51 protein-coding genes (2 of these 51 cut by a window edge) are annotated in these 57,511 nt (G+C 61.3%); 31 read left to right on the top strand and 20 right to left on the bottom strand.

Annotation, left to right across the window (positions count from 1 at the left end; translation table 11 throughout):
* Window positions 1-259, bottom strand: the 5' end (the start) of a protein-coding gene (locus tag PspS34_RS03215; protein WP_090452969.1) for a CoA-acylating methylmalonate-semialdehyde dehydrogenase. Its footprint begins 1,235 nt before the window's first position; only the first 259 of its 1,494 coding nucleotides appear in the window; its start codon is at window positions 257-259; the stop codon falls past the left edge of the window.
* Window positions 260-436: 177 nt separating this feature from the next.
* Window positions 437-1,786: an aspartate aminotransferase family protein gene (locus PspS34_RS03210; protein ID WP_057712120.1), complete on the bottom strand. Its 1,350-nt coding sequence runs from the start codon at window positions 1,784-1,786 to the stop codon at window positions 437-439.
* A gap of 138 nt (window positions 1,787-1,924) precedes the next feature.
* Between PspS34_RS03210 and PspS34_RS03205 the strand changes: the two genes are divergently transcribed.
* The 6 genes from PspS34_RS03205 to PspS34_RS03180 all read left to right on the top strand — a co-directional run bounded on the left by PspS34_RS03205 (window position 1,925) and on the right by PspS34_RS03180 (window position 8,434).
* On the top strand, window positions 1,925-2,845 hold the full coding sequence (locus PspS34_RS03205) for a LysR family transcriptional regulator (protein ID WP_150815110.1): 921 nt from the start codon (window positions 1,925-1,927) through the stop codon (window positions 2,843-2,845).
* Window positions 2,846-3,039: 194 nt separating this feature from the next.
* Window positions 3,040-3,690: a TetR/AcrR family transcriptional regulator gene (locus PspS34_RS03200; protein WP_090452966.1), complete on the top strand. Its 651-nt coding sequence runs from the start codon at window positions 3,040-3,042 to the stop codon at window positions 3,688-3,690.
* A 6-nt stretch (window positions 3,691-3,696) separates the two neighbouring features.
* Complete coding sequence (locus tag PspS34_RS03195) at window positions 3,697-4,278, top strand: YigZ family protein (protein WP_154861060.1); 582 nt, start codon at window positions 3,697-3,699, stop codon at window positions 4,276-4,278.
* A gap of 546 nt (window positions 4,279-4,824) precedes the next feature.
* Complete coding sequence (locus tag PspS34_RS03190) at window positions 4,825-6,390, top strand: ABC transporter ATP-binding protein (RefSeq protein ID WP_154861061.1); 1,566 nt, start codon at window positions 4,825-4,827, stop codon at window positions 6,388-6,390.
* An 11-nt stretch (window positions 6,391-6,401) separates the two neighbouring features.
* Window positions 6,402-7,508, top strand: coding sequence for an ABC transporter permease (locus PspS34_RS03185; protein ID WP_159389509.1), 1,107 nt, complete (start codon window positions 6,402-6,404; stop codon window positions 7,506-7,508).
* On the top strand, window positions 7,508-8,434 hold the full coding sequence (locus PspS34_RS03180; protein WP_154861063.1) for an ABC transporter permease: 927 nt from the start codon (window positions 7,508-7,510) through the stop codon (window positions 8,432-8,434). The genes PspS34_RS03185 and PspS34_RS03180 overlap by 1 nt, the downstream gene beginning before the upstream one ends.
* Here PspS34_RS03180 and PspS34_RS03175 read toward each other — a convergent pair.
* A complete protein-coding gene (locus PspS34_RS03175) occupies window positions 8,431-8,922 on the bottom strand; it encodes a hypothetical protein (protein ID WP_154861064.1) in 492 nt (163 codons plus the stop codon). The two genes, PspS34_RS03180 and PspS34_RS03175, sit on opposite strands and share 4 nt — an antisense overlap.
* A gap of 82 nt (window positions 8,923-9,004) precedes the next feature.
* On the opposite strand from PspS34_RS03175, the gene PspS34_RS03170 reads away from it, so the two are divergent.
* The 6 genes from PspS34_RS03170 to PspS34_RS03145 all read left to right on the top strand — a co-directional run bounded on the left by PspS34_RS03170 (window position 9,005) and on the right by PspS34_RS03145 (window position 15,123).
* Window positions 9,005-9,361, top strand: a complete 357-nt coding sequence (locus PspS34_RS03170; RefSeq protein ID WP_154861310.1) for a MerR family transcriptional regulator — start codon at window positions 9,005-9,007, stop codon at window positions 9,359-9,361.
* 19 nt (window positions 9,362-9,380) lie between these two features.
* Window positions 9,381-10,070 carry an SDR family oxidoreductase gene (locus PspS34_RS03165; protein WP_154861065.1) on the top strand — a complete coding sequence of 230 codons (690 nt, stop codon included), beginning with the start codon at window positions 9,381-9,383 and terminating at the stop codon, window positions 10,068-10,070.
* Between the two features lie 155 nt (window positions 10,071-10,225).
* Entirely contained in the window at window positions 10,226-11,584 is a 1,359-nt protein-coding gene (locus tag PspS34_RS03160; RefSeq protein ID WP_008050330.1) for an 8-oxoguanine deaminase, read from the top strand.
* A 310-nt stretch (window positions 11,585-11,894) separates the two neighbouring features.
* Complete coding sequence (locus PspS34_RS03155; protein WP_159389508.1) at window positions 11,895-12,977, top strand: BMP family ABC transporter substrate-binding protein; 1,083 nt, start codon at window positions 11,895-11,897, stop codon at window positions 12,975-12,977.
* A gap of 144 nt (window positions 12,978-13,121) precedes the next feature.
* A complete protein-coding gene (locus PspS34_RS03150; RefSeq protein ID WP_154861066.1) occupies window positions 13,122-14,087 on the top strand; it encodes a 2-oxoglutarate and iron-dependent oxygenase domain-containing protein in 966 nt (321 codons plus the stop codon).
* An 82-nt stretch (window positions 14,088-14,169) separates the two neighbouring features.
* Window positions 14,170-15,123 (top strand): adenosine deaminase, encoded by a 954-nt coding sequence (locus PspS34_RS03145; RefSeq protein ID WP_007996475.1) that lies wholly within the window; start codon window positions 14,170-14,172, stop codon window positions 15,121-15,123.
* Window positions 15,124-15,223: 100 nt separating this feature from the next.
* Here PspS34_RS03145 and PspS34_RS03140 read toward each other — a convergent pair whose 3' ends face one another.
* Together PspS34_RS03140 and PspS34_RS03135 are read right to left on the bottom strand one after the other, a co-directional pair.
* Window positions 15,224-15,958, bottom strand: a complete 735-nt coding sequence (locus PspS34_RS03140) for a helix-turn-helix transcriptional regulator (RefSeq protein ID WP_057712132.1) — start codon at window positions 15,956-15,958, stop codon at window positions 15,224-15,226.
* Between the two features lie 315 nt (window positions 15,959-16,273).
* Window positions 16,274-17,203: a LysR family transcriptional regulator gene (locus PspS34_RS03135; protein ID WP_150815100.1), complete on the bottom strand. Its 930-nt coding sequence runs from the start codon at window positions 17,201-17,203 to the stop codon at window positions 16,274-16,276.
* A gap of 125 nt (window positions 17,204-17,328) precedes the next feature.
* Between PspS34_RS03135 and PspS34_RS03130 the strand changes: the two genes are divergently transcribed.
* Window positions 17,329-18,342 carry a zinc-binding alcohol dehydrogenase family protein gene (locus PspS34_RS03130; protein ID WP_057712133.1) on the top strand — a complete coding sequence of 338 codons (1,014 nt, stop codon included), beginning with the start codon at window positions 17,329-17,331 and terminating at the stop codon, window positions 18,340-18,342.
* A 418-nt stretch (window positions 18,343-18,760) separates the two neighbouring features.
* Here PspS34_RS03130 and PspS34_RS03125 read toward each other — a convergent pair whose 3' ends face one another.
* Window positions 18,761-19,957, bottom strand: a complete 1,197-nt coding sequence (locus PspS34_RS03125) for a multidrug effflux MFS transporter (RefSeq protein ID WP_057712134.1) — start codon at window positions 19,955-19,957, stop codon at window positions 18,761-18,763.
* A 90-nt stretch (window positions 19,958-20,047) separates the two neighbouring features.
* A complete protein-coding gene (locus PspS34_RS03120; RefSeq protein WP_057712135.1) occupies window positions 20,048-20,245 on the bottom strand; it encodes a cation transporter in 198 nt (65 codons plus the stop codon).
* A gap of 149 nt (window positions 20,246-20,394) precedes the next feature.
* Here PspS34_RS03120 and PspS34_RS03115 point away from each other — a divergent pair, with 149 nt between their 5' ends.
* The 3 genes from PspS34_RS03115 (at window position 20,395) to cueR (ending at window position 23,791) form a co-directional block, all read left to right on the top strand.
* Window positions 20,395-20,778: a hypothetical protein gene (locus tag PspS34_RS03115; RefSeq protein WP_154861067.1), complete on the top strand. Its 384-nt coding sequence runs from the start codon at window positions 20,395-20,397 to the stop codon at window positions 20,776-20,778.
* A gap of 209 nt (window positions 20,779-20,987) precedes the next feature.
* Complete coding sequence (locus tag PspS34_RS03110; RefSeq protein ID WP_154861068.1) at window positions 20,988-23,381, top strand: heavy metal translocating P-type ATPase; 2,394 nt, start codon at window positions 20,988-20,990, stop codon at window positions 23,379-23,381.
* On the top strand, window positions 23,378-23,791 hold the full coding sequence (cueR, locus tag PspS34_RS03105) for a Cu(I)-responsive transcriptional regulator (protein WP_154861069.1): 414 nt from the start codon (window positions 23,378-23,380) through the stop codon (window positions 23,789-23,791). Before PspS34_RS03110 ends, cueR begins: the two co-directional genes overlap by 4 nt.
* Window positions 23,792-24,027: 236 nt before the next feature.
* On the opposite strand, the gene PspS34_RS03100 is transcribed toward cueR, so the two are convergent.
* The gene (locus PspS34_RS03100; protein WP_090452950.1) at window positions 24,028-24,921 is read right to left on the bottom strand and encodes a PA4780 family RIO1-like protein kinase; all 894 of its coding nucleotides are present in this window, start codon (window positions 24,919-24,921) and stop codon (window positions 24,028-24,030) included.
* Between the two features lie 445 nt (window positions 24,922-25,366).
* Here PspS34_RS03100 and PspS34_RS03095 point away from each other — a divergent pair, with 445 nt between their 5' ends.
* Entirely contained in the window at window positions 25,367-27,313 is a 1,947-nt protein-coding gene (locus tag PspS34_RS03095; RefSeq protein WP_154861070.1) for a methyl-accepting chemotaxis protein, read from the top strand.
* Window positions 27,314-27,703: 390 nt separating this feature from the next.
* On the opposite strand, the gene PspS34_RS03090 is transcribed toward PspS34_RS03095, so the two are convergent.
* Complete coding sequence (locus PspS34_RS03090; RefSeq protein ID WP_154861071.1) at window positions 27,704-28,981, bottom strand: acetyl-CoA C-acetyltransferase; 1,278 nt, start codon at window positions 28,979-28,981, stop codon at window positions 27,704-27,706.
* A gap of 223 nt (window positions 28,982-29,204) precedes the next feature.
* Between PspS34_RS03090 and PspS34_RS03085 the strand changes: the two genes are divergently transcribed.
* Together PspS34_RS03085 and PspS34_RS03080 are read left to right on the top strand one after the other, a co-directional pair.
* Window positions 29,205-30,557 (top strand): 3-oxoacyl-ACP reductase, encoded by a 1,353-nt coding sequence (locus tag PspS34_RS03085; protein WP_154861072.1) that lies wholly within the window; start codon window positions 29,205-29,207, stop codon window positions 30,555-30,557.
* A gap of 2 nt (window positions 30,558-30,559) precedes the next feature.
* A complete protein-coding gene (locus PspS34_RS03080) occupies window positions 30,560-31,414 on the top strand; it encodes a MaoC/PaaZ C-terminal domain-containing protein (protein ID WP_154910393.1) in 855 nt (284 codons plus the stop codon).
* Window positions 31,415-31,472: 58 nt separating this feature from the next.
* Here PspS34_RS03080 and PspS34_RS03075 read toward each other — a convergent pair whose 3' ends face one another.
* Window positions 31,473-31,829, bottom strand: a complete 357-nt coding sequence (locus tag PspS34_RS03075; protein ID WP_154861074.1) for a DUF6124 family protein — start codon at window positions 31,827-31,829, stop codon at window positions 31,473-31,475.
* A gap of 918 nt (window positions 31,830-32,747) precedes the next feature.
* On the opposite strand from PspS34_RS03075, the gene PspS34_RS28770 reads away from it, so the two are divergent.
* Both PspS34_RS28770 and PspS34_RS03070 read left to right on the top strand, forming a co-directional pair.
* Entirely contained in the window at window positions 32,748-32,876 is a 129-nt protein-coding gene (locus PspS34_RS28770) for a hypothetical protein (RefSeq protein WP_256355997.1), read from the top strand.
* Complete coding sequence (locus PspS34_RS03070; protein ID WP_154861075.1) at window positions 32,873-35,641, top strand: ATP-binding protein; 2,769 nt, start codon at window positions 32,873-32,875, stop codon at window positions 35,639-35,641. Before PspS34_RS28770 ends, PspS34_RS03070 begins: the two co-directional genes overlap by 4 nt.
* 108 nt (window positions 35,642-35,749) lie before the next feature.
* Here the strand turns inward: PspS34_RS03070 and PspS34_RS03065 are convergent, their stop codons facing one another.
* Genes PspS34_RS03065 through PspS34_RS03050 form a run of 4 tightly spaced genes read right to left on the bottom strand, consistent with a single transcriptional unit; the run spans window position 35,750 to window position 38,041 of the window.
* On the bottom strand, window positions 35,750-36,313 hold the full coding sequence (locus tag PspS34_RS03065) for a DUF4136 domain-containing protein (RefSeq protein WP_154861077.1): 564 nt from the start codon (window positions 36,311-36,313) through the stop codon (window positions 35,750-35,752).
* Between the two features lie 55 nt (window positions 36,314-36,368).
* Entirely contained in the window at window positions 36,369-36,977 is a 609-nt protein-coding gene (locus tag PspS34_RS03060; RefSeq protein ID WP_057712147.1) for a DUF4136 domain-containing protein, read from the bottom strand.
* Between the two features lie 12 nt (window positions 36,978-36,989).
* Window positions 36,990-37,739, bottom strand: coding sequence for a methyltransferase domain-containing protein (locus PspS34_RS03055; RefSeq protein WP_008053922.1), 750 nt, complete (start codon window positions 37,737-37,739; stop codon window positions 36,990-36,992).
* Window positions 37,739-38,041 (bottom strand): MazG-like family protein, encoded by a 303-nt coding sequence (locus PspS34_RS03050; protein WP_154861078.1) that lies wholly within the window; start codon window positions 38,039-38,041, stop codon window positions 37,739-37,741. Before PspS34_RS03050 ends, PspS34_RS03055 begins: the two co-directional genes overlap by 1 nt.
* 262 nt (window positions 38,042-38,303) lie before the next feature.
* On the opposite strand from PspS34_RS03050, the gene PspS34_RS03045 reads away from it, so the two are divergent.
* Entirely contained in the window at window positions 38,304-38,597 is a 294-nt protein-coding gene (locus PspS34_RS03045; RefSeq protein ID WP_057712150.1) for a hypothetical protein, read from the top strand.
* A gap of 163 nt (window positions 38,598-38,760) precedes the next feature.
* On the top strand, window positions 38,761-40,110 hold the full coding sequence (locus tag PspS34_RS03040; RefSeq protein ID WP_154861079.1) for an MATE family efflux transporter: 1,350 nt from the start codon (window positions 38,761-38,763) through the stop codon (window positions 40,108-40,110).
* A gap of 31 nt (window positions 40,111-40,141) precedes the next feature.
* On the opposite strand, the gene PspS34_RS03035 is transcribed toward PspS34_RS03040, so the two are convergent.
* The 6 genes from PspS34_RS03035 to PspS34_RS03010 form a co-directional block, all read right to left on the bottom strand.
* Window positions 40,142-40,942, bottom strand: a complete 801-nt coding sequence (locus PspS34_RS03035) for a DUF4123 domain-containing protein (protein ID WP_154861080.1) — start codon at window positions 40,940-40,942, stop codon at window positions 40,142-40,144.
* A complete protein-coding gene (locus PspS34_RS03030; protein WP_150813550.1) occupies window positions 40,939-42,258 on the bottom strand; it encodes a contractile injection system protein, VgrG/Pvc8 family in 1,320 nt (439 codons plus the stop codon). The genes PspS34_RS03035 and PspS34_RS03030 overlap by 4 nt, the downstream gene beginning before the upstream one ends.
* Before the next feature lie 232 nt (window positions 42,259-42,490).
* A complete protein-coding gene (gene speA / locus PspS34_RS03025) occupies window positions 42,491-44,404 on the bottom strand; it encodes an arginine decarboxylase (protein WP_057712154.1) in 1,914 nt (637 codons plus the stop codon).
* A gap of 219 nt (window positions 44,405-44,623) precedes the next feature.
* Window positions 44,624-44,995: a translation initiation factor Sui1 gene (locus PspS34_RS03020; protein WP_057712155.1), complete on the bottom strand. Its 372-nt coding sequence runs from the start codon at window positions 44,993-44,995 to the stop codon at window positions 44,624-44,626.
* Between the two features lie 296 nt (window positions 44,996-45,291).
* Entirely contained in the window at window positions 45,292-45,849 is a 558-nt protein-coding gene (locus tag PspS34_RS03015) for an NUDIX hydrolase (RefSeq protein WP_057712156.1), read from the bottom strand.
* Between the two features lie 3 nt (window positions 45,850-45,852).
* On the bottom strand, window positions 45,853-46,920 hold the full coding sequence (locus PspS34_RS03010; RefSeq protein WP_150813551.1) for a DUF2333 family protein: 1,068 nt from the start codon (window positions 46,918-46,920) through the stop codon (window positions 45,853-45,855).
* Between the two features lie 486 nt (window positions 46,921-47,406).
* Here PspS34_RS03010 and gcbA point away from each other — a divergent pair, with 486 nt between their 5' ends.
* The 8 genes from gcbA to PspS34_RS02970 all read left to right on the top strand — a co-directional run.
* Entirely contained in the window at window positions 47,407-49,077 is a 1,671-nt protein-coding gene (gcbA, locus tag PspS34_RS03005) for a diguanylate cyclase GcbA (RefSeq protein WP_057712158.1), read from the top strand.
* 52 nt (window positions 49,078-49,129) lie between these two features.
* The gene (locus tag PspS34_RS03000) at window positions 49,130-51,076 is read left to right on the top strand and encodes a methyl-accepting chemotaxis protein (RefSeq protein WP_154861081.1); all 1,947 of its coding nucleotides are present in this window, start codon (window positions 49,130-49,132) and stop codon (window positions 51,074-51,076) included.
* A 191-nt stretch (window positions 51,077-51,267) separates the two neighbouring features.
* Window positions 51,268-53,013: a protein-disulfide reductase DsbD gene (locus PspS34_RS02995; RefSeq protein ID WP_154861082.1), complete on the top strand. Its 1,746-nt coding sequence runs from the start codon at window positions 51,268-51,270 to the stop codon at window positions 53,011-53,013.
* A gap of 132 nt (window positions 53,014-53,145) precedes the next feature.
* Window positions 53,146-53,601 carry a type II 3-dehydroquinate dehydratase gene (gene aroQ / locus PspS34_RS02990; protein WP_007971361.1) on the top strand — a complete coding sequence of 152 codons (456 nt, stop codon included), beginning with the start codon at window positions 53,146-53,148 and terminating at the stop codon, window positions 53,599-53,601.
* A 24-nt stretch (window positions 53,602-53,625) separates the two neighbouring features.
* Window positions 53,626-54,090, top strand: a complete 465-nt coding sequence (gene accB, locus PspS34_RS02985; protein WP_008053948.1) for an acetyl-CoA carboxylase biotin carboxyl carrier protein — start codon at window positions 53,626-53,628, stop codon at window positions 54,088-54,090.
* Window positions 54,091-54,107: 17 nt separating this feature from the next.
* Window positions 54,108-55,466, top strand: coding sequence for an acetyl-CoA carboxylase biotin carboxylase subunit (gene accC, locus PspS34_RS02980; RefSeq protein WP_154861083.1), 1,359 nt, complete (start codon window positions 54,108-54,110; stop codon window positions 55,464-55,466).
* Between the two features lie 253 nt (window positions 55,467-55,719).
* Window positions 55,720-56,598, top strand: coding sequence for a 50S ribosomal protein L11 methyltransferase (prmA, locus tag PspS34_RS02975; RefSeq protein WP_008053952.1), 879 nt, complete (start codon window positions 55,720-55,722; stop codon window positions 56,596-56,598).
* A gap of 30 nt (window positions 56,599-56,628) precedes the next feature.
* Window positions 56,629-57,511 carry the 5' portion of a DUF3426 domain-containing protein gene (locus tag PspS34_RS02970; protein ID WP_154861084.1) on the top strand. The gene runs 371 nt beyond the window's last position, so only the first 883 of its 1,254 coding nucleotides appear in the window; the start codon lies at window positions 56,629-56,631; its stop codon lies beyond the right edge, outside the window.

Genomic DNA, 57,511 nt, shown 5'->3' with positions numbered 1-57,511 from the left:
TGATCAGTTGGGCGATACGCGCTTCGTTCTGCTCCAGCAGTTGCTTGAAGCGGAACATCACTTGGGCACGCTTGGCCGGCGGCGTGTTGCGCCAGGCCGGGAATGCAGCCTTGGCCGCGTCGATGGCGCTCTGGATGGTTTCGCGGGTCGCCAGCGGCAACTTGTGAATTGCCTGACCGGTAGACGGGTTGAACACATCAACCGCGCGACCGTTCTCGGTCACCAGTTCGCCATTGATCAAATGCGGAATAACGCTCATGGAAGCTCCTGAAAAGTTGTCCACAGGCGTCCATTAAAGAGCGCCTGCTATATAGATGTTTTTTGTAGGAGCGAGCTTGCTCGCGAAGATGGTGAGGGCGCCGCGTTCATCCAGGCAGCCCCCACTATCGTTTACGTCCATCGCGAGCAAGCTCGCTCCTACAGGTGTGTTGTCAAATCAGTCGATCTTGCTCAGCACTTCGCCGACCGCGTCGAACAGACGATCCAGGTCCTGCGGCTTGCTGTTGAAGGTTGGGCCGAACTGCAGGGTGTCGCCGCCGAAGCGTACGTAGAACCCGGCTTTCCACAGCGCCATGCCGGCTTCGAACGGACGCACGATCGCGTCGCCGTCACGTGGAGCGATCTGGATCGCGCCGGCCAGGCCGTAGTTGCGGATGTCGATGATGTTCTTGGTGCCTTTGAGGCCGTGCAGCGCATTTTCGAAATGCGGTGCGACTTCGGCCACGCTCTGTACCAGGTTTTCCTTTTGCAGCAGGTCGAGTGCTGCCAGGCCAGCGGCGCAAGCCACCGGGTGCGCGGAATAGGTGTAGCCATGGGGGAATTCAACCGCGTATTCAGGCGTCGGCTGATTCATGAAAGTCTGGTAGATCTCGGAGCTGGCAATCACCGCGCCCATCGGGATCGCACCGTTGGTAACTTGCTTGGCGATGCACATCAGGTCCGGTGTCACGCCGAAGGTGGTAGCACCGAACATGGTGCCGGTACGGCCGAAACCGGTGATCACTTCATCAAACACCAGCAGGATGTTGTGCTGGTCACAGATTTCACGCAGACGCTTGAGGTAACCCTGTGGCGGCACCAGCACGCCAGCGGAACCGGCCAATGGCTCGACGAATACCGCCGCGATGTTCGACGCATCGTGCAGTTCGATCAGCTTCAACAGTTCGTCAGCCAGGGCGATACCGCCCTGCTCCGGCATGCCACGGGAGTAAGCGTTGCTTGCCAGCAAAGTGTGCGGCAGGTGATCGACGTCCATCATCGCCTGACCGAACAGCTTGCGGTTGCCGTTCACGCCACCGAGGCTGGTGCCGGCGATGTTCACACCGTGGTAGCCACGGGCACGGCCGATCATTTTGGTCTTGGTCGACTGGCCCTTCAGGCGCCAGTAAGCACGGACCATTTTTACAGCGGTGTCAGCGCACTCGGAACCCGAGTCGGTGAAGAACACGTGGTTGAGGTTGCCCGGGGTCAGGTCGGTGATTTTCTCAGCCAACTGGAAGGACAAAGGATGGCCGTACTGGAAGCCTGGCGAGTAATCGAGGGTGCCCAGTTGCTTGGCGACCGCTTCCTGGATTTCCTTGCGGGTGTGCCCTGCGCCACAGGTCCACAGACCGGACAGCGAGTCATATACCTTGCGGCCCTTGTCGTCGATCAGCCAACTGCCTTCGGCGCCAACGATCAGCCGTGGGTCGCGCTGGAAGTTGCGGTTGGCGGTGTAAGGCATCCAGTGAGCATCGAGCTTGAGCTGGCTGGCCAGGGAAGTCGGTGCGTTTTCAGGCTGGTTCATGGGCGTAACCTCGCAAGGCAATAAGCGGCGTAAGGATTGAAAACCGTTGTTGCAGCTAAATTGCCACGGGGATAAAGTCGGTGAAATCCAACTTTTCTAATGTTCAGTCAGCCAACTACTAAACTTTGAGTAACCCGCATGAGTACTCGCCGTCCCGATCCGCTGGCCCAGGTCAGCGACTTTGATATTCGCCTGCTGAGGATTTTCCGCAGCGTGGTGGAGTGCGGCGGCTTCTCCGCGGCGGAGACCGTGCTGGGCATCGGTCGCTCGGCGATCAGCCAACAAATGAGCGATCTGGAGCAACGCCTCGGCCTGCGCCTGTGCCAACGGGGACGTGCCGGGTTTTCCCTGACCGAAGAAGGCCGCGAGGTCTATCAATCGGCATTGCAGCTGTTAAGTGCGCTGGAAAGCTTCCGCACCGAGGTCAATGGCCTGCACCAGCACTTGCGCGGCGAATTGATCATCGGTTTGACGGACAACCTGGTCACCCTGCCCCACATGCGCATCACCCATGCCCTCGCGCAATTGAAAGAACGCGGCCCGGACGTGCAGATCCAGATCCGCATGATCGCGCCCAATGAAGTCGAACAAGGCGTGCTCGACGGTCGCCTGCACGTCGGCGTGGTACCGCAGGCCAGCGCATTGTCGGGGCTGGAGTATCAACCGCTGTATAGCGAGCGATCGCTGTTGTACTGCGCGGTCGGTCACCCGCTGTTTTATGTCGACGACAAACAACTGGACGACGAACGCCTGAACAGCCAGGACGCCATCGCCCCGACCTTTCGTTTGCCGGCGGAAATCCAGGCCCATTATCAGGCGCTCAATTGCACCGCCAGCGCCTCGGACCGCGAAGGCATGGCCTTCCTGATCCTGACCGGACGCTATATCGGTTACCTGCCGGATCACTACGCGAGTCTTTGGGTACAGCAAGGCCGGTTGCGAGCGCTGAAAGAAAAAACACGCTTCTATGACCTCAGCCTGGCGTCGGTCACACGCAAGGGACGCCGACCGCATCTGGTGCTGGAGAGTTTTCTCGAGAGCCTGGCCGCGACGCGTTGAAAACTGTGGGAGCGGGCTTGCTCGCGAAGGCGGTGTGTCAGTCACATGAGTATTGACTGGGACGACGCCTTCGCGAGCAAGCCCGCTCCCACATTAGCTTGCGGTGCAGTGTTTTATTGTGTGAGGTCTTGTCTGAAACCGGTGGGTACGTTATCAACGCACTGGCCGTCCCACCCACTCGTTCGGAAGTGCTTATGACCTTTGAAGTCCCAGCCCACGGCGCAAAACACGTCAGCCGCATTCGTCAGAAAAACGAAGAGACCATCATCAAGGCCGCCGAAGACGAGTTCGCCCGTCACGGGTACAAAGGCACGAGCATGAACACCATCGCCCAGAATGCCGGGTTGCCCAAGGCAAACCTGCATTACTACTTCACCAACAAGCTCGGTTTGTACGTGGCGGTGCTGAGCAACATCATCGAGCTGTGGGACAGCACGTTCAACACCCTCACCGCCGAGGACGATCCGACCGAAGCCTTGACCCGCTACATCCGCGCCAAAATGGAGTTCTCCCGGCGCCAGCCGCAAGCCTCGCGGATTTTTGCCATGGAAGTCATCAGCGGCGGCGAGTGCCTGACCGAGTATTTCAACCAGGACTATCGCGCCTGGTTCCAGGGTCGTGCGGGCGTGTTCCAGGCCTGGATCGACGCCGGTAAAATGGACCCGGTCGATCCGGTGCACCTGATCTTCCTGTTGTGGGGCAGCACCCAGCACTACGCCGACTTCGCCACGCAGATCTGCCGCGTCACCGGACGTACCAAGTTGACAAAACAGGACATGGAAGACGCCGGGGATAACCTGATCCGCATCATTCTCAAGGGCTGCGGCCTGAAACCTGCCATCTAAGCACTTATGCCATTTACCCTCAGCGGTTTTTGCGAATACCGCGAAGAGATTCGCAAGAGCCGCTTCATTACCTTCGCCGCGCCGATCTCCAGCCCGGCCGAGGCCCAGGCGTTCATTGAACAGCACAGCGACTTGAATGCCTCGCACAACTGCTGGGCCTGGAAGCTCGGTGATCAGTACCGCAGCACCGATGATGGCGAGCCCGGTGGTACGGCCGGCCGGCCGATTCTGGCGGCGATCGAGGCACAGAATTGCGATCAGGTCGCAGTGCTGGTGATTCGCTGGTATGGCGGCATCCAACTGGGCACCGGGGGGCTAGCCCGGGCCTATGGCGGAGGTGCAAACAAATGCCTGCAAGCGGCGCCAAAGCTCGAGCTGATCAGCCGGGTGCCACTGCATTGCGCTTGCGGATTTGCCGAGTTGGCTCTGGTCAAGCTGCGGGTGGCGGAGGCAGGTGGATTGGTTGTGGATGAAAGCTTCACCGCCAATGGTGTCGAGTTGCAGTTGGCCGTAGGCGATGCGCAAATCGACACCTTACAGTCACAACTGGCCGATTTGAGTCGCGGGCGAATTTTGTTACGGCGCTAAAAGGCTTCAGCACCGGCTGCAATTTTTTGGGGCACGCCGCTTTTTCACTTATTCCATATTTGCCCACATCTGCTGTGCACCCGCCTGTGGATAACCTGAGCACATACCGCTGTAACCCTTTTGTCATGCGGCTTTGCGGACTTTGCTCAATTTTCGTCCAATCTGCCATCAAGCACGTCAAATTCAAATAAAAACAAATAGTTACAGCGGTTTATCGCCTTTAGAAGTAGCCACTCAGTGCTTATGCCCGTGCTGTGAGCTTGCACACAAATACTGTGGAGCAATCTGTGGATAACCCGTTCATGGCCGTCTCGGCGCCGTGTACGGTATGGCTTGTGGTCGATTGCTCATTTTTTGAGCAAAACCGCACGAGCAAAATCGGGGCTTGATTTGCGCCATTGCCCCCATGTGGTGCCGGGTTGTGCGTGGCACATTTGAAAGCTGCGTACTGAACACCTCTGGTCGCAGGACTTCGAGATTTTCCTGACCTAGTGGCCAGAAAATTGCTTTATCCACAGGCACAAGTCCAACAGCACTGAGCCTGTCATGCCCAATCACGCTCCAATCCCTGACCCAGTTCCGCGCCTGCAACTGCGCAGAATCACAAAACGCTACCCCGGCTGCCTGGCCAACGATGCCATCGACCTGACCATTGCCCCTGGCGAGATCCATGCCCTGCTCGGCGAAAACGGTGCGGGCAAAAGCACGCTGATGAAGATCATCTACGGCGTTACCCACGCCGATTCCGGCGAGGTGATCTGGCAAGGTCAGCGGCTGAGCCTGCGCAATCCGGCCCAGGCCCGGGGTTTGGGAATCGGCATGGTATTCCAGCATTTTTCGCTGTTCGAAACCCTGAGCGTGGCACAGAACATCGCCCTGGCCATGGGCGCGGCGGCAGGCACACCCAAACAGCTTGAGCCGAAGATTCGCGAAGTGTCCCGGCGCTACGGCATGACGCTGGAACCGGAGCGACTTGTCCACAGCCTGTCGATCGGTGAACGGCAGCGGGTGGAAATCATTCGCTGCCTGATGCAGGACATCCGCCTGTTGATTCTCGATGAACCGACTTCGGTGCTGACGCCGCAAGAAGCCGATGACTTGTTCGTTACCCTGCGCCGACTCGCCGCCGAAGGCTGCAGCATTTTGTTCATCAGCCACAAGCTCGGGGAAGTGCGTGCGTTGTGCCACAGCGCAACGGTTTTACGAGGCGGTCGGGTGGCCGGGCATTGCGTGCCGGCCGAGTGTTCGGACCAGCAACTGGCGCGCTTGATGGTCGGTGAAGCGGCGGAGTTGATCGCTGACTATCCGAAGGTTACCGGAGGTGATGCGTGCCTTGATGTCCGTGGATTGTCCTGGCACAACCCAGACCCATTCGGCTGCTCGCTTGCCAACATCGACCTTGAAGTGCGCCGCGGTGAAATTGTCGGCATCGCCGGTGTCGCCGGCAATGGCCAGGATGAGTTACTGGCCTTGCTCAGCGGCGAAGCACTGCTGCCCCGCAACGCCAGCGCGACGATCCGTTTTGGCAAGGAGCCAGTCGCCCATTTGCGTCCCGATGCTCGCCGCCAACTCGGCTTGGCGTTCGTCCCCGCCGAGCGCCTGGGTCATGGTGCGGTGCCGGAACTGAGCCTGGCGGACAACGCGCTGCTGACTGCTTTCCAGCACGGCTTGGTGAGTAACGGCCTGATCCAGCGCGGCAAAGTCGAAGCACTGGCCGAGGAAATCATCCGCCGTTTCGGGGTCAAGACACCCGATAGCCAGGCGCCGGCCCGCAGCCTGTCCGGCGGCAACTTGCAGAAATTCATCCTCGGTCGGGAAATCCTTCAACAACCCAGACTGCTGGTCGCCGCACACCCGACCTGGGGCGTGGACGCCGGTGCCGCCGCCACCATTCACCGCGCCTTGATTGCCTTGCGCGATGCCGGCGCGGCGATCCTGGTGATCTCCGAAGACCTCGACGAACTGTTCCAGATCAGCGACCGGCTCGGCGCCTTGTGCGGCGGTCGGCTGTCGGCGCTTCACGCCACCGTCGACACCCGCCTGAGCGATGTCGGCGGCTGGATGGCCGGCCAGTTCGGTGCCCCCCAATCACTCGCATCCGCCACGCGTTAACGGAGTGTCACATGCTGCTTTCTCTTGAACCTCGCGGCCAGCAATCGCGCCTGATGCTGTGGTGCTCGCCGTTGCTGGCGGCTGCACTGACCCTGGGCTGTGGATCGTTGTTGTTTATCGCGCTCGGGCATGACCCGTTGCTGACCTTGCACACCTTGCTGATCGCACCGGTCAGCGACCTGTACGGCGTCTCCGAATTGCTGGTCAAAGCCCTGCCGATTCTGCTCTGCGCATTGGGCCTGGCCGTCGCCTATCAGGCGCGCATCTGGAACATCGGTGCCGAAGGTCAACTGCTGCTCGGTGCGCTGGCCGGCAGTGCGCTGGCGGTGAACATCATCGATATGCAAAGCCGCTGGGCGCTGGTGTTGATCCTGCTTACCGGCACCCTGGCGGGCGCTGCGTGGGCCGGGCTGACGGCGTGGCTGCGCACGCGCTTCAACGCCAATGAGATCCTGACCAGTATCATGCTCAACTACATTGCACTGAATCTGCTGCTGTTCTGCGTTCACGGCCCTTTGAAAGATCCCGCCGGGTTCAACTTCCCCGAGTCAGCGATGTTCGGTGACGCCAGCCGCCTGCCGCTGCTGATGGACGATGGCCGGGTCCACGCCGGGGTTTACTTCGCCCTGCTCGCGTTGGTGGCGGTGTGGGTGCTGTTGCAGAAAAGCTTTGTCGGGTTCCAGATCAAAGTGCTGGGGCTGGACAAGCGTGCCGCCGGCTTCGTCGGCTTTCGCGAGAAGCGCCTGATCTGGCTCGCGCTGTTGATCAGCGGCGGCCTGGCGGGGCTTGCCGGTGTGTGCGAAGTCACCGGTCCCATCGGCCAGCTGGTGCCGCAGGTCTCGCCGGGCTACGGCTATGCGGCGATCACCGTGGCATTTCTCGGCCGTCTGAATCCTGTCGGCATCCTGTTTTCCAGCCTGTTGATGGCGCTGCTGTACATCGGTGGCGAAAGCGCACAAATGAGCCTGAACCTGCCGCAAGCGATCACCCAATTGTTCCAGGGCATGATGCTGTTTTTCCTGCTGGCCAGTGATGTGCTGATTCTCTACCGGCCGTGTTTGAACCTGCGCTGGGCCCTCCGCGCGCAATCCACCGTCGTACAGACTGGAGCGATGTGATGGATATCGATCTGCTGAGCAATATTTTCTACGCCATGGTCCGCTGCGGTACACCGTTGTTGCTGGTGGCGCTGGGGGAACTGATCTGCGAGAAAAGCGGCGTCCTCAACCTGGGCCAGGAAGGCATGATGCTGTTTGGTGCGGTGATCGGTTTCATCGTCGCGTTCAATACCGGTCACCTGTGGCTCGGCGTGTTGCTGGCAATGCTCGCCGGGATGCTGTTGTCGTCGCTGTTTGCCCTAGTGGCGCTGGTGTTCAACGCCAATCAGGTGGCCACCGGTCTGGCCCTGACGATTTTCGGCGTGGGCCTGTCGACCTTCGTCGGTGCGGCGTGGGTCGGCAAGCCGCTGGCGGGATTCGAGCCGGTGGCGATGCCCTATCTGAGTGAAATCCCACTGATCGGGCGGATGCTGTTTGCCCAGGATCTGCTGGTGTATCTGTCGTTCGCGTTGTTTGCATTAGTGGCCTGGGTGATTCTGAAAAGCCGCGTCGGGCTGATCATTCAGGCGGTCGGGGAAAACCCGGATGCGGCCAGCGCCATGGGCTTGCCGGTGTTGGCCGTGCGGACCTTGGCGGTGTTGTTCGGCGGTGCGATGGCCGGATTGGCCGGGGCTTACCTGTCCCTGGCTTACACGCCGATGTGGGCGGAGAACATGAGCGCCGGGCGCGGCTGGATTGCCCTGGCGCTGGTGGTGTTCGCCAGTTGGCGGGTGTGGCGCCTGCTGCTCGGCGCGTACCTGTTCGGACTCGCCAGCATCCTGCACCTGGTGGCGCAGGGACTGGGGCTGGCGATTCCGTCGAGTCTGCTGGCGATGTTGCCGTATGTCGCGACCATTGGGGTGCTGGTGCTGCTGTCGCGGGATGCGGTGCGCACACGGTTGTATGCGCCGGTTTCGCTGGGACAGCCTTGGCAGGCCGGGCATTAGTGGTTGTTTGGGCGGGCCTCTTCGCGAGCAAGCCCGCTCCCACATTGGATGGGTGTGAACTCGGTCAAATGTGGGAGCGGGCTTGCTCGCGAAGGCGTCCGAACAGGCAACACCTGAGCCACGCCCCACGCCAATTCAAACGCCAGAAAAACCACCAGCAGCGAACTCGCGCCATGGATCAGGGCATAAGCCTGCCAGGCCGAGAACAGGAATCTGCCCACGGCGTCATACCGCCCATAAACCTGCTGCGGATCACGAATCCGCAACACCGCCCATACGCACACAATCGAGCCCAACAAATTCGCCATCAACATGTGCACCGGCTCGAACGGTGGCAGCTCACCGGGCAAACTCAACGCCTGACTCACCCACGTCAAAATCCCATGCAACGCCGCAAAACTCCACGGCGTGACAAACGCGACCGTCACGATCAGGTCATACCAGGCACTGCCTTGCACCAACCGGCGATATTGCGTTGTAGTCCACATCGACATTGCTCCATCAATTCAGGGAGCAATAAGGCTAAAGCCTGGAGTATGCTCCAGGGTCAAGCCCCCTCGAGACGTCATGATGCGCATCGGTGAATTAGCCCAGGCCAGCGCCGTCAGCCGCGACACGCTGCGCTTTTACGAGCAGCGCGGATTGATTGCGGCGCAACGCAGCGCCAACGGGTATCGCGACTATCCGCCAGACATGGTGCAACTGGTGCAGTACATCAAGACCGCGCAACGACTGGGCTTTACCCTCGGCGAGATCGGCAACAGCGTCGCTACAATCTGGAAATCGCCCGATCCGGACAGCGCCGTCACGCAACTGCTGCAAGACAAACTCAAACTGATCGAAGCCCGCATGGCCGAACTCGGCGCGCTGCGCGAAGAGTTGCAACAACGGCTCGGGCAACAGTGTCCATTGAATCCACGACTCTGAATTTTCAAGGAAGCCACTCATGTCCAAGGCAAAAACCGCGCTCATCATCGGCGCCTCCCGGGGGCTTGGCCTCGGGCTGGTGAAAACCCTGTTGGCCGATGGCTGGCAAGTCAGCGCCACCGTGCGCGATCCGCAAAAAGCCGAAGCCTTGCAGGCCCTGGGCAAGGTGCGGATCGAAACGCTCGACATGGACGATCAGCAAGCGGTGTCCGCCCTGAGCCAACAACTCAAGGGCGACGTGTTTGACCTGTTGTTCGTCAATGCCGGGGTCAAGGGACCGGATGTCCAGACGCCGAACGGTGGCGCGACAATGGCCGAAGTCGGTCAGCTGTTTTTCACCAACGCCGTGGCACCGATCAACCTGGCCCAGAGTTTTGTCGAGCAACTGCGACCGGACACCGGCGTGCTGGCGTTCATGAGTTCGGTGCTGGGCAGCGTGACCATGCCCGATGCGCCGGAACTGGCACTGTACAAGGCCAGCAAGGCGGCGCTGAACTCCATGACCAACAGCTTCGTCACTCAGTTGGGCGAAACCAGGCTCACCGTGCTGTCGCTGCACCCGGGCTGGGTGAAAACCGACATGGGTGGTGAAGGCGCGGACATCGACGTGGAAACCAGCACCCGTGGCCTGGTCGATCAGGTGAATGCGTATGTCGGCAAGGGTGGGCATCACTTCATCAATTACCGGGGCGAAACCATTCCCTGGTAATACCGCCGGGTTGCATCTGCCTGTCGGGTTGGGCTTGCCCGCCAGAGCATTTTGATCGACACTTCGCACCTCGCCTCCCCGGCGAACCTGGATCAGCAGACAGGGCAACACTGAGCTGGCAACCCTGAACCCAACTTTCAGAGGAGCCGGCCAACATGCCTGCGACCCGTACCTGGTTAAAAAATCCCCTCGCCATATTCACGTCCAATGGTCTCGATGCCCGTGGCGGCCTGGTGCTGCAAGACGGTTTGATCGTCGAAGTACTCGGCGCCGGTCAACAACCGTCCGCACCGTGCAATGAAGTGTTCGATGCCCGCGAACATGTGATCCTGCCGGGCCTGATCAACACCCATCACCACTTCTATCAAACCCTGACCCGCGCCTGGGCGCCGGTGGTCAATCAGCCGCTGTTCCCGTGGCTGAAAACCCTGTACCCGGTCTGGGCACGACTGACCCCGGAAAAACTCGCCCTCGCCACCAAAGTCGCGTTGGCTGAATTGCTGCTGTCCGGTTGCACCACCGCCGCCGACCATCACTACCTGTTCCCGGAAGGTCTGGAAAACGCGATCGACGTGCAGGTCGAGAGCGTTCGTGAACTGGGCATGCGCGCCATGCTCACCCGTGGATCCATGAGCCTCGGTGAAAAGGACGGTGGCCTGCCGCCGCAACAGACCGTGCAGGAAGGCGAAGTGATCCTCGCCGACAGTCAGCGGTTGATCGCCGAGTACCATGAACGCGGTGACGGCGCGCAAATCCAGATCGCCCTGGCACCATGCTCGCCGTTCTCGGTGACGCCGGAAATCATGTCGGCCAGTGCCGAGCTGGCGAACAAACTCGACGTGCGCCTGCACACCCACCTGGCAGAAACCCTCGATGAAGAAGATTTCTGCCTGCAACGCTTCGGCCTGCGCACCGTGGACTATCTGGACAGTGTCGGCTGGCTCGGCCCCCGCACCTGGCTGGCCCATGGCATCCACTTCAACCCGGATGAAATCGCCCGCCTCGGCGCCGCCGGCACCGGTATTTGCCATTGCCCGAGTTCGAACATGCGCCTGGCCTCGGGCATCTGTCCGAGCATCGAGTTGACCGATGCTGGTGCCTTGCTTGGTTTGGGTGTGGATGGTTCGGCATCCAACGATGCCTCGAACATGATGCTCGAAGCGCGTCAGGCCCTGTACATCCAGCGCCTGCGCTACGGCGCCGAGAAGATCACCCCGGAGCGCGTGTTGGGCTGGGCGACCAAGGGTTCGGCGAGCCTGCTGGGTCGTACCGATATCGGCGAGTTGGCGGTGGGCAAACAGGCTGACCTGGCGATGTTCAAGCTCGATGAGCTGCGCTTCTCCGGCAGCCATGATCCGGTGTCGGCGTTGCTGCTGTGTGGTGCTGATCGCGCGGATCGAGTGATGGTCGGTGGCAAGTGGCGGGTGATCGACGGACAGGTCGAGGGGCTGGATCTGAAGGGGTTGATTGCTGATCACAGCCAGGCGGCACGGCAACTGATCGCCGGGACCTGATACAACACCGATTAAAACTGTGGGAGCGGGCTTGCTCGCGAAGGCGTTGTATCAGTCGATATTTATGTGACTGACACACCGCCTTCGCGAGCAAGCCCGCTCCCACATTGGTTTTGTGGATTGGCGCACCAGTGGATGGCAGCTGTGCAAGGACATGCACTGTTATCGGACTTAAAAGACCTGTCGCGAGCCTGCTCGCAATGGCATCACCGTGGATTCCAATTTTGTTGTCTTGTTGGTCAGCAACTTGCATTGCCCTGTGCAAGCCCGAGAGCCCAGCCAACCTCACAACAAAATGGAGTTTCAATTCATGCACAAACGTCCGTTGAAGAAGCTGCTTTGCGCCGTTGCGGCGGCCATTGGTTTGAGCGCAAGCCTGACCGCCGTAGCCGCCGATCCGCTGAAAGTCGGCTTCGTCTATATCGGTCCGATCGGTGACCACGGCTGGACGTATCAGCATGAACAGGGGCGCAAGGAACTCGCGGAAAAATTCGGCTCGCAGATCACCACCAACTACGTGGAAAACGTCGCCGAAGGCGCCGACGCCGAGCGGGTGATCCGCAACATGGCCAAGGACAAATACGACCTGATCTTCACCACCTCCTTCGGCTACATGAACCCGACGGTGAAAGTTGCCAAACAGTTTCCCAAGGTGACCTTCGAACACGCCACCGGCTACAAGCAGGACAAGAACCTCGGCACTTACCTGGCGCGCACTTACGAGGGCCGCTACGTCGGAGGCTTCCTCGCGGCGAAGATGACCAAGACCAAGAAGGTCGGCTACGTCGCCTCCTTCCCGATTCCGGAAGTGATCCGCGACATTAACGCCATCCAGTTGGCCCTGAACAAATACAATCCCGGTACCGAGATCAAGGTGGTGTGGGTCAACTCATGGTTCGATCCGGGCAAGGAAGCGGACGCCGCCAACGCGTTGATCGATCAGGGCGTGGACGTGGTGTTCCAGCACACCGACAGCCCTGCGCCGATCCAGGCCGCCGAACGTCGCGGCGTGTATGCCGTGGGCTACGCTTCGGACATGGCGCACTTCGGGCCGAAAGCGGTGCTGACCTCCATCGTCAATGACTGGGGGCCGCACTACGTTCAAGCAACCCAAAGCGTGCTCGACCATGACTGGAAATCCCGGGACTACTGGGGCGGTTTGAAGGAGGGCACCGTTGAACTACCGATCAGCGACCTGGTACCGGCGACGGTGAAGAGCAAAGCCGAGCAGCTCATCGCCGACATCAAGAGCGGTGCGCTACGACTGTTCACCGGGCCGATCAAGGATCAGGCCGGGGTCGAGAAAATCCCGGCGGGCGAGAGTGCGACCACGGCGGAACTGGCGTCGATGAATTACTACGTGGAAGGCATGAAGGCCGAGATTCCGAAGTAATTCCTCCGGTCAGGACACGGTACCTGTGGGAGCGGGCTTGCTCGCGAAGGCGTCATCTCAGTCGATACATATGTCGCCTGATACACCGTTTTCGCGAGCAAGCCCGCTCCCACATTGGATCTTCAGCGTTCTTAAGGACTGCGCATGAATCAACTCCCCATCATCGACATCACCCCGCTCTACAGCGACGATCCATCCGCCTGGCCAGCGGTGGCCGAACAAATCGACCTCGCCTGCCGCGAGTGGGGTTTCTTCTACATCAAGGGCCATCCGATCAGCACTGCGCGAATCGACGAACTACTCGACAGCGCCAAACGCTTCTTCGGCCAACCTGCCGCCGAAAAGCTCAAGATCGACATCACCCGGACCCGTCACCATCGCGGTTACGGCGCCATTGCCACCGAGCAATTGGACCCGAGCAAACCCAGCGACCTCAAAGAAACCTTCGACATGGGCCTGCACCTGCCGGCCGAGCACCCTGACGTACTGGCGGAAAAACCCTTGCGCGGCCCCAATCGCCATCCGTCGATACCCGGCTGGGAAGCGTTGATGGAACAGCACTACGTCGACATGCAAGCCCTCGCGCAAACGCTGTTGCGGGCAATGACCATCGCGCTGGGGATTGAGCGTGATTTCTTCGACGCGCGCTTCAATGAGCCGGTCAGCGTGCTGCGGATGATCCATTACCCGCCGCGCCACACCGCCAGTTCCGAAGAGCAACAAGGTGCCGGCGCGCACACCGACTACGGCTGCATCACCCTGCTCTATCAGGACGCCGCCGGTGGCTTGCAAGTACGCAACGTCAAAGGCGAATGGATCGACGCGCCGCCGATCGAAGGTACGTTCGTGGTCAACCTCGGCGACATGATGGCGCGCTGGAGCAACGACCGTTACCTGTCGACGCCGCACCGGGTGATCAGCCCCCAGGGCGTGGATCGTTATTCGATGCCGTTCTTCGCCGAGCCGCACCCGGATACCCGCATCGAATGCCTGCCCGGATGTCAGGACACATTGCATCCGGCGAAATACCCGGCCACCACCTGCGCCGAGTTCCTGCTCTCGCGCTTTGCCGATACCTACGCTTATCGACGGGAACCGGAAGCGGTGTGATCAACCGCCTGGTCAGGTTTTACCAATTGTTGCGGCAACCCTCTGTAGAATGGCGACCATTGCACCTGATGAGAAAAGAATTATGTACGACTGGCTGAACGCCCTGCCCAAGGCAGAATTGCACCTGCACCTGGAAGGCTCGCTGGAGCCGGAGCTGTTGTTCGCCCTGGCCGAGCGCAACAAGATTGCCTTGCCATGGAACGACGTCGAAACCTTGCGCAAGGCGTATGCCTTCAACAACCTGCAGGAGTTCCTCGACCTGTACTACCGGGGTGCCGATGTGCTGCGCACATCCCAGGACTTCTATGACCTGACCTGGGCGTACCTGCTGCGCTGCAAAGAGCAGAACGTGATTCACACCGAACCGTTCTTCGACCCGCAGACCCACACCGACCGTGGCATCCCGTTCGAAGTGGTGCTCAACGGCATCGCCGCCGCGCTCAAGGATGGTGAACAGCAACTGGGCATCACCAGTGGTTTGATCCTGAGCTTCCTGCGCCATCTGAGCGAAGACGAAGCACAGAAAACCCTCGACCAGGCGCTGCCGTTCCGCGATGCGTTCGTCGCCGTGGGCCTGGACAGCTCCGAGATGGGCCACCCGCCAAGCAAGTTCCAGCGCGTGTTCGACCGTGCCCGCCACGAAGGCTTCCTGACCGTCGCCCACGCCGGTGAAGAAGGCCCGCCCGAGTACATCTGGGAAGCCATCGACCTGCTGAAAATCCAGCGCATCGACCATGGCGTGCGCGCCATCGAAGACGAGCGCCTGATGCAGCGAATCATCGACGAGCAGATCCCGCTGACCGTGTGCCCGTTGTCGAACACCAAGCTTTGCGTGTTCGATCACATGTCGCAGCACAACATTCTCGACATGCTGGAACGCGGCGTGAAAGTGACCGTGAACTCCGACGACCCGGCGTATTTCGGCGGTTATGTCACCGAGAACTTCCATGCGTTGCACACCCATCTGGGCATGACCCAGGATCAGGCCAAGCGCCTGGCGCAGAACAGTCTCGATGCGCGGTTGGTAAAACCCTAAAGGCAAACGCAAACCTTGCAGGAGCTGGCTTGCCAGCGATAAGGCCCTCACCTCCAGTATTGATGCTGATGAGAGGCCGCCATCGCCGGCAAGCCGGCTCCTACAGAGCCATTTCCAGTTCGGACTCACTGGCAAAGCGATGAATTTCCCGTTGCCCGGAGGCCGTCACCTGCAAGGTTCGGGAATCGTTGGGCAGGCTCAACCACCCCGACTGCATGAACAGCTGCAACAATGCCGCGCCCAGCGAGCCGCCCATGTGCGGGCGCCTTTCGCTCCAGTCGGGGCAGGCGCAGGCAACCCTGCCGTTGTGATGGGCCAGCGCCTGGATGAACACTCCCCGTGCCGCCAACTCTGTCGCGCCCTTGAGCGTGACCGTGACCCGCTGATCAAAGTGTTCGATCCAGCCCGCCTCCAGCAGCCGCTGATACAGATCGGCGGACAGGGTGCCCCCCAAATGATCGTCGCACAGTCGGGCACTCAACAATGGCGACCGCACCACCCGGGGTTTGACCAGAGGTGCATTGCGCTTGAATACGTCCGGAATATCCTGGGGTGCGCTGGCGAAGGTCGCGCTGGCCAGTGCTTCGATTGCCGCTCCGACCTCGGGAGCGGCCAGGCGGAAGAAGCGTTTGCGGCCGCGGTTTTCAACCTTCAGCAGACCTCCGGCGGACAAACGGCCCAAGTGTGCACTGGCCGACGACGATGACAGGCCGGCCAGCAATGCCAACTCTTCGGTTGCTCGCGCCGAACCATCCATCAAGGCCCACATCATTGCGCTGCGCTTTGGGTCAGCCAGCAACGTGGCGATCTGGCTGATGCAAGGTGCATGTTCCATGTATTCACTCCCTGTTGAATCGTTTCGTCTACTGCCCAGAGAAATCTTGACCAGTAATGTGTCGTCGGCCAATCCGTGGAAACTGCCATAAGCCCGGCAACGCCTTGCTCAACCATTTGCGCTACCTGGCCGATGCTGCGAAGGCCAGAAGGATGACCGTGCAGCCGGGCCGACTCGAACGTGGACCCACCATTGGGGATCGACGCTACTTACATGATGAGGGCGCTAGTATATGCGGGTTGGTCGGCGGATCCTTTCCTCCACCCGGCGTAGGTGGTGATCGTTCCTGAGGGAAATTTCTCTTTTTTCGTGCGACTAATGATCGATTCCCGAAAAGCCTGGAAATTGACTGCTCAAAAGGGCGCATCGTCTGGCAAGCATTTCACGCAACAGGTTCACCGGCTTACTCAATTGTGCGCGATGGGCGCACAACAGATTCAACGGTGCGCGCTCACACAGCAGCTCCGACATCAGCACCTTCAAGCGGCCGGCCAGTACATCGGCGGCCACATCGAGCCAGGATTTGTAAGCGATCCCGGCACCTGCCACGGCCCATAGGCGCACGACATCGGCATCGTCGCTGAAACGATCGCCGCTGACGGTCAGGCTGACTTCGCGTTTGCCGTCGTGAAAACTCCAGTGATCGTGGACCCGGCTGCCGAGCATGTACAACAGGCAATTGTGCTGTGCCAGTTGCTCCAGCTGCCGCGGCTCGCCATGCCGGGCCAGATAGCCGGGAGCGGCGCACAACACCCGTCGGTTCTGCGGGGCGATGGGCAGCGCCACCAGGCTGGAGTCCTCCGGTTCACCGTAGCGCAGGGCAATGTCTACCGGCTGGCGAAACAGGTCGGCGATGCGGTCCCCCAGCAGCAAGCGCACGGTGAGTTTCGGATGCTCGCGTTGAAACTCGTCGAGCCAGGGCAGCAGCAGGTTGCGGCCAAAGTCCGATGGCGCCGACAGTTGCAGCACCCCGCTGACCTGATCCTGACCACTGGCCAGCAATCGCCGGCCCTCGTCGAGATTGCTCAGGGCCGCGCGGGCGTATTCAAGAAAGCCCTCGCCTTCGGCGGTCAGGCGCAGGCTGCGGGTAGAGCGGGCCAGTAAACGGGCGCCGAGTTGCTGTTCGATGCGCTTGAGCGCCGCACTGGCCACCGCCGCCGACATGTCCATGCCCCGCGCGGCGGCGGACAGGCTGCCCAAGTCCGCCGCCCGGACAAACAACTGCAAGTCATCGAAACGCAGCATCAAGAACACCGATTATCAAAAAAATATTGAAAGAGACTGCTCTTTTAGCCGGTTTTATCTTCAGGAGAAATAGCCAATCATCTGCCCCATCGAATCCCTTCTTTATTAGTGTTCAGGAGCCGCCCATGAAAGCCATTGCCTACTACGCCTCGTTGCCGATCAGCGACAACAAGGCTCTGCAAGACATCGAGCTGCCAGAGCCGGTTGCCGGCCCCCGCGACTTGCTCGTGGAAGTCAAAGCCATCTCGGTCAACCCGGTGGACACCAAGGTGCGCCAGAACGTCCAGCCCGAAGGCGGCGCGGCCAAAGTGCTGGGTTGGGACGTGGCCGGTGTGGTCAAGGCCGTGGGCAGTGAGGTGACGCTGTTCTCGGTCGGCGACCAGGTGTTTTACGCTGGCTCCATCGCGCGGGCGGGCGGCAACAGCGAGTTGCATGTGGTGGACGAGCGCATCGTCGGCCACATGCCCAAGACCCTCGGATTCGCCGAAGCCGCTGCCCTGCCGCTCACCGCGATCACGGCGTGGGAACTGTTGTTCGAGCGCCTGCAAGTGCGCGAAGGCAAAACCGATGAAGGCCAGAGCCTGTTGATCGTCGGTGCGGCAGGTGGCGTGGGCTCGATTCTTACGCAGCTCGCTCACCAACTGACGGCCCTGAAAGTCATCGGCACCGCTTCGCGTGCGCAGACCCAAAGCTGGGTGAAGGAACTGGGCGCTGACCTGGTGATCGACCATGGCCAGCCACTGAGCGAAGCACTCAAGCGTGCCGGTGTGGACCAGGTTACCCACGTCGCCAGCCTGACCCAGACCGACCAGCATCTGGACCAATTGGTGGAGGCATTGGCGCCCCAAGGCAAACTGGCGTTGATCGATGACCCCAAGTCGCTGGACGTGACCAAGCTCAAGCGCAAGAGCCTGTCACTGCACTGGGAGTTCATGTACACCCGTTCGCTGTTTGAAACCGCGGACATGATCGAACAGCACAACCTGCTCAATCGCGTCGCCTGGCTGATCGATGCCGGGACACTGAAAACCACGATGGGAGAACACTTCGGCACGATCAACGCGGCCAATCTGCGCCGTGCCCATGCCCTACTGGAAAGCGGCAAAGCCAAGGGCAAGATTGTATTGGAAGGGTTCTGAAGCGCTGAAAAAACCGCCACTGATTTCATCGCTTTCTGCTGTTTTCCGTCTGCGACCGGGACGCTCCGGTCGCGGACAACCTCTGTGGGCGCCCTCGAAAAGTCGTGTTTTTTTTAGTTACAAACCGTCAGTCAGACAGTTGATCCTTGTCACAATGGTGACCGTGTACGGGTCTACAATCGAATCTCCTGCGAGGCATTCTTTTGCGTAACGTCTTTTACGAGAGGTGATCAGCTGTGAAGATCCTGATAAAAGAACTGGCAAAATCCCAGTGGCAAGTCCGTCTTGACCAACATGCTGTGACGTTCCGCAGCGAAGCAGAAGCTCGCGCTTTCACGCGTACCCTTGAAGCCCGCATCCAGGCCCCTCACCCGATTCCCGTCCTCCTCACGCAGCGCGCAGCCGGCTGACTCCGGCCTCAAACCCGGGCTTGCGCCAGCGCCCGGGCATTTTGCAAACGCCGGGTGAGCACCGCCGCGCTCACCACCAGAATTCCACACAGGCTGATGACCATGGCCATCGGCACGGCGCTGCCGTCGTGCAACACGCCCACCAGCGCAGAGGCGCCGGCAGCCACGCTGAATTGCAGGCAACCGAGCAGCGCCGACGCGCTGCCGGCCCGTGCGCCCTGCCCGCTCATCGCACAAGCCGCCGCGTTGGGGCTGATGCAACCGAGGCTGGCGATACAGATGAACAATGGAATCAGCAGCGGCCACAATTGTGCCGTGTGCAGAGAGCTGACAGCGAGCAGGGTCAAACCGGCCGCCAGATAAACCCACACCGCGCGCGCCAGCAAAAACATCGGGCCACGTTTGGCCAGTAACCGCGCGTTGACCTGCGCCACCAGAATGAAGCCCGCCGCATTGATGCCGAACAGCCAGCCGAAATGCTCGGCCGCAACGCCGTAGAGCTTGATGAAGATGAAGGGCGAACCGGCGATGTAGGCAAACATCCCGGCGATGGCGATGCCCCCGGTCAAGGCATGGCCAAGAAATATCGGGTCGGCCAGCAACCGACCGTACTGACGCAGCGCACCGGACAGCGGTTGACGCGGTATGTGGGCCGGCAAGCTTTCCGGCAAGCCCGTCGCAACCGCCAGCCCCGCCAGCGCACTGAAACCGGTCAAGGCCAGGAAAATCGACTGCCAGCCTGTCGTGTTGACCAACAACCCACCCAGCAATGGCGCAAGGATGGGAGCAAGTCCCATCACCAGCATCAGTTGCGAAAAGACTTTCGCCGACCCCACCGCATCACACTTGTCGCTGACCACCGCCCGGGAAATCACCATCCCCGCGCAACCGCCCAACGCCTGGATGAAACGCGCGCCGATCAGCCATTCCAGGTTCGGTGCATAGGCGCACGCCACGGAAGCAACGGTGAACAAACCGACACCGATGAGCAATGGAATGCGTCGCCCGAAACGATCCGCCACCGGACCATAGGCCAACTGACCGATGGACAAGCCGAGGAAGTAGGCCGCCAACGTCATCTGGACATGATTTTCGTCCGTACCGAAAGCCAGGGCCATGGCCGGGAAGGCCGGCAGGTAGAAATCGATCGCCAGCGGACCGAAAGCGCTCAAGGCGCCGAGAATCAGAATGGTACGGAAGTTCATCAGGCATCCAGTGGGGCAGAAGTCGGCAGCCCGACAGTCTAGCCGCGCACGGACGCCTTGAACATTCCGGTAGCTCGCTAACTATCAAATTCAGGCCAGTTTGACGCCGTAACCCTCTTCGCTGATCGCCTCGATCACCTGCTCGGCGGTCAGCGCACTTTCGACACCGACCTCCCTGGCAGCCAGATCGACCCGCACACTGGCTGCCGGGTCTTTGGCCTGGAGCGCCTGGGTGATGGCCTTGACACAGTGACCACAAGACATGCCTTCGACGTTGAACACTTGCATGGGATGACTCCTTTTTCCGAGGGTTGAACCCAGTTTCGAGCTTGCCACCATGGCAAGGTCAAGTTCTGAAGTGAGCTGCCGGGCTGGCAATCGGCGCGACGCTCGGCCAAGCTGCGTCCATCAATGACTCGAACTCAGGAGATTCAGCCATGCGCTGGTCAGTTTTCAGCCTGTTTGGCTTTCTCAGCCTTTTCGCCGCCGTGCCTTCGGCCAATGCTGCCAGTCAGGATTATGGCGTACTGATCATTTCCCGCGAGCGCCTGGAAGTCGCGACCAGTTGCGAAATCGGCGTGTACATCCAGGATCAACTGGCGGCGCGGCTGTTTCAGGAACAGAGCACCTCGTTCAACCTGCCGCCGGGCATCGTCTCGCTACGCCTGAAACTGCTGCCGGGCCAGATGCCGGGTTGCAATCCGGGCATGCTCGCGCCGGGTTCGCAGGATATCCGGCTCAAGGCTGGCGATGTGCTCAAGTACCGGATCGCGATGACGCAGGAAGGGATGTACCTCAAGCGCGCCGGTCTCGGCTACTGACATCAATACCCCCCTGTGGGAGCGAGCTTGCTCGCGATTAGGCCGTTACATTCAACAACTCTGTTGACTGGTACTCCGCCTTCGCGAGCAAGTCGGATCGCCGCACCGCCGCTCCCACATTAGATCAGCGGCACGTTTGAGATTGGCACTTGACCTTGCCAGCATGGCAAGGTTGATCCTGTGGTCATCTACTACAGGGAGTGCGACCAATGTCCGAATCCACCACGTTCGACCTGCCGATTGCCGGCATGACCTGCGCCAGTTGCGCCGGGCGGGTCGAGCGCGCCTTGAGCAAAGTCATTGGCGCCAGTGCTGTCAGCGTCAACCTCGCCACTGAGCAGGCGCGGGTCCAGGCACCCGGCGACAGCTTGCCGGCCTTGATAGATGCCGTGGCCAAGGCCGGCTACAGCGTGCCGCAACAGAGCCTGGAATTGAGCATCGACGGCATGACCTGCGCATCCTGCACCGGTCGCGTCGAGCGTGCGCTGGGCAAGGTGGCCGGAGTGAAAAGCGTCAGCGTCAACCTGGCCAACGAACGCGCCCACCTTGAACTGCTTGGCCAGATCGATCCGCAGACCTTGATCGCCGCTGTGACAAAGGCTGGCTACAGCGCCAGCGTCTGGGAAGCCGAACACCCGCCAACCGACAATCAGCAACAGCGCCTGCACCGCGAACGCCTGGCCTTGATCATCGCCATTGCCCTCGCCTTGCCGCTGGTATTGCCGATGCTGCTACAGCCATTCGGCGTGCACTGGATGCTCCCGGCCTGGGCGCAATTCGCCTTGGCCACGCCCGTGCAATTCATCTTCGGCGCACGGTTTTACGTCGCCGCCTGGAAAGCCGTGCGCGCGGGGGCCGGCAACATGGATTTGCTGGTCGCCCTGGGCACCAGCGCCGGGTATGGCTTGAGCCTGTATGAATGGGCCACCGCCGCCGGGCGCATGCCACATCTGTATTTCGAAGCCTCGGCGGTGGTGATCGCCCTGGTGCTGCTGGGCAAGTACCTGGAAAGCCGCGCCAAGCGCCAGACTGCCAGCGCCATTCGAGCCCTCGAAGCCTTGCGCCCGGAACGGGCGATTCGGGTGACCGATGGTCACGAGCAAGACGTCGCCATCAGCGCCCTGCGTCTCAATGACCTGGTGATGGTCAAACCCGGCGAACGCTTCCCGGTGGATGGCGAAGTGATTGAAGGTCAGAGCCACGCCGACGAAGCCCTGATCAGCGGCGAGAGCCTGCCGGTGCCCAAGCAGCCCGGCGACAAGGTCACCGGCGGCGCGATCAACGGTGAAGGCCGGTTGCTGGTGCGTACCCAGGCCCTCGGTGCGGAAACCGTGCTGGCGCGGATCATCCGTCTGGTGGAAGACGCCCAGGCCGCAAAAGCGCCGATCCAGAAACTGGTGGATAAAGTCAGCCAGGTCTTCGTGCCCACCGTACTGCTGATTGCCCTGGCCACCCTGATCGGCTGGTGGCTGTATGGCGCGCCGATGGAAACCGCACTGATCAATGCCGTGGCGGTGCTGGTGATCGCCTGCCCATGCGCGTTGGGCCTGGCCACACCGACGGCGATCATGGCCGGCACCGGCGTGGCGGCACGCTACGGAATTCTGATCAAGGACGCCGAAGCACTGGAGCGGGCCCATGAAGTGAGCGCGGTGGTGTTCGACAAGACCGGCACCCTTACCTCCGGCGCCCCGCGCATTGCTCATCTGAGTGCCATCGACGGTAATGAGGCGGGCCTGCTGCAATTGGCCGGCGCCCTGCAACGCGGCAGTGAGCATCCGTTGGCCAAGGCTGTTCTGGATGCCTGTGCCGAGCGTGGACTGAAGGTGGCCGATGTCAGCGACAGCCAGTCCCTGACTGGTCGCGGCATCGCCGGCAACCTCGAAGGGCGTCGCCTGGCGCTGGGCAATCGGCGTCTGCTGGAAGACAGCGGCTTGAGTGCCGGGCCGTTGGCCGACTCGGCGATCGCGTGGGAAAAAGAAGGCCGGACCTTGTCCTGGCTGATCGAACAATCCCCCGAACCCCACGTGCTGGGCCTGTTCGCCTTTGGTGACACCCTCAAGCCCGGCGCGCTGCAAGCGGTGCAACAACTGAGCGCACGAAACATCAGCAGCCATCTGCTGACCGGCGACAATCGTGGCAGCGCCAACGTGGTGGCCCAGGCCTTGGGCATCCACGATGTGTATGCCGAAGTGCTGCCGGCGGACAAAGCCGCCACGGTCGCCGCACTGAAACAGACCGGGGTGGTGGCGATGGTCGGTGACGGCATCAACGACGCCCCGGCACTGGCCGCCGCCGACATCGGCATCGCCATGGGTGGCGGCACCGACGTCGCCATGCACGCGGCCGGCATCACCCTGATGCGCGGCGATCCACGCCTGGTGCCGGCCGCATTGGAGATCAGCCGCAAGACCTACGCCAAGATTCGGCAGAACCTGTTCTGGGCCTTCGTCTATAACCTGATCGGCATTCCGCTGGCCGTGTTTGGCGTGCTCAACCCGGTGTTGGCCGGTGCGGCCATGGCGTTGTCGAGCGTCAGCGTGGTGAGCAATGCGCTACTGTTGAAAACCTGGAAACCCAAGGACCTGGAGGACAACCGATGAACATCGGCCAAGCGGCCCGCCACAGCGGCCTGAGCGCAAAGATGATCCGTTATTACGAGTCCATCGGCCTGCTCAAGGCAGCCCATCGCACCGACAGCGGCTACCGGGTATACGGCGAAGACGACCTGCACACGCTGGCGTTCATCAAGCGCTCGCGGGACCTGGGGTTTTCCCTGGAAGAAGTCGGCAAATTGCTGACCCTCTGGCAAGACCGCCAGCGCGCCAGCGCCGATGTGAAAGCGTTGGCCCGCCAGCACATCGATGAGTTGAACCAGAAGATCCGTGAACTCGGCCAGTTGCGCGACACCTTGCAGGACCTGGTTGAGCACTGTCAGGGCGATCATCGGCCGGATTGCCCGATTCTCAAGAATCTGGAGTCGGGCTGCTGCACCAGCCCGACTCATGCCTGATCCCTGTGGGAGCGAGCCTGCTCGCGAAAGCGCTCTGCCTGCCACCTTGATGCTGGATGTGCCGACGTCTTCGCGAGCAAGCTCGCTCCCACAGGGTTTCAGTGTCGGTCACATAATTCGGGCTTGGCACAAAATCTGTGGGAGCGGGCTTGCCCGCGAAGGCGGACTGTCAGGCGACATAATTATTGAATCTGCGCACAAAAAACCCGGCCGAAGCCGGGTTTTTCTTTAACCGATCACTGCATCCACGGTGGAGGCGGTTCTTCGGTCTTGCCCGGCGGCGCATCGTCCGCTGCGCGTACGGCTTGCCTGCGCTCTTCATCCAGGCGCGCGGCCTCGATCTCGCGCATGATTCCGCCCACGTCGGCCAGCTCTTCCGTGTCGGCGAACTCGCCGGTCAGGACACTGGCCGGGTGCAAGGTGCCAGCCTCGTACAAGGCCCACATTTCCTTGGCGTATTTGGTCTTCTTCAACTCCGGCGCAAACCGCCCGAAGTAGGACGCCATGTTGCCCACGTCCCGCTCCAGCATGCTGAACGCGTGGTTGTTGCCAGCCGCATCCACCGCTTGCGGCAGGTCGATAATCACCGGGCCGGTCGGCGTCAGCAGCACGTTGAACTCCGACAGGTCGCCGTGCACCAGACCGGTACACAACATCAGCACGATCTGCGAAATCAGGAACGCGTGATACTCGCGCGCCTGGTCCGGTTCCAGCACCACATCGTTCAGGCGCGGCGCGGCATCGCCGTACTCGTCGGCCACCAGCTCCATGAGCAGCACGCCTTCGAGGAAGTCGAACGGCTTGGGCACCCGCACACCGGCACTGGCCAGACGGAACAGCGCCGCCACTTCGGCGTTCTGCCAGGCGTCCTCGGTTTCCTTGCGGCCAAACTTGGAGCCCTTGGCCATCGCACGGGCCTGACGGCTGTTGCGCACCTTGCGGCCTTCCTGGTACTCGGCCGCCTGACGGAAACTGCGTTTATTCGCCTCCTTGTAAACCTTCGCGCAACGCAACTCGTTGCCGCAGCGCACCACATAAACAGCTGCTTCTTTACCACTCATGAGTGGGCGCAGCACCTCGTCGACCAGACCGTCCTCGATCAGGGGTTCAATGCGTTTTGGAGTCTTCATCAGCTTTTATTGTGGGTCCTTTATTACCAAACACGCGAAAGTCATTCGTTATACGGCAATCCACTCACGGGGGGGAGGGGTTGCCGACTTATGAGCATTGCAGATGCACACAATGTACCGTTCTCATCAGGTAAAACCGACGACCGCCATGGTCGTTCCAGATCATAGCCGAGCCTGCCTCACTTGTTGTGCAGAGGCATTGAGGGCAATTGCGACAGAAGCTGACACCACAGTTCATACCTTCCGTAGGATTTTTCCCAACAGACCTCAATTTCCTCCGACAACAGCCGAAGTCCTAAGTGACAAAGTGATTTGTCCGACAATCGCTCCCCCAATAATAGCGATGCCGCACTCAAGGACCCGGGTTGACCAAGAACGTTTACGGCTGCCAATAAACCGCGAGTCATCTGCACTGCGTGGGCCTACAAGAAAATCTGGAGCGCGGATGAACATCAAACAGAAGTTGACCTGGGCGTTTGCAATCATCGCCTGCCTGCCCGTGGTGCTGGTCGCCACCCTCGTTGTGCTGAACCTGCGCAGTGATGCCAGGGACGAATTCGTCGACGGCAGTGCCCGCGAGATTCGTCAGGTCAGCAATGCCATGCAATTGTTCTTTGACGGCATCAGCCAGAACGTCGATTACCTGGCCAAGCAGCCGCTGATCCGAAACTCCGACGACAGCCTCAAGACTTACATGGCCGCCAACGCCGAAAGCGTCCCTCAGGGGGAGGCTGACAAAAAAGTCTTCGCCCTGCTCCAGGATCTGGGCAACAGCCACCCGGCCTACGCCTATGCCATCCTCGGCACGGCGGCGGGCGGCTATGTGTCGTGGCCGGATGATCCTAAGCTGAACAACTACGACCCGCGCCAGCGCCCCTGGTACAAGTCCGCCCAGGCCAAACCGGGCAAGCCGTTTCGCACCGAGGCCTACTACTGGGCCCAGGATGACGCGACCTATGTCAGCACCGTGCGCACCATCGACAACAAGCTGGGCACCAACGGTGGCGTGGTCAGCATCGACGTGACGCTCAAGCAGCTCACCGAAATCGTCAAACAGATCAAGCTCGGTGAAACCGGCTACCTGATGCTGCTGGAAAACACCGGCATGGTCCTGGTGGACCCGAAACAACCGGAACACAACTTCAAACCGCTGAGCACCCTTGGCGACGGCTACGCGCAATTGGCCAAGGCCGGCAAGGGCCTGGTGGAAGTGGAGCTGAACGGCGAGCACTACATGGCCAACGTCTGGCCGTCCGAGCAACTGGGCTGGACCTTCATCGGCCTGATCAAACAGGACGACGTGATGAGCTCCGCGACCCAGTTGACCTGGTTGATCGCCATCATCGCCGCCGCCCTGGCCGTCATCTTCGCCATCGTCGGCGCCAGTTTTGCCAGCCTCATCGTGCGCCCGATCCGCAGCGTGGCCAGCGGCCTGGAAGGCATCGCCCAGGGCGAAGGCGACCTGACCCAGAACCTGCAAATCCGTGGCAACGATGAAACCGCGCAACTGGCCAACTGGTTCAACCAGTTCCTGACGGCGATTCGCAACCTGATCCAGAACATCGGCGGCGCGGCGGGCAAAATCCTCGCCACGTCCAAGAGTTCGACTCAGGTCTCCAACGACATGGCCGAAGCCGCCGGACGCCAGCGTGAAGCGGTGGACATGGTCTCCACGGCGTTCCACGAAATGGTCGCCACCGCCAACGAAGTCGCGCGCTCTTGCAGCCAGGCGGCGGAGTCTGCCGACAGTGGCCAGCGCCAGGCGCGCGAAGGTCAGCAGCAGATCGATGCGGCGGTGAACAGCGTGGATCGCCTGAGCCAGGAAATCGAACAGTCGGCCCAGTCGATGCAGCAGCTCGAACGCGACAGCAACGACATCCAGTCGATCCTGGGGACCATCCGCTCGATCGCTGAACAGACCAACCTGCTGGCGCTGAACGCCGCGATCGAAGCGGCCCGGGCCGGTGAACAGGGACGCGGCTTTGCCGTGGTGGCTGACGAAGTGCGGGCCCTGGCCAAGCGCACGGCCGACTCCACGGCGGAAATCGACGGGCTGCTGGGCAACCTGGCCAAACGCACCAGCCAGGTGACCCAACAGATGCACGCCAGCCTGGAAGTGTCCCAGCAATCGGTGACGCGCATCGGCGAAGCGCGCAACAGCTTCGGGCAGATTCGCGAATCGGTGGACGTGATCCGCGACATGAACACCCAGATCGCCACGGCGGCGGAACAACAGCATCAGGTGGCCGAAGACATCAACCGGCACATCAGCCAGATCCATGGCGATGCGCAGTTGGTGGCGGAACTGGCCAACTCGGCCCGCCTGGACTCCCAGAGCCTGGCCGGGTTGTCCAATGAACTGGACGGGTTGGTGCGCAGGTTCCGTACCTGATCAACCGGCACACCCCATAACCCTGTGGGAGCGAGCTTGCTCGCGAAAGCGGTATGGCAGTCAACATTGATCTTGACGCTGATGGCCCCATCGCGAGCAAGCTCGCTCCCACAAGGTTTCGGTGTCGCTCACATAATCTGAGCCAGGCACAAAACCTGTGGGAGCGGGCTTGCTCGCGAAAGCGGTATGGCAGTCAACATGGATGTTGAAGCTGATGGCCCCATCGCGAGCAAGCTCACTCCCACAAGGTTTCGGTGTCGCTCACATAATCTGAGCCAGGCACAAAACCTGTGGGAGCGGGCTTGCTCGCGAAAGCGGTATGGCAGTCAACAGGGATGTTGAAGCTGATGGCCTCTTCGCGAGCAAGCCCGCTCCCACAGTTGTTTCTGTTCAGCGCTCGATAATGGCGGTCACGCCCTGCCCGCCCGCCGCGCAAATCGAAATCAGCCCCCGCCCCTTGCCCGCCGCATCCAGCAACTTCGCCAGGTTGGCGACGATGCGCCCGCCCGTGGCGGCAAACGGATGCCCCGCCGCCAGTGAGCTGCCCTTGACGTTGAGCTTGCTGCGGTCGATCGAGCCCAGCGCCGTATCGAGCCCGAGACGGGTTTTGCAGTACTCCGGATCCTCCCAGGCCTTCAAGGTGCACAGCACTTGCGCGGCGAAGGCTTCGTGGATTTCGTAGTAGTCGAAGTCCTGCAAGGTCAGGCCATTGCGCGCGAGCAAGCGCGGTACGGCGTAGACCGGCGCCATCAACAACCCTTCGGCACCGTTGACGAAATCCACCGCCGCCGCCTCACCGTCACGCCAGTAGGCCAGAATCGGTAACCCGCGTGCCTTGGCCCATTCCTCGCTGCCCAGCAGCACCAGTGACGCGCCATCGGTCAGTGGCGTGGAGTTGCCGGCGGTCAGGGTGCCCTTGGCGCTTTTCTCATAGGCCGGCTTGAGCGCGGCGAGCTTTTCCAGCGTGGAGTCCGGGCGCAGGTTGTTGTCGCGGGTCAGGCCCAGGAACGGTGTCATCAGGTCGTTGTGCCAGCCCTCGGCGTAGGACGCCGCCAGTTTCTGATGGCTCTCAAGCGCCAATTGATCCTGTGCCTGGCGAGGGATGTTCCAGGTCTGGGCCATCAGCTCGCAATGCTGGCCCATGGACAACCCGGTACGCGGCTCGCCGTTGCGCGGGAATTCGGGGATCAGATGTTTGGGACGCAATTGCAGGAAGGTTTTCAGTTTGTCGCCGGTGGTTTTCGCGCGGTTGGCTTGCAGGAGGATTTTGCGCAGCCCCTCGCTGACGCTGATTGGCGCATCCGAGGTGGTGTCCACGCCACCGGCGATGCCGCAGTCGATCTGGCCCAGGGCAATCTTGTTCGCCACCAGCAACGCCGCCTCCAGCCCGGTACCGCACGCCTGCTGGATGTCATAGGCCGGGGTGGCAGGCGACAGTCGCGAACCCAGTACGCACTCGCGCGTGAGGTTCATGTCTCGCGACAACTTGAGCACCGCCCCGGCGACCACTTCACCAATGCGCTGGCCGTGCAGGTTGTAACGTTCGATCAGGCCTTCGAGGGCGGCGGTGAGCATCACCTGGTTACTGGCCGTGGCATAGGGGCCGTTGGAGCGGGCGAAGGGAATCCGGTTACCGCCGATGATCGCGACGCGGTGCAGTTGGGTCATGAAAAGCTCCTGATGAATGATCTGAACCGAACACAGCCCCCTGTGGGAGCGGGCTTGCTCGCGAAGGGGCCGGCACACTCAACATCGTTGTTGGCTGATACACCGCCATCGCGAGCAGGCTCGCTCCTACACTGTAACCAAGCGTAGGCCTTATCTCGTGGATCGAACGACTGATCGCCATTCATGGTCCACACTTTGATCCCCAGCTTTCGGAGCGTGTTCCATGTCTGACCGCTATATCGACTTCGCCAATTCGTCCATCGGCCATCGCCTGGTCGGCGCCCTGGGGTTGCCGACACCGACCAGACTGGAGCGCTGGCAAGCGGGCCGGTTGCGACCTGTAGAAGGCGCCCTGCTGATTGGAGGCGGGCCGTTGGCCGAACACGTCAGCGCTTTCGCCAACCGTCTGACCGACGCGATCTACAGCTACGGCACCGAGCCTTCGATGACCACGGCCTGGATTCCCGGCCATGGACCGAAACTCAAGGCCGTGGTGTTCGACGCCAGTGACCTGCTGCACACCGATCAGCTCAAGCAACTTCGCGAGTTTTTCCAGCCGCTGATGAAAAACCTCGACCACTGCGCACACCTGGTGATTCTCGGGCGCGATCCGCAAACCTTGCGCGACCCGTTCGCCGCCAGTGCCCAGCGTGCCCTGGAAGGTTTCAGCCGTTCACTGGCCAAGGAGTTACGCAGCGGTGGCACCCTGCAATTGATCTACGTCGGTGAAGGTGCCGAGGGGCAACTGGAAGGCCCACTGCGGTTTTTCCTCTCACCGAAAAGCGCCTTCGTGTCCGGGCAGGTCATTCGCTTGAATCCGTGTTTGACGCCCGTCACCGACTGGACACGCCCGCTCGCCGGGCGCAAGGCACTGGTCACCGGTGCGGCGCGCGGTATCGGTGCCGCCATTGCAGAAACCCTGGCTCGCGATGGTGCCGACGTCATCCTGCTCGACGTGCCGCCGGCCAAAAACGATCTCGAAGCCCTCGCCTCGCGCCTCGGCGGGCGCACCATCACCCTCGACATCTGCGCCGAAGACGCCGCCGCGCAGTTGATTGAACAACTGCCCGACGGGCTCGACATCGTGGTGCACAACGCCGGCATCACCCGGGATAAAACCCTGGCCAACATGACCCCGGAATTCTGGGACGCGGTGCTGGCGGTCAACCTCAATGCGCCGCAAGTGCTGACCAAAGCCCTGCTCGACAGCGGCGCCCTGCACGACAACGGCCGGGTGATCCTGCTGGCGTCCATCAGCGGCATCGCCGGCAATCGCGGGCAAACCAATTACGCGGCGAGCAAGGCCGGGCTGATCGGATTGGCGCAAGCCTGGGCGCCGCTACTCCACGAGCGCAGCATCAGCATCAACGCCGTGGCACCGGGCTTCATCGAAACACAGATGACCGCGCACATTCCCTTCGGCCTGCGCGAAGCCGGACGCCGCATGAGTTCGCTTGGCCAGGGCGGCCTGCCGCAGGACGTCGCCGAGGCCGTGGCCTGGCTCGCGCAACCGGGCACCGGCGCGTTTACCGGGCAAGCGTTGCGTGTATGCGGGCAAAGCGTTCTGGGGGCTTAAGGATGATCACCGACTGGCACACACTCAACCGCGAACCCGGCCTGCCGGGATTGTACGCACGAGCGGCGACACGGCGAAAAATCACGGGCACCACCCTACCCGATTCGGGTTTGAGTTGCTGGGTCGAAGTCGATCCCAAGCGCCTGGCGGCTTATCGCAAGGTCTGTGGTTTCGCCGACAACGGCCTGCTGCCACCGACCTACCCGCACATCCTCGGGTTTGCCTTGCAGATGCAACTGCTCACGACCAGGGACTTCCCGTTCCCGCTACTGGGCCTGATTCACCTGAGCAATCGCGTTCGTGTACTGCGTCCCATGGGTGGAGTGAATCGGGTGCGCGTCAGCGTGCAAGTGCAGAACCTGCAACCCCACGCCAAAGGCGCGACGTTCGATCTGCTGACCACCCTCGACGATCAGTTGGGGCCGTTGTGGGAAGCAGAAAGCCGGATGCTCTGTCGCGGCGTCAAACTCGAGGGTGAACCGCTCGAAGAGAGCCTGGTATCCAGCCTGGCCCTGAGCGAAGTCGAGCACTGGAAAGCGCCTTCGGACATCGGCCGGCAATACGCCAAGGTGTCCGGCGACTACAACCCCATCCACCTCAGCGCGGCCAGCGCCCGACTCTTCGGCTTCCCGACCGCCATCGCCCATGGCCTGTGGAACAAGGCGCGCACGCTGGCTGCACTGGCCGGGCATCTGCCTGTAGCGAATGTCGAGATCGCGGTGCAGTTCAAGAAACCGGTACGGTTGCCCAGTGAGGTGACGTTACTGGCCAGTGCGCCAGGGCCGAGCGGGGATTTTCAGTTGGTGGGTGTCGGGGAGCTGGAGCATATGGTCGGGCATTGGCGGCCGGTTGCCTGAGAAAGCTGATACCTCGACGTGGCGAGGGCGCTGGCTCCTCGCCACAAAAGCTCCGCGGTTAGTTTTGCGGATCGAGATTATCCAACGCCCGGTTCACCGCCAGCTCACCCAGCATGATCACCTGCGCAATCCCCAGCAGGGTGTTGCGCTGCGAGCCCTCCAGAAAACCTGCGAAATCACTCGCCATCACACTCGCCGACGCCAGCGACTCACAGGCGTGGGCCAGCAGGGTCTCGGTATCGATGTCCGGGGCGATGACGAACATGGTGCTGGGTTTGTGAACGGCAGGTGGCTTGGGCGGATTGAGGTAGTGATCGAGGGCGCGGTCGGCGGCTTCGTGGAATTTATTTGAGTGAGGGATTGGTAGGGAGAAACGTCGTCGGATTCGGGGGGGATTTGGGGTGGGTTTGAACATGGTGAAGCTCCATTCTTGGATTTGGAGTTCGCCATCACTGCGACCAAGCAGAAGGGTGGCGAACCGTACGCAGGTTGGTCGACCAGGGAATGGAAACCCGGCAGGGCCTAAGCCCTCCCACGCACAGCTCGCCATTAAGCAAGCACAAAAATGCCGCTCACGCGGCACTGTGCGCCATTCTAAACCCGGGCGACCAAACCCGATCACTGATTTTGCAGCGACCGACAAAGGCTAGAGATCGCGCTTCCGACGGACAACCTGAGAAACATGTCGGAGATTTCCTCGGGATCTGAGGAAAACTACACAGGAATGTGTTGGCTGAAAGGACGTCATCGCGAGCAGGCTCCTACAGTTGGGCTGGGTACATCTGAAAGAAATAGATCGGCTGGCAGGCCGTCTTCGCGGGCAAGCCCGCTCCCACAGGGTCGAGGTACATCCGCCAAATTCAGTTCGGCTGTCAGGCCGCCTTCGCGAGCAAGCCCGCTCCCACAATAAGTCGGCGTACACCCGCTGCTTCTCACCACTCATCAGGCCGAGCGTTAGCTCGCCTGCAGCTTTTGATCTTGATCCACCCGCCCCCTCGGAAGGCTGAGTGGAGGTGTTCATCCGGGGACAGGCGCGCAGCGCCGTTCGACGCAGTCGAACTCATTGCATGCAGGTCGAAGCGAAGCCGACCGGAGGGCAATGCCCCCGGATGAATACCGCAGCGAAGGAACCCCGAGCCTAAGCGAGGGGCCGTACGTAAGGGGCGAGACCTTTTGGTTACTTTTGGGGCGTTTGCCAAAAGGGACTCGCCGTAAGGGCGAAACCGCCAGCCGCCGTTACCGCAGCAATGGATATGTACACAACCCAAACCTCCATTTTGGCGGAATGATTCTATGCTGACATTACTCAGTGATGGTCAAGGTAGACGCACTCATGAAAGCCAGCCTCCCCCACAAACAAAAAAGTGCCGCCGCGAATGAGTTCGCCCTGGGATTGCTGACCGCCGCCATTCATCCGAATCTGCCGGCGACCCTCACGACCAGTGCGAGCCTGCAATTTTGAGTGCCGGGGACAAACTCTTCGGGCGCCTGCTCCATCGCCATCCGCCGCCCCCGCCGGAGCCGCAAGAGGCACCGCGGGTGCACAGTTTCGGATTGCAGATGCAGCTCAATGCCGAGGGGCGTGTCGTTCAACTGAGCGGTCCGCTGCGGCACTTGCTGGCCCAGCACCCCCCCAGCGAGCAGGCACCGCATCTGTTCGACTTCCTGTTGCCCCACAGCAGCCTCGTCATCGAAGGCTCGCCGGCGGACTGGCAGGGGCAAACCCTGGACCTGGACTTCTACAGCCTCAACGGCCCCCCGCTGCATTTGCGCGGCTGGGCGCAGCCCTTGGCCGATACCTGGTTGTTGCAGATGCTGGACATCGGCGACTTGCTGCTTGAGCGCCTGCAATCGCGCAACCGCGAACAATGCCAGGTGCTGGCGCAGCAAATCGCCGAACAGTTGCGCCTGTGCAGCCTGACGCGCCTGCCCGAGGTGCTGACCGAGCAACTGCAAAGCCTGGCCCAGCGTTTTCAGATCCCCTGCATTGCTCTCGCCTTGCTCGATGAGCAGGAACATGGTTGGCAGATTCACCAGCACTACGCAGCCCTGGATGCACCGCAACTGTGGCAAAACGGTCAACGCCTGGGCACGGGGCTGGACAGTTTGAGCGGCTCGGCACCGCAGCACCTGACCCCGCGCGAACACCCGCGCCTGCAAGGTGCGTTCGGCAATACCGATGGCTTCGCCGTGCCCTATCATGATGCGCAAGGGGTGGTCGCCTGGTTGCTGTGCGGTTTCTTCACGGCGCAAAAACGCGCCCCCGATGTCACGGAACGCGACTGGCTACAAATCACCGCCGCGCTCGCCAGTCCCTTGCTCGGGCGCCTGCGCGAGCACCGGCATCACCTGCAACTGGAACGCCTGGAATCGCTGCAAGCCTTGCTGGGAACAGGCTGGTGGGAAGTTTTTAGCGACAGCGACGAGGTTCAGTTGGCACCTTCGCTGGCCACTACCCTGAACCTTGGAATGTCGCGTTTATCCATGCAGGACTGGCTCGATCAGGTGTATCCCGCCGACCGCGAAGAGCTGCGCATCTGCCTGCAAGACTTGCAGGAGACTGGCACTCCCCTGCTGCTGTGCGTGCGCCTGTATCGCCCCTACGGTGCGCCCGCACCCGCCTGGTATCGCCTGCAAGGCCAGGCTCTTGGCGCGGGGAAAAACCGTCGTCTGGTGGGGTTCATGCTCGACATCAGCGACATCAAGAACCAGGAACAGAGCGCCATCGCCGCCCATGCACGCCTGGACAATCTGATCGCCAGCTCTCCGGCGGTGATTTACGTACAGCGCTATGTCGACGGTGCGTTGCACCCGGTGTTTTTCAGCGACAGCCTGTTGCCACTGCTCGGCTGGACCCTCGCCGACTGCGCACCCGGGGCGCTCGTGGAGCGGGTGCATCCCGACGACCGACCGCAGTATTTCGAGCGCACGCGGCTGTTGCTGCGTGAAGGCTCGGTGCGCGCCCGCTATCGGTTGCGTGACAGTCACGGCGACTATCACTGGCTGCTGGATGAAGCGAAGTTGTTGCGCAACGACCTCGGCCTGCCGGTGGAAGCCGTGGGTCTGTGGCTGGACATCACCGAAGCGACCCTGGCCACCGAACAGGTCAGGCAGAGTGAAGAACGCTACCGGATGTTGGTGGAAGACTCGCCGGCGATGATCTGCCGCTACCAGCCGGACCTGACCCTGACCTTCGGCAACCGCCCGCTGGCCACCTGTCTGGAGTTGGCGCCCGAACAATTGCCGGGGGTGAATCTGGGCGACTGGATGTCCGGGGAACAGCGCACTGCATTCATCCAGCGGCTGAACCGACTGAGCCCCGAGTTTCCGGTCAGCACCGCCGAGATCAACCTGCAACTGCCCGGCTGCGAACACGCCTGGTGGGTCTGGTCCGATCGTGGGGTGTTCGATGAACACGGCCGGTTGCTCGAGGTCCAGGCCGTGGGGCGCGACAACACCGAGGTGAGGCGCGCGCAGCAGCAGCTCACACAAAGCGCGAAAATGGCCACCCTCGGAGAAATGGCCACCGGCCTGGCCCATGAGATCAACCAGCCGCTGAACGTGATGCGCATGGCTATCGTCAACGTACTCAAGCGCCTGAACAACGGCGACGTACAGGTCGATTACCTGATCGACAAGCTCACGCGCATCGACACGCAAGTGCAGCGCGCCGCGCGGGTGGTGGACCACATGCGGGTGTTCGGCCGCCGCTCGGAAACCGAGCAGCAACCGTTCAACCCGGTCCAGGCCATCGAAGGCACGCTCTCACTGTTGTCCGAGGACCTGCGCGACAAAGGCGTCGACCTGCGCATCAGCGAAACCGGTTTTGAAGTGCAGGTGCGCGGCTATGTCGATCAGCTTGAACAGGTACTGATCAACCTGATGGTCAACGCCCGGGACGCGTTGCTCGGCAAGCGCGAAACCCTGCCCGGGTTCAAGCCGTGGATTTCGCTGTACACCGAACGGGATACACACTCGGTACGCCTGTGGGTCGAGGACAACGGCGGCGGTATCGACCCGCGTTTGCTGGAGCGGATTTTCGAGCCGTTCTTCACCACCAAACCGGTGGGCTTCGGCACCGGTCTGGGGCTCTCGGTGAGCTATGACATTGTCGAGAACATGGGCGGCAAGCTGAGCGTCAGGAACTCCACCGAGGGTGCGCGTTTCTGCATAGAACTGCCGATTGTGCTGCCGGATCAGATCGCCGGGGATGGGCGTCCCGAGTGACAACGGAGGTTGGCACCCACCTCGACTTTGTTCAGGTCGATCCCCAGGCTCGCCAGTGCCAGGCATAAAAACCCCTGTAGGGCACAGGGGTTGAGAGACTGGCTGACTCTAGGATGCGTGCGGTGGGTAGTTGGCCAATATCCGCGTGACCGTTTCCCAGATGGCATCGCGACGATCCGTCGGGTTCGGCGTGCGGCTGAGTATCTGTTCGTCACTGCCACGCCACACCAGTTTGCCGTCCTTGCCATCGAGCAGGTCGATCTGGATGGTCGCCACTTTGTAGCTGACGTTGCGGGTTTCGTTATACATAGGGGCGCCGTAGTAGCCATACCACGGGTTACCCCAGCCGCCACCGTAATTGGTGGTCACCTGTTGTTGCCGCTCTTCGACAATCAGGTAGGTCTGCACATTCAAATCGCTCTTGGCGCCTGCGGCGGCCGGGCGCAGACCGCGCTGATCCAGTTGATCGGCAACCGCCTGACGGATGCGCTGCTCGGTCAGGTCGCTCTTGATCCGTGGATCGTCGGGACGGTATTGCAGGGCGGGTTCTTTCCAGGTCCAGCTGCGATAGGCAGCAAAGTCGCGGCTGGCGTCGAAGTCATGATTGACCTGGTTGGCGGCGCAGGCACTGAGCAGCGCGGCCACTGCCAGTAAAACAAAACGGCGGAACATGATGAGTCTCCGGTTGAAGGCATGATCCTGCGGAATGCTTCTTATCTACAAGAAGCTAACTAGGAGGATACGCCGACATTGCCTTTTTCACAGCCTCCCGTATGGCATCGGCCCGCTCGCTTTCGCTGCCCCGGTTGCCGGTTTCAGCGCTGGAGCTCCACACCGGCTGGCCGCTCCTGGCGTCAAACATATCCACCTGAACCACCACGACTTGCTCCTGATAGGTACGAACGACAGGTACGGTGGCGTACCCGCCATATCCAGGGCCGTAGCCGTTGTAGCCACCATAACCGCCGCCGTAATAGTCGTCCTGTACCTGGCGCAAACGGGTTTCCAGGCGCAGGTCGGCGCTGACAAACAGGTCGGCCGGGCGATTGTCGTGCAATGGGCGCAAGCCGCGTTGATCCAGCGCATTGCTGACCGCTTCGGCGATCTGTGCCGAGTCGGCCCAGGCGGTGCCCGGTGGCAGATGCCCGTCGAGCCAGGCCCAACTGCGGTAGCGCCCATAGTCACGGGGGGCTGCCGGGTAAGCGCTGCGGTCAAAGGTGTTGGCGGCCTGGGGCGGCGCCGGTGGCAATGGGTTGGACGTGGCGACATAGGGGTTGCTGCCCTGACAGGCCGCCAGCCCCAGGCAGAACACCAGTACACCTGAATGACTTTTCATTGCGTGCTCCGATCAGACAGGCCGACAGATCCAGTGCAAGTAACGTCCAAGCCCGGCAAAGCTCGGATGACGACGGTGGGCCAGCTCCATTTCCAGCAGATCCGCCAGCTCGGCGCGGGCCTGGAATTCCACCGGCATGTAATCGTGGAAAACCCGCACGCCACTCATGGTTTCGACCTGCCACAGACCTTCAAGTTGCGCCGCCAGCTCACGCGGATCAAGGGGCTGTTGCGGGGTCAGGCTCTGCTTTTCGCCGGCCATGTCGTTCTTGCGCATCTTGCGGAAATGCCCCTTGAGCAAGTTGCGATATATCAGCGCGTCACGGTTGTAGAACGCCAGGGACAGCCAGCCGTCAGCCTTGGTCAGCTGATGCAGCACCGGCAGGATGGCGTGGGGTTCGGCCAGCCATTCCAGCACGGCGTGGCACAACACCAGGTCGTAGGGTTCGGTGAGTTGCCCGAGCAGCTCCTGCCAGGGTGCCTGAATGAACGTGGCGCTCTGCCCTGCTTCGGCAAAACGCTGGCGGGCGCCTTCGAGCATCGGCTCGGCAGGCTCGGCGAGGGTCACCTGATGGCCGCGCTGTGCCAGCCACAACGACATGTGGCCAAGCCCGGCGCCGATGTCCAGCACGCGCAGCGGCCGGTCGGGCAAGATTTCGGCCAGATCGGCCTGCAACACCGCCAGACGGATCGCGCCTTTGGCACCGCCGTAGATTTTTTCGGCGAAACGGGTCGCCAGTTGATCGAAATGACGGTCGCTCATCAGCTGAACCTCCGTTCGCTGTCCGCCAGTTTGCTGCGCACCACGGCGTCCATGTCCAGGCCCAGTTCGCCGCACAGCAGCAATAGATAAAGCACGATGTCACCGACTTCCTGCCCGGCGTGGGCGAGTTTGTCCGCCGGCAACTGGCGTGACTGGTCTTCGTTCAGCCACTGGAAAATTTCCACCAGCTCGGACATTTCCACGCTCGCGGCCATGGCCAGGTTTTTCGGGCTGTGAAATTGCCGCCAGTCATTGCGGTCACGGATGGCGTGCAGGCGTTCGGTCAGTTCAACAAGGTTCATCGGGCTCTCCTGAAGACGTATAGCTTCGGGGGGATCACAGGTGAAGGCAAGTGACAAAGTTGGAGCGGTTGGCATTGTTTTTCTGTGGGAGCGGGCTTGCTCGCGAAAGCTGACTGATAGTCAACATTGATGTTGAATGTCATGACGCCTTCGCGAGCAAGCCCGCTCCCACAGGTATTGTGCAACCCTCTATGCTTGTGGAAACTCGGCAGCATGATCGACAGCCCAAGACTCAATTCTCTTTAAACAGGACGTTCACTTCATGCAGGTAGAAGGTTTTTCCGAATGGCTCGGCCAGGTACTCGGCTCGATCATCCGCTTCATCGTTGATGGCCTAAGTGGTCTGTTCAATCTGTTGAGCAACGCCAGCAGCAATTTCATCGAAGGCCTGTCCCAGGCGCTGGGCATGGATACCTCGGTCATCAGCATCGTGACCTTGATCCTCGGCCTGATCCTGCTGTGGTCAGCGATCCGCGCCTTTCTCAATGCGTCGTTCATCATGGGTTTCATCTGGTTGGTGCTGGGGCTGTGGTTGCTCAGCTGGATCATCCACTGACCCCACACAAATCACTTTGGGAGCGGGCTTGCTCGCGAAGACGGCAGGTCAGTCGAGTCATTATTGACTGGACGACCGCTTTCGCGAGCAAGCCCGCTCCCACAATTGATCGCGGCTCGCCCTCGATGTGCCGCTACAATGCCCGCTCCTCCAAGGAGCCTGCATGTCCAACCTGACCGCCGACTGGCGCGACCGCTCTACCCATCGCCGGGTCTGGGCACTCGCCGCGCCGATGATTCTCTCGAACATTTCCGTACCGCTGGTGGCATTGGTCGACAGCACCGTCATCGGTCACCTGCCCCACGCCCATCAACTCGGCGCCGTCGCGGTCGGGGCCAGTCTGTACACCTTCCTTGCCTGGGCCATGGGCTTTCTGCGTATGGGCTCCACCGGGTTCGCCGCCCAGGCAGCGGGGCGTGGGGATGGTGCCGCCTTGCGGCAGATTCTGTTGCAGGGCCTGCTGCTCGCCATCGGCCTGGCCGTGGTCCTGGGTGCGGTGGGCGTGCCTTTGAGCGGGGTCGCGTTGCATTTCATGCAACCGTCGGCTGAGCTCGATCAGCTGACCCGCGAGTTCTTCCATACCCGCCTGTTCGGCCTGCCGGCGGCGCTCGCCAGTTATGCCCTGGTCGGCTGGTTCCTCGGCACCCAGAATGCCCGGGCACCCCTGGCGATTTTGCTGAGCACCAACCTGGTCAACATTGCCCTGAACCTGTGGTTCGTCCTCGGCCTGGAATGGGGCGTGGTCGGTGCTGCCCGGGCCTCGGTGATTGCCGAATGGACCGGCGCACTGATCGGTTTGCTGATGACCCGCAAAGCCCTGCGCGCCTACCCCGGGCATATCGTCTGGGCGGCATTGGCGCTGTGGCAGAGTTGGCGGCCATTGCTGGCGGTCAACCGCGATATCTTCATCCGCAGCCTGGCACTGCAATCGGTGTTCTTCCTGATCACGGTGCAAGGCGCACGGCTGGGCGACGCCACGGTCGCGGCCAACGCTCTCTTGCTCAATGGCCTGCTGCTGACCGCCCACGCCCTCGATGGCCTGGCCCACGCTGTCGAAGCCCTGTGCGGACATGCTCTTGGCGCCCGTAACCGCGATGCCCTGCGCCGTTCATTGGTGGTGGCCGGTGGCTGGTCGTTGCTCGCAAGCCTGGGCTTTGCCGCGCTGTTTCTGTTCGCCGGGCATCTGTTCATCGAGATGCAGACCGACATTCAAAGTGTGCGCGACACCGCGTTCATCTACCTGCCCTACCTCGCCGTACTGCCGCTGATTGCCGTCTGGAGTTACCTGCTCGACGGCCTGTTCATCGGCGCCACCCGCGCCCGGGAAATGCGCAACGGCATGCTGTTGACCGTGGCGCTGGTGCTGCCTTTCGGCTGGGCACTGCAAGGCGGGGGCAACCATGGCCTGTGGATAACCTTTCTGTTGTTCATGCTGCTGCGCAGCCTGACCCTTGGCATGATCGCCTGGCGCCTGCGCCGTAACGATGGCTGGTTCGCCGGCGGTATTCACTGATCGGGCGTGGCCCCGACAATCAATTTCGACCTCATGGCCAGGGTGGATCGTTCTGCCACAGGTTTCGCAGGTGATCGAGGCGTTCCTGTTGAGTTCCGCCCGGCAACGGCTGCACGGGCGCCGCGTCGGGATACTGCAGGCGTAGCCATATCCAGCCATCGAGCACCGGGCGCTCACTGAACCCCAGCGCGATCCCCTCCTGCACATGAGCCCACAGGCGGGGAAAATCGACACCGGTGGATCGGTTCCAGCGCCAGGCATGCTGCTCGAGCAGGCAGGTTTGCAATTTTCCCTGCTGCCCAACGCTGAGGCTTTCCTCGACTGCCAACGGGCTGACCGACAACCCCGGGTTGGACAAGCGCTGCCAGCCCTCACACCCCATCGCGCGGTCGGCCCAACTACCGCCGAACCAGCGTAACTGGTGGATAGGTCCTAGCCATCGACTCAGTTCAACCGCATCGCAGGCATCGAAAAAATAACTGGCCGTGGTTGGGTTGTAGTAACTCAAAAGGGCCCGGTGCAGGCCAAGCGTGACCGTGAGCATGCGCCGCAAATGCGCCAGCAACGACGAAGCGCCCGCCTCGCTGACCACCAGCAGTCCGGGCCAGCGTTTTCCGTCGACGATGCATAAATCGGCCAGTGCCGGGCAGGTGCGCAGATCGACCAGGACCGGCCCCTGTTCATGCAGTGCATGCCACTCCGTGCCTTCGAACAACCCGAACCATCGGGCCTGGGCAAACATTTGCCGAAGTGTGACACCCGCCTGCGGCGTGCCCGGCACATCCAGCAACAGCCACTGCGGGGGGGCCTCGGGCGTACGTGTGGCAATCATGCTCCAGAGCTCTGGCCAAGCTGCGTCGCCAGACGACAGGTGCACAAAGCCTGTGCGCAATGGTTGAAGCTGCCGCCACCGGGTAGCAGGCACAACATCAGCAATGGCTCCCCCGAGCGCAACCATTGCTCCAGGCCCTCATCATGGGTGCAGCCGGGCTGGGGGGTGTCGACGTCCGTCACCTCGACCGTTGCCGGCGCATGCAGCACCCCGGTTATCTGCGGTTGATCGGGATCGCCCTCGACAAAACCCACGACCAGCTCAGTCCCTTCCCGTATCGACGTGAACGTCGAGGCCTGCAACTGCCTGGCCAGGGGCAGCCAGCAATGACTGGGCGTCGCCCCTTCGCCCTGATAAAGCCAGTCGAATTGCACCGGTACCGGCCTTTGCGGGTCAGGGCTTGGCTCATCGACCTCGACAACCCACGCCCGTTGCGGGCCATGCATCCTTGGCTCGATCGTCACACAGGGCGGTTTGATGGGTGCCGGCCAGTGCAGGGCACGGGCCTGGTTGTGGTAAGGCGTCGTCGTATCCTGGCTGCCCCAATGCTCAACCCTGGTCAGCAGCCAGAGCCGATTGCAATCGGCAACCGGATGACCGGACAGTGGCATCAGTCGACCGCTGCGCAAGGTCGCCAGGTCCGTCCGGCATTCGGCGCACTGCACAGCCGTCCCACCGCTACGCCGACGTTCGAACTGCCGCACCGTCGGTCGATCGCCCTCGCTGCGCAATACCACAGGTTCGCCGGTTGGAAAATGCTGCCGGTCATCACCAAACACCACACAGTGCCCGCGGGCCCGGTGTTCGAAGTGGTAGTGAAGCCCCTCCTGGGCGCACAGTCGCTGGAGAAATTGCAGGTCTGACTCTCGATATTGTGTGCAAAAATCCCGGGGCGGGTATTGGCCACTTAGCTCCAGACGTCGATCCTTGCCGGTAATGCCGTGCTCCTTGAGGACCTGGTCGAGGATTTGCGGCACTGAACGGGCACTGAAGATTCGCTGGCTGAAGCGCTGGGCCAGGCAAGCCAGTTTTGGCCCCAGGCGCACCTGGCAGAGTCGGGGTCCGCTGGCGTGGTCACGCTGGACGAGCTCATGCAATTGTCCATGCACGTAGCTTCCGGCTGGTCCGAAATGCAACGAGGCAGGGCGATACAGCAAACTGGCAAGGTCAAGCACCGGGTCTTCGATCAGCAGTTCCAGGTCGAACACGAACGGCTCGCTGATGGCTTCTCTGCCGGTAAAGACCAGGACCTCTAAGGAATCGGGCAGACCTGCTACATCCAGACGAAATGACGGTTCGCTGACTGGATTGAACATCGGCGTTTCTCTACAGGAGGGGCGGCCGGGGATTCTCGCTGAGAGACATGGCCGAGTAGAGTGCCGAAATACAAATTAGGAAATAACCTACGCGAAAAGAAGACCAAATGCGTTGGGTCGTCGAAGATGCTGGAAATTTCGCTTGGAACAGGAGAATTGCCGCACCAGGTCATCTGAAATTTCCGCAGCGAACGGTAAATTTTCAGACGACCTGATGAGCGTGACGCTTACCTCAGGAAGACAGGTAAGACGAACGGGTCAGCCCCAGACGCAAGGCATCGAGGAACTGCGTGCGCTCGGTTGCGCTGATGCGGGCACTGGCGCACTTGTCGCGGTAGTGGGTCATCAGTTCTTCCGGCGACAAGTGCACGTAACGCAGCATGTCTTCGATGGTGTCGTGGGTTTCGATACCGGCGTGGTACACGCTGCCATCGGCGTTCTGGTAGATGTTCACCGAATCCGTGTCACCGAACAGGTTGTGCATGTCGCCAAGAATTTCCTGGTAGGCACCGACCAGGAACACACCCAGCAAGTAGTCCTCACCTTCTTTCAACGCGTGCACCGGCAAGCTGGTCTCGATGCTCTGCTCGTCGACGTACTGGTTGATCTTGCCGTCGGAGTCACAGGTCAGGTCTTGCAGTACCGCACGACGCAGCGGCTCTTCATCGAGACGGTGCAGCGGGATGATCGGCAGGACCTGGTCGATGGCCCAGGTGTCCGGCAGGCTCTGGAACACCGAGAAGTTGCAGATGTACTTGTCGGCCAGCTTGTCGTTGAGTTCGTCCAGCACCTGACGGTGGGAACGCTGGCGTGCCTTCAACGAGTTGTGCAGGCGACGGCACACGGCGAAGTAGCACTGCTCGGCCAGGGCTTTCTCGGCCAGGGTCAGCTTGCCGTCGGCGTACTGGGAGGCAACATCACTCATGTAGTGCGTGGCGCGCCAGTAGGTTTCGGTGACCATTTCGATGTCGGTCGGACCCAGCAGGTCCACCAGCCACTGCACGGTTTCCGGCAGCGCTTCCTTGTTCTCGATCTGCGGCACGTCGTCGTTGTGTTTCTCGACGTCGGTCACCTGGATCACCAGCATCGCGTGGTGCGCGGTCAGGGAACGGCCGCTTTCGGAGAAGATGTTCGGGTGCGGCAGGCTCTGCGCATCGCAGAATTCCTTGAGCATCCCGACCACGACACCAGCGTAGTCGTCCATGTCGTAGTTGATCGAACTGGCATTACGCGAGTGCGTGCCGTCGTAGTCCACGCCCAGGCCACCGCCGACGTCGATGTGATCCACCGGAAGGCCGAGGTTGCGCAATTCGCCGTAGTAACGGATCGCTTCCTTGAAACCGTGCTGGTAGTCCGCCAGGTTGGCGATCTGCGAGCCCATGTGGAAGTGCAGCAGGCGAATGCCCTGGTCCAGGCCCGCCGCGCGGAAACGCTCGACCACCGACAGCAGTTGCGCCGCCGACAGGCCGAACTTGGATTTTTCACCGCCGGTGTCCGCCCACTTGCTCGAGGCCAGGGACGACAGGCGCACGCGCAGGCCGACCTGAGGCTTGACCTTGAGCGAAGCCGCTTCTTCGATCACCAGGCCGACTTCGGATTCTTTCTCGATCACGATGAACACGTTGTGGCCGAGCTTCTGGCCCATCAGCGCCAGGCGAATGAACTCGCGGTCCTTGTAGCCGTTGCAGACGATGGTGCCGCCCTTCGGCGCCAGTGCCAGCACCGCCAGCAGTTCCGGCTTGGAGCCGGCTTCCAGGCCGATGGAAACGTTCTGGGTGGCGATGATGTTTTCGATCACCGCTTCCTGCTGGTTCACCTTGATCGGGTACAGCGCGGTGTACTTGCTCTGGTATTCCAGACGCTCGATGTTGGCGTCGAATGCGCCGGTCAGCTGACGCACGCGGTCTTGCAGGATGTCCGGGAAACGGACCAGCAATGGCAAGGACAGGCCGCTTTTGCGCAGCTGGTCGACTTGCTCGTACAGGTCGATAGGCGAGCTGCTCGGACCGTTCGGACGAACTTCGACGCGACCGGCGTCATTGATCGCGAAATACCCGGCCCCCCAATGGCGAATCCCGTAAACACTGCGGCTGTCCGCAACTGTCCATTGGCTGCCATCGTCTTTGCGTGTGCGTCGTACGGACATCGAAGTCCCCTATAAAGAAGTCATAGTGCGTCGCCTGGGTTCAGGCCGGCGCAGTCTAAAGAATGAAAATGACGGTTCGTCAACGAGGCAATAGACCCCGCCGACCGCAGTGAGTTTAGATACCGGTCATGAACAGGCTCTGTGAAAACCATGTAGACGATGCCGGACCTGAATGTCATCAGGACCGGATCAAGCCGAGGGTGGTTTTCACAGAGGCTGCTAGCCGCCGGACTTCTTCGCTTTGAAACCGAGCTTGATCAGTTCTGCCAAGAGTAGCTCGACATGATCGCCCTGGATTTCGATGACACCGTCTTTCAGCGCCCCACCGGTACCACAACGTTTCTTCAACGTCGTAGCCAGGTCCTTGAGCGCGTCTTCAGCCAACGGCACGCCGGTGATGGTGGTCACCGTCTTGCCGCCACGGCCCTTGCTTTCGCGACGCACGCGAGCGATGCCGTCGCCGGCCGGGATAACGGTCTGTCTGCAGATGCAGGCGTCCACCGGTTTACTGCATTCCGGGCAATGACGACCTGCGTCGGTGGAAAATACCAGGCCGCCCAAGGCGGCGAAGGATGCGGCTTTTTTGGCCACCGGCAATCCTCTTCGGAGGACAAAGACTGGTCGCAGCACTTGGGAAGGCTATCGACCGCGAAGCCCCACTCAGGCAGGGGCAGCGCTACTGAAACGGTACGACATTCATTTCACTGTAGGAGCGAGCTCGCTCGCGATGGACGTCAACGATGACGCGGGACGTCAGACAGCCCGTGTCGTTCTTGCGTTTTTCGCGAGCAGGCTCGCTCCTACAGGAAGCCATACCGCTTCAGTTTAAAAAGGTCGCGCAGTGTAACGGCAAAAACGCCGATTGCTAAGAGCCAATCGGCGCCAATTTATAGCTGTTTTGCGACGTCGATCCGGCGTGAGCGCAAATAGCGCTTCAATGCGGCCAGAGAGTCCGGGCAATAAGGCTTTTGCTCGATTTCCAGCATGACCTGATCGATAGGGATAAAGCGCGCTTCGAGCACCTCTTCCGGTTGCAGGATCAACGGGCCGTCCCACACCGCCGAGAACGCCGAACACCACAGGCGATTGCCGGTGTCCTCAAAGTAAAAGTGGTCATGGGCGGTCAGTTCCACGCCACTCACGCCCAGTTCTTCCTCCAGCTCCCTTGCCGCCGACTCGGCATAGGTTTCACTGGCGAGCACCATGCCCCCCGCCGCCACGTCCCAGAAACCGGGATAGATTGCCTTGCTCAGGGTGCGGCGATGCACGCACAGCTCGCCAGCGGAGTTGAACAACATAATGTAGGTGCCGCGCCCGATCAGCCCGCGCTCGCGCAAATCGGAACGGACCAGGGCGCCGAGCAGGTTGTCCTGCTCGTCAACCCAGGCGATCTGTTCGGCATCGGAAGCCGCACGGTGCGCGGCCTCCCTGGCATTATCGACCATGACTCAGCCCTGATTGAGCAGTTGACGCAAATCGATCACCGCCGCGTTGGCCCGGGAAATGTAGTTGGCCATGACCAGCGAGTGGTTGGCCAGTACGCCGAAGCCACTGCCGTTGAGGATCATCGGACTCCACACCGGCTCCTGCGACGCTTCCAGTTCACGAATGATCTGGCGCACGCTGACCGTGGCGTTCTTCTTGGCCAGCACATCGGCGAAGTCGACTTCAATGGCGCGCAGCAAATGCGAGAGAGCCCAGGCCTGGCCGCGAGCTTCGTAGAACACGTTGTCGATCTGCAGCCATGGGGTTTCGACGATTTCCTCATCGACTTGCGGCGCCACACCCGGCGTCACCACCTCGGTCTTCAGCGCAGTGTTGAGCTTGACCCGGCCCACACTGGCCGACAGTCGTTGCGACAGCGAACCCAGACGGGTGCCGACGTCACCCAGCCAGTTGTTCAGGTTGTCGGCACGGGCATAGAACAACGCGCTCTTCTGGTTAGGATCGGACAGGCGCGCCTGATAACGGCTCAGGGAATTGATGCCTTCCTGGTACTCGGACTCACTGGACGGCAGCACCCAGCTCTTGTTGTCGAAGTTGAAACGCGGCTCGGCCTTTGCCAGGTCGGCGTCTTCGGCGGACTGCGACTGCGAACGGGCGAAGTCTTTACGCAGTGCCCGGCTCAGGTCGCGGACCTGCACCAGCACGCCATATTCCCAGCTCGGCATGTTGTCCATCCACAGGCCTGGCGGGAATCGGTCGTTGGAAATATAGCCGCCCGGCTTGGTCAGCAAGGTGCCGGCTACGGTCTTGAGGGTTTCCACCGTGGTGTAGCCGACGACCATCTGCTTGCCTTCTTTCTCGGCCGCCAGTTGAGCGGTTTGCTGGACCGGGAACAGCGCCGGCTCCTGGCTCCAGTACCAGCCCAGGACACTCGCCACCAACAGGTAGATGCCCAGCAGAGTGGCCAGCGCCCGGCTGAACAACAGACCACCCAGATAACTGCGGGTCTCCGACTTCGGTTCAGCGGTACGTTCAGGCGCACTGTCTGTGCGGTTCTTCCAGTCCAGCATGGCGATATCCTTTCAAGCTCTTGAGTTCAACGGTTCGACCACAACCATACAACAACGTGCCTTGGCCCGGCACCCGCCATCGCACCGATGTGGAAAATTACCGGGCTTGCGGATCAAAAGAACGTCTGTGCACCCGACGACGCTGCGACCCTCAAAATCCCCCCTAATGGTTTGGATTGCCACCCTAAGGGAATCCCCGACCCTCTAAAGCCCAAAAAAACGGGCCGATCAGCACTGGCAAAAAAATCATGAATGGCCGGCGTTCCGTCACTCGTCCACTTCCACCCCACGCCCGCCAAGTGCCCTGATTCAGGTACTTCGCCCCTTAAAACCGCGACTTGAAAGGCTAGAACAAGACCGTCCAGTCACAAACTGAATAAAGACACATTGCAGATTATTGACGTACAGCACTCATGTAATGGAAAAGTGGTGCTAGCATAGAGCCACCACTCGACCTCAGTGTGCACCCTAACTAGTAGTCAGGATATGACCGAGCCAGAAGATCCCAGCCGCGAGCGCCTCAAGCACCACTTTGCCCAGCGGGTAATTCATCAGGCTCGTCAGATTCTTGAGATATGGCAGCGCCTGCAACGCAGTGAGTGGTCCACCGCCGACCTTTCTGAACTGAGCGAGGCCAATCTGCGCCTGCTGCGTTTCGCCGAGCGTTTCGAACAACCGGAACACTCGCAACTGGCACGCCACATCGGTCAGTCACTGGAGGCGGTCGACGCCAATCGCGGACGCCTGAGCAGTGGCCTGATCACCGATCTCAACCGCTTGATGCAGCGCCTGTCACGCACCGGCCTGCGCCATGGCGACCAACTCGATCAAACCTTCCTGCCGCCGCTGCGCAAGCCCATCTACGTGATGTTGCAGGATCACGACCGCGCCGAGCGCCTGGCCAAACAACTGGAATTCTTCGGCCTCAGCGCCCAGTCCCTGGACAGCGTAGACGCGTTTCGCTCATCGATGGTCGAGCGCATGCCGGCGGCGATTGTCATGGACGTGGACTTTAGTGGCACCGGTGTCGGCCTGAAACTGGCCGCCGAAGCCCAGGAAGGCCTCGATCATCAGCTGCCGCTGCTGTTCTTCAGCCTGCACGAAACCGACACCCCGACCCGCCTGGCCGCCGTGCGTGCCGGCGGCCAGGAATTCCTTACCGGCACCCTCGAAGCGTCGAGCCTGCTGGAGAAGATCGAAGTCCTGACCTGCGTTGCCCAGTACGAGCCTTATAAAGTGCTGATCATCGACGACTCCCGCGCCCAGGCCTTGCACACCGAGCGCCTGCTCAACAGCGCCGGGATCGTCACCCGCACGCTCATCGAGCCGATCCAGGCCATGGCCGAACTGGCGGACTTCCAGCCGGACCTGATCATCCTCGACATGTACATGCCGGCCTGCACCGGTACGGAACTGGCCAAGGTGATCCGCCATAACGATCGTTACGTCAGCGTGCCGATCATTTACCTGTCGGCCGAAGACGACCTGGACAAGCAGCTCGACGCCATGAGCGAGGGCGGCGACGACTTCCTGACCAAACCGATCAAGCCCCGGCACCTGATCACCACCGTGCGCAACCGCGCGGCCCGGGCACGCAACCTCAAGGCACGGATGGTCCGCGACAGTCTCACCGGGTTATACAACCACACGCATATCCTGCAATTGCTCGAAGACTGCTCGTTCCGCGCCCGCCGCGAAAGCAAGCCGCTGAGCTTTGCCATGCTCGACATTGACCACTTCAAACGGGTCAATGACAGCCACGGCCACCCCATGGGTGACCGGGTCATCAAGAGCCTGGCGCTGTTTCTCAAGCAACGCCTGCGCAAAACCGACTTCATCGGCCGCTACGGTGGCGAAGAGTTCGCCATCGTAATGCCGGATACCGATATCGAAGCGGCCTACAACGTGCTCGATGAAATCCGTCAGCGCTTTGCCGAGATTCACTACCCCGCGCAACCCGAGGATCTGTGGTGCACCTTCAGTGCCGGAGTGGTTGAGCTTTGCGAAAGCTCCGACAGCCTGATGATGGCCAACCAGGCGGACGAAGCGCTGTATCGCGCCAAACACGGCGGACGCAATCGCGTACAGGGCGCACGCACATCAAAGCAAAGTGCCACTTTTTTATCGGAATCGACCGATACGGTCATAACCCTGTAACAGAAACGCAATAACTTCAGGCACTTACCATTTCTGCCGTTGGTAGTCCGTAATGCGCCTGAAGCTGCTGACCAATCTCAATACCCTCCTTCTGGTGGCCGTGTGCGTGGCCCTCGGCGCTACGCTGTGGTGGTCGCAGAAAGCCCTGGAGCGTCCATATCTATTAATGGAGCGCTACCTGGGCCTGTCGCAGCAATTTCAGAATGACGTCGCCCGCAGCATTGAGGATTACCTGGGCAGCGGCGATGCGCTGCGCCTGAGCAGTGCCGCCCAAGGCATCGACAGCCTGCAAAAAGAACTCGGCGAATTGCCACCGGCCTTGGCCGAGGCGTTGCGCCCCAGCCTGTCGACCCTTGAAGAATTCAGCAAGACCGACCTGCTGGCCGCCGGCAAACTGGCAGGTGATCCGCAGGCCTTGCTGCTGCAGGCCGAGCGGGAACTGGGCGCCAGTCTCGATCAGCTTAGCCAGTACGCCAGCGGCAATGCGGCCTACCTCACGCCGCTGCTCACCGCATCGCAACACTTGGGAAAATTGTCCCTGACCCGGGACAAACTGGTCAGCAGCGGCCGCAGCGAGCTGGCCGCCGATGTCGAACGCGAAGTGGCCAACATCCGCATCCAGGCAGAGAAACTCGATGCCCTGCCATTGCTGGGCGTGACCACCAGCAGCGAGTCGAACACCGACGATTTCGCCTCGATGATGGGCCTTGAGAACACGGAAAAAACCGTCGCCGAAGATGCCGGCGTCGGCCTCAAGCGCGAGCTCAACAGCCTGCTCATCCGCTATCCGGCCGAGCTCTCGCGCACTCGCGATCAAATCCGCAAGCGCGCCGACCTCAGCGCGGCGACCCACCTGAAAATCGCCGACGTGCAACAGGCCATTGCCGGGATGGAACCGGTGGTGCGCGCCCAGCACGGGCAGATCCAGGGTGAAGTACGGCTGATGCAAGGCGTGATGATCGGCTTGATTCTGTTGATCGCATTGCTGATCGACACCCTGCAACGCAAACTCGCCCGGACCCTGACCAACCTCGCCCCGGCCCTCTCGACCTGGGCCGAAGGCGACTTCAGCCGCGACATTCAACTGGGCAACACCAACCGCGAATTGCATGACATTGAAGCCTCCCTCAACCGCTTGCGCGCTTATCTGGTGGACCTGGTGGGGACCATTCGCCGCAACGCCGAACAGGTGGCCGGCAGCAGCCGCACCCTGGCCGACCTGAGCAACGACCTGCATGACGGTGCCGAGCATCAGGCTGGCGACACGGCACTGATCCGCGACTCCCTCAGCGAACTGGAAGCGACCATTCAACAAGTCGCCGGCGACGCCAGCCAGGCCGCCGAAGCCAGCCGCCACGCCGGCCTGGCCGTGGAGCACGGACAGAAAGTCATCGGTCTGAGCCTCACCGGCCTGCATGCGCTGGTGGATGAAGTGCAAGGCAATGCGCAAATGATCGAACACCTGGCCGAAGAGTCGGCCACCATCGGCGGCGTGTTGACGGTGATCCGCTCGATTGCCGACCAGACCAACCTGCTGGCCTTGAACGCCGCCATCGAGGCGGCCCGGGCCGGGGAAATGGGCCGAGGCTTTGCGGTGGTGGCCGAAGAGGTGCGCTCACTGGCGCAACGTACCGCCGGGGCCACCGCAGAAATCCAGACGCTGATCGCAGGGCTGCAAACCGCCGCGCGACAATCGGTGGAGGGCATGCGCGCCCAGGTCGAACACGCCGAAGCCACGGCCAGCCAGGCCCAGGCCGCTGATGGCGCGCTGGATAAAATCGTCGGGGCGATCCAGACCATTTCCGACACGGCGGTACGCATCGCCGATGTCACCGCCCAGCAAAGCGGTGCTGTCAGCGAAATCCGTGACCACAGTGAGCGTATTCATCAGTTGGGAGGGGATAACCTGCTGCGTATCGGCGAAGGCCGTGAACAGGGAGAAAATCTTCTGGTGTTGGGTGGTCGATTGCATACAGCCGTGCAGGCCTTCCGCGTCTGATAGATTGCTTTCGCGAGCAAGCCCGCTCCCACATTGGTTCTGTTGTGTGCACATCATTTGTGAACACCAGAGATCAAATGTGGGAGCGGGCTTGCTCGCGAAGGCATCAGAACATTCACCACAAAGCTCCCCCGCTGCACACCCTGCAACTGTCCGCTATCATCCCCCCAATTCCGATACGCGAGATCGTCATGCGCCGCTTGCTCTGCCTGTTGTTTTTAGTGTTCGTCCTGCCGGCCAGCGCCACTGGTTTGCTGGAGAACCGACCCAGCTCAAGCCTGGGCTCGATCAACAACAGCGCCGACTTCCTGCCGGTGCGCGAAGCTTTCCAGCTGAGTCTGGTTGACAGCACGCCGCAATCGATCAAGTTGCGTTTCGTCGCCGCCGAAGGTTATTACCTCTACCGCCACCGCTTTCAATTTCGCGCCGATCCGGCCGATATCCTCCTCGGCGCGGCGAAACTGCCCAACGGCCAGAAAAAGCACGATGAATACTTCGGCGATGTCGAGGTCTACCACGGCATTCTCGACATCGAATTGCCGCGCACCGACCAACGCGCCTTCACCCTGGTCGTGACCTATCAGGGATGCGCTGACAAAGGCCTGTGCTATCCGCCGGAAACCGAGCGCCTGAGCATCGACGGCAGCGGCGCTCCGGCGACGGCTTATCAATGGAGCTGGCGCGAACTGGCGTTGTTTTTCCTCGCTGGCCTGGGCCTTACGTTCACGCCATGCGTGCTGCCTATGCTGCCGATCCTTTCCGGGGTGGTGCTGCGCGGTCAGGTCGGTGGCTGGCGTGGTTTCAATCTTTCACTGGCCTATGTGCTGCCGATGGCCGCCTGTTTTGCCCTGCTCGGCGCCCTGATGGGCCTGTTCGGCGCCCAGCTCAATCTACAGGCGCGGCTGCAATCGGCCTGGGTGCTGGTGCCGTTCGCGATGTTTTTTGCAGTGTTTGCCTTGGCGATGTTCGGCGTCTTCGAACTCAAGCTGCCGCATGCCATCAGCAGTCGCCTGGACCGCATCGCCGGCCGCACCGAAGGCGGATCACTGTGGGGCGCCGCGGTGTTGGGCGTGGTCTCCAGCTTGCTGGTTTCACCCTGCGTTTCGGCGCCATTGGCCGGGGCGCTGCTGTACATCAGCGCCAGTGGCGATGCGCTGGGCGGCGGCTTGAAACTGTTCGTGCTCGGCCTCGGCATGGGCGCGCCGCTGTTGCTGGTGGCCACCGGTGGCGCAGCCTGGCTGCCGAAGAGCGGTCCGTGGCTGGTCTACGTGAAAAACGCGATTGGTGTGTTGTTGCTCGGGTTGGCCGTTGGCCTGCTCGGCCGCGTCTTGCCGGGCCAGGTCACCTTGCTGCTGATCGGCTTGCTGGCCGGCGGTGTCGGCTTGTTCATGGGTGCGCTGGAGTTCGTCTATAAACCACCACGCAAACGCCTGGGGCAATTGTTCGGCATGTTCCTGCTGTTTTACGCACTGGCCTGCTGGTATGGCGCCTTCAGCGGCCAGACCGATCCGTTCAACCCGATCGGCCAGCCCCGTATCGCTGACAACAACGGACCCGCGCAAAACACCAGCACCTGGCAAACCGTCAGCACTTCCGCCGATCTGGACCGCGTGCTCGCTGAGGCCCGGTCGTCCGGCACACCGCTGCTGCTCGACTGGTACGCCGACTGGTGCATCAGCTGCAAGGTCATCGAGCGCGAGGTACTGGATGACCCTGTCGTCATCGAACGCCTCAAGGGTTACCGGCTGATCCGCTTCGACATCACCGCCAGCAACGCCGAGCAACGCGCCCTGCTCGATCGCTACCAGTTGTTCGGCCCCCCGGCCCTGATGTTTTTCGGCAAGGACGGTGTCGAACGCGCCGATGTGCGGGTGATCGGCGAGATCAACGCCAGGGACTTCGCCGAACGTGTAACCAGGGCGAATGACCAATTTTAATCAAGCAGTCATATATTTCGCGCAAACATCGGTCATCGTGCTGGCTATTGCAGAGAACTGGACAGTCACAAAGGCTTTGCGGCATAGTCGCCGGGTTCTGACAATTGCTCACAGATAACATAGGAACCGCCGATGGCGACGTTACTCGTTCTGCACGGACCCAACCTGAACCTGCTCGGCACTCGCGAACCGGGCACCTACGGCGCCACGACGCTGGCGCAGATCAACCAGGACCTGGAACGCCGTGCCCGCGAAGCCGGTCACCATTTGCTGCACCTGCAAAGCAACGCCGAGTACGAATTGATCGACCGCATCCACGCTGCCCGCAGTGAAGGCGTGGACTTCATTCTGATCAACCCAGCAGCTTTTACACATACAAGTGTCGCATTACGTGACGCGCTGCTGGCGGTGAGCATCCCATTCATCGAAGTGCATTTGTCTAACGTGCACAAACGCGAACCTTTCCGCCATCACTCTTACTTCTCCGACGTAGCGGTGGGAGTGATCTGCGGCCTTGGCGCCAGCGGTTATCGACTGGCCCTGGAGGCCGCCCTGGAACAGCTTGAACAACAAGTTAACCGCCCCTGACCGACCCTTGGGAGTTGATGATTCATGGATATCCGTAAAGTTAAGAAACTGATCGAATTGCTGGAAGAGTCCGGCATCGACGAGCTCGAGATCAAGGAAGGCGAAGAGTCCGTACGCATCAGCCGTCATAGCAAGACCCCGGCTCAGCAGTACTACGCGCCAGCTCCAATGCATGCTCCGGCTGCCGCGCCTGTTGCTGCCGCCGCTCCGGTTGCCGCTGCCGCACCTGCTGCCGCCGCCGCGCCAGCACTGAACGGCACCGTTGCCCGTTCGCCGATGGTCGGTACGTTCTATCGCAAGTCTTCGCCAACCTCGCCGTCCTTCGTAGAAGTCGGCCAGACCGTGAAGAAAGGCGACACCCTGTGCATCGTTGAAGCCATGAAGATGATGAACCACATCGAAGCTGAAACCAGCGGTGTGATCGAATCCATCCTCGTCGAAGACGGCCAGCCGGTTGAGTACGACCAACCGCTGTTCACCATCGTTTGAACCGCGGAGAGCCTTTGATGACTGCGAAGTTGGAAAAAGTTCTGATCGCCAACCGCGGTGAGATCGCCCTGCGGATCCTGCGCGCCTGCAAAGAGATGGGCATCAAGACCGTCGCCGTTTACTCCAAGGCTGACAAGGAACTGATGCACCTGGGCCTGGCAGACGAATCCGTCTGCATCGGTCCGGCATCGGCCGCCCACTCCTACCTGCACATTCCGGCAATCATTGCCGCGGCCGAAGTGACTGGCGCCACCGCCATTCACCCGGGCTACGGCTTCCTTGCGGAAAATGCCGACTTCGCCGAGCAGGTCGAGAAATCCGGCTTTGCGTTCATTGGCCCGAAAGCCGAAACCATTCGCCTGATGGGCGACAAGGTATCGGCCAAGCACGCCATGATCGCTGCCGGCGTACCGACTGTTCCGGGTTCTGACGGCCCGCTGCCGGAAGACGAAGAAACCGCTCTGCGCATTGGTCGCGAAGTCGGTTACCCGGTGATCATCAAGGCCGCTGGCGGCGGCGGTGGTCGCGGCATGCGCGTCGTGCACAAGGAAGAAGACCTGATTTCCTCGGCGAAACTGACCCGCTCCGAAGCAGGCGCGGCGTTTGGCAACCCGATGGTCTATCTGGAAAAATTCCTGACCAACCCACGTCACGTGGAAGTCCAGGTACTTTCCGATGGCCAGGGCCAGGCTATCCATCTGGGCGACCGCGACTGCTCGCTGCAACGTCGTCACCAGAAGGTTCTTGAAGAAGCGCCGGCACCGGGTATCGACGAAAACGCACGTGAGGAAGTACTCGCACGCTGCGTCAGGGCTTGCATCGATATCGGCTACCGTGGCGCAGGCACTTTCGAGTTCCTGTACGAAAACGGCCGCTTCTACTTCATCGAGATGAACACTCGTGTCCAGGTAGAGCACCCGGTTTCGGAAATGGTCACCGGCATCGACATCGTCAAGGAGATGCTCAGCATCGCCGCCGGCAACAAGCTGTCGTTCACCCAGGATGACGTGGTCATCCGCGGTCACGCGCTGGAATGCCGGATCAACGCCGAAGACCCGAAAACCTTCATGCCAAGCCCGGGCACAGTCAAGCATTTCCACGCTCCAGGCGGCAACGGCGTTCGCGTCGATTCGCACCTGTACAGTGGCTATGCGGTTCCGCCGAACTACGATTCGTTGATCGGCAAGCTGATCACCTACGGCGCAACCCGCGACGAAGCCATGGCGCGCATGCGCAATGCGCTGGACGAAATCGTGGTCGACGGGATCAAGACCAACATCCCGCTGCACCGCGACCTGACCCGCGATGAAGGCTTCTGCAAAGGGGGCGTGAACATTCACTACCTCGAGCACAAGCTGGCTGGCGAGAAGCACTAAGCTTCGACCCGATCAACAAAGCCGCCTTCGGGCGGCTTTGTTGTTTCTAAAGGTTTCACCCCCCCCTGTGGGAGCGGGCTTGCTCGCGAAGAGGGTGTGTCAGGCAAACATTTATTGACTGGCATACCGCTTTCGCGAGCAAGCCCGCTCCCACAGGCACAGTGGACTCCCACAAAAGCCCCGCGCTCGCGTAAACTTGCGCGCTTCTCGCAGCCCGCTAGGCTGCAATCAATATTTTTCAAAGGTGCCCGCCATGCCTTGGCTGCAAGTCCGTCTCGCCATCAGCCCAGAACAAGCCGAAACCTATGAAGACGCTTTCCTTGAAGTGGGCGCCGTGTCGGTGACCTTCATGGACGCCGAAGATCAGCCGATCTTCGAGCCGGAACTCAACACCACGCCGCTGTGGTCCCACACGCACCTGCTGGCCCTGTTCGAAGGCGGCACCGAGCCAGGCCCGGTATTGGCCCATCTGGAGCTGTTGACCGGCAGCCCGTTGCCCGAGCACCACAGCGAAGTGATCGAAGACCAGGACTGGGAACGCAGCTGGATGGACGGATTCCAGCCAATGCGTTTCGGCCAGCGCCTGTGGATCGTGCCGAGCTGGCACGCCGCACCGGAGCCTGATGCAGTGAATTTGCTGCTGGACCCGGGCCTGGCGTTCGGCACCGGCACCCACCCGACCACCGCACTGTGCCTGGAATGGCTCGACGGCCAGGACCTGAAAGGCTGCAACGTGCTGGACTTCGGCTGCGGCTCGGGGATTCTGGCGATTGCCGCCCTGCTGCTGGGCGCCAAGGAGGCCGTGGGTACCGACATCGACGTGCAGGCGCTGGAAGCGTCCCGCGACAACGCCGGGCGCAATAACATCGCTGATGAATTGTTCCCACTGTATCTGCCGGAAGATTTGCCACAGGTTCAGGCCGATGTGCTGGTGGCCAACATTCTCGCCGGCCCGCTGGTTTCCCTGGCGCCGCAGCTGTCGGGCCTGGTCAAGTCGGGCGGTCGCCTGGCGCTGTCGGGCATCCTCGCCGAACAGGGTGACGAAGTCGCTGCCGCCTACGCCAGGGACTTCGATCTGGACCCGATCGCCAATCGCGATGGCTGGGTGCGCATCACTGGCCGTCGGCGCTAGAATGATCGCCTGCATAATCCGGATCGCCGCATGACCGACAGCTTCGTCACCCAGTGCCCGCATTGCCAAACCAGCTTCCGCGTCAGCCATGCCCAGTTGAGCGTGGCTCGCGGGGTGGTTCGTTGCGGCTCCTGCTTGCAGGTATTCAATGCCACCAGGCAGTTGCTTGAGCAGGCCGGCAAGGAAGCACCGGTCGCGACGCCGCTCCCGCCTGTGCAGCCTGAGGAGCCCCTTGAGCCATCGCCACCGCGCGCCATCAGCCAAAAGCAATGGAGCGCGACCGAACTGGACCTGGACAGTCTCGACCTCGACGAAGAACTCGCCCGGCTCGAACAGCGGGAAATCCAGCCGGCCACCGAACTCGGCCGCCATCGCGACGACTCGCTGAGCGCCCGTCGCGACAGCGCCGGGCAGGACGACGAGGAGCCGTGGTCCGACAGCCTGTTCAGCGCGTCGGCGGCCGATCGTGCGCCAGTCGACGAACCGCTCGACAGCCTTGAAACACCAGAGCCGACGGTCGAAACGAGCAAAACCTCACGCACCGAACCTTCGCTGTCCCTGGAACCGGTTGATCTCGACGACGAATCGCAACCACCCCATTTGCGATTGCACGACCCTCTTGATGCGCCGCTGAACCACGAACGCCTGTCGGCCGCCGACGAGAGCGAAATCGACGACAACCTGCCCTCGATAGAACCGCTGCGCAAGCGACGCGAACGCAGCGAACCGGGCGTACGCGCCGAAGCGCTGCAAGACCTGACCGACGACCCGCTGCAACTGGACTGGCAAAAACGCCGTTCACCTTGGGGCCGACGGCTGTTGTGGTTGCTGCTGGTGCTGATTGCCGCTGGCGCCCTCGCCGGCCAGTACATCGCCTACCATTTCGACGAACTGGCGCGACAGGATCAATATC

This window comes from Pseudomonas sp. S34 (genome assembly GCF_009866745.1).
GTDB lineage: Bacteria > Pseudomonadota > Gammaproteobacteria > Pseudomonadales > Pseudomonadaceae > Aquipseudomonas > Aquipseudomonas jessenii.
The sequence above is the reverse complement of the archived record's forward strand: the minus strand, read 5'-3'. Positions and strand labels throughout refer to the sequence as shown.

Coding starts and splice junctions, on each gene's coding strand:
- PspS34_RS03210 (WP_057712120.1), bottom strand. CDS start 1,786: ATGAACCAGCCTGAAAACGCACCGACTTCCCTGGCCAGCCAGCTCAAG.
- PspS34_RS03205 (WP_150815110.1), top strand. CDS start 1,925: ATGAGTACTCGCCGTCCCGATCCGCTGGCCCAGGTCAGCGACTTTGAT.
- PspS34_RS03200 (WP_090452966.1), top strand. CDS start 3,040: ATGACCTTTGAAGTCCCAGCCCACGGCGCAAAACACGTCAGCCGCATT.
- PspS34_RS03195 (WP_154861060.1), top strand. CDS start 3,697: ATGCCATTTACCCTCAGCGGTTTTTGCGAATACCGCGAAGAGATTCGC.
- PspS34_RS03190 (WP_154861061.1), top strand. CDS start 4,825: ATGCCCAATCACGCTCCAATCCCTGACCCAGTTCCGCGCCTGCAACTG.
- PspS34_RS03185 (WP_159389509.1), top strand. CDS start 6,402: ATGCTGCTTTCTCTTGAACCTCGCGGCCAGCAATCGCGCCTGATGCTG.
- PspS34_RS03180 (WP_154861063.1), top strand. CDS start 7,508: ATGGATATCGATCTGCTGAGCAATATTTTCTACGCCATGGTCCGCTGC.
- PspS34_RS03175 (WP_154861064.1), bottom strand. CDS start 8,922: ATGTGGACTACAACGCAATATCGCCGGTTGGTGCAAGGCAGTGCCTGG.
- PspS34_RS03170 (WP_154861310.1), top strand. CDS start 9,005: ATGCGCATCGGTGAATTAGCCCAGGCCAGCGCCGTCAGCCGCGACACG.
- PspS34_RS03165 (WP_154861065.1), top strand. CDS start 9,381: ATGTCCAAGGCAAAAACCGCGCTCATCATCGGCGCCTCCCGGGGGCTT.
- PspS34_RS03160 (WP_008050330.1), top strand. CDS start 10,226: ATGCCTGCGACCCGTACCTGGTTAAAAAATCCCCTCGCCATATTCACG.
- PspS34_RS03155 (WP_159389508.1), top strand. CDS start 11,895: ATGCACAAACGTCCGTTGAAGAAGCTGCTTTGCGCCGTTGCGGCGGCC.
- PspS34_RS03150 (WP_154861066.1), top strand. CDS start 13,122: ATGAATCAACTCCCCATCATCGACATCACCCCGCTCTACAGCGACGAT.
- PspS34_RS03145 (WP_007996475.1), top strand. CDS start 14,170: ATGTACGACTGGCTGAACGCCCTGCCCAAGGCAGAATTGCACCTGCAC.
- PspS34_RS03140 (WP_057712132.1), bottom strand. CDS start 15,958: ATGGAACATGCACCTTGCATCAGCCAGATCGCCACGTTGCTGGCTGAC.
- PspS34_RS03135 (WP_150815100.1), bottom strand. CDS start 17,203: ATGCTGCGTTTCGATGACTTGCAGTTGTTTGTCCGGGCGGCGGACTTG.
- PspS34_RS03130 (WP_057712133.1), top strand. CDS start 17,329: ATGAAAGCCATTGCCTACTACGCCTCGTTGCCGATCAGCGACAACAAG.
- PspS34_RS03125 (WP_057712134.1), bottom strand. CDS start 19,957: ATGAACTTCCGTACCATTCTGATTCTCGGCGCCTTGAGCGCTTTCGGT.
- PspS34_RS03120 (WP_057712135.1), bottom strand. CDS start 20,245: ATGCAAGTGTTCAACGTCGAAGGCATGTCTTGTGGTCACTGTGTCAAG.
- PspS34_RS03115 (WP_154861067.1), top strand. CDS start 20,395: ATGCGCTGGTCAGTTTTCAGCCTGTTTGGCTTTCTCAGCCTTTTCGCC.
- PspS34_RS03110 (WP_154861068.1), top strand. CDS start 20,988: ATGTCCGAATCCACCACGTTCGACCTGCCGATTGCCGGCATGACCTGC.
- cueR (WP_154861069.1), top strand. CDS start 23,378: ATGAACATCGGCCAAGCGGCCCGCCACAGCGGCCTGAGCGCAAAGATG.
- PspS34_RS03100 (WP_090452950.1), bottom strand. CDS start 24,921: ATGAAGACTCCAAAACGCATTGAACCCCTGATCGAGGACGGTCTGGTC.
- PspS34_RS03095 (WP_154861070.1), top strand. CDS start 25,367: ATGAACATCAAACAGAAGTTGACCTGGGCGTTTGCAATCATCGCCTGC.
- PspS34_RS03090 (WP_154861071.1), bottom strand. CDS start 28,981: ATGACCCAACTGCACCGCGTCGCGATCATCGGCGGTAACCGGATTCCC.
- PspS34_RS03085 (WP_154861072.1), top strand. CDS start 29,205: ATGTCTGACCGCTATATCGACTTCGCCAATTCGTCCATCGGCCATCGC.
- PspS34_RS03080 (WP_154910393.1), top strand. CDS start 30,560: ATGATCACCGACTGGCACACACTCAACCGCGAACCCGGCCTGCCGGGA.
- PspS34_RS03075 (WP_154861074.1), bottom strand. CDS start 31,829: ATGTTCAAACCCACCCCAAATCCCCCCCGAATCCGACGACGTTTCTCC.
- PspS34_RS28770 (WP_256355997.1), top strand. CDS start 32,748: ATGAAAGCCAGCCTCCCCCACAAACAAAAAAGTGCCGCCGCGAATGAG.
- PspS34_RS03065 (WP_154861077.1), bottom strand. CDS start 36,313: ATGTTCCGCCGTTTTGTTTTACTGGCAGTGGCCGCGCTGCTCAGTGCC.
- PspS34_RS03060 (WP_057712147.1), bottom strand. CDS start 36,977: ATGAAAAGTCATTCAGGTGTACTGGTGTTCTGCCTGGGGCTGGCGGCC.
- PspS34_RS03055 (WP_008053922.1), bottom strand. CDS start 37,739: ATGAGCGACCGTCATTTCGATCAACTGGCGACCCGTTTCGCCGAAAAA.
- PspS34_RS03050 (WP_154861078.1), bottom strand. CDS start 38,041: ATGAACCTTGTTGAACTGACCGAACGCCTGCACGCCATCCGTGACCGC.
- PspS34_RS03045 (WP_057712150.1), top strand. CDS start 38,304: ATGCAGGTAGAAGGTTTTTCCGAATGGCTCGGCCAGGTACTCGGCTCG.
- PspS34_RS03040 (WP_154861079.1), top strand. CDS start 38,761: ATGTCCAACCTGACCGCCGACTGGCGCGACCGCTCTACCCATCGCCGG.
- PspS34_RS03035 (WP_154861080.1), bottom strand. CDS start 40,942: ATGATTGCCACACGTACGCCCGAGGCCCCCCCGCAGTGGCTGTTGCTG.
- PspS34_RS03030 (WP_150813550.1), bottom strand. CDS start 42,258: ATGTTCAATCCAGTCAGCGAACCGTCATTTCGTCTGGATGTAGCAGGT.
- speA (WP_057712154.1), bottom strand. CDS start 44,404: ATGTCCGTACGACGCACACGCAAAGACGATGGCAGCCAATGGACAGTT.
- PspS34_RS03015 (WP_057712156.1), bottom strand. CDS start 45,849: ATGGTCGATAATGCCAGGGAGGCCGCGCACCGTGCGGCTTCCGATGCC.
- PspS34_RS03010 (WP_150813551.1), bottom strand. CDS start 46,920: ATGCTGGACTGGAAGAACCGCACAGACAGTGCGCCTGAACGTACCGCT.
- gcbA (WP_057712158.1), top strand. CDS start 47,407: ATGACCGAGCCAGAAGATCCCAGCCGCGAGCGCCTCAAGCACCACTTT.
- PspS34_RS03000 (WP_154861081.1), top strand. CDS start 49,130: ATGCGCCTGAAGCTGCTGACCAATCTCAATACCCTCCTTCTGGTGGCC.
- PspS34_RS02995 (WP_154861082.1), top strand. CDS start 51,268: ATGCGCCGCTTGCTCTGCCTGTTGTTTTTAGTGTTCGTCCTGCCGGCC.
- aroQ (WP_007971361.1), top strand. CDS start 53,146: ATGGCGACGTTACTCGTTCTGCACGGACCCAACCTGAACCTGCTCGGC.
- accB (WP_008053948.1), top strand. CDS start 53,626: ATGGATATCCGTAAAGTTAAGAAACTGATCGAATTGCTGGAAGAGTCC.
- accC (WP_154861083.1), top strand. CDS start 54,108: ATGACTGCGAAGTTGGAAAAAGTTCTGATCGCCAACCGCGGTGAGATC.
- prmA (WP_008053952.1), top strand. CDS start 55,720: ATGCCTTGGCTGCAAGTCCGTCTCGCCATCAGCCCAGAACAAGCCGAA.